We start from the raw sequence: 53,793 nt of genomic DNA, 5'->3' as shown, positions 1-53,793 counted from the left end.
GCGGCGGGCTCGCGGCGCTGGCGCGGCGGCCGGGCGCGGCGCTGCTGCCGGCCCTGCCGCTGGCGCTGGTCAGCGCGGTGCTGGGGCTGGAGGAGGAGTACGCCGGCTGGAGCCGCTGGGCGTACCTGCTGTTCTTCGTCTACGGGCTGATGCTCGCCTCCGACGAGCGGCTTCGGGACGCGCTGCGCCGCGACAGGCGCGCGGCCGTGGTGGGCGGCCTGCTGCTGCCGATGGCCGGGCTGCCGCTGTTCCTGGTCGCGGAGGGTGACGCGTTCACGGACCTGAACCCGACGGCGATGGTCGCGCGCGCCCTGTACGGCGCCGCGGGCTGGTGCTGGCTGGTGGGCATCATGGCGCTCCTCGACCGCCGCCGCCCGTCCCAGGGGGCCGGTGGCGGCGGCGGGAGGCGGCTGTACGCCTACCTGTCGGAGGGGGTGCTTCCCCTGTACGTGCTGCACCAGCCGATCGTGGTCGTGGTGGCCTTCTGGGTGGTGCGCTGGCCGGTGCCGGGGCCGGTCAAGTTCGTGGCCATCGTGGCGATGTCGCTGGTGCTGATCCTGGCCGCGTACGACCTGCTGGTGCGGCGCACGGCGGTGACGCGCTTCCTGTTCGGCATGCGCCCCGCCCACCGCGGGGGGACCCCGTCATAGGACCGTGCGGGGACCCGTCACAGGGCAATGCGTGCGGGAACCCGTCACAGGGCCGTGCGGCCCCGCGCGGCGGGTCACTCGGGGCGGCGCAGGGTGGACATGCCCCAGAGCTCGGCGATGCGCCCGTCCCGTACGCGGAAGATCTCCAGCATCGCGGGCGGCGGCTGCCCGTCGTCGTCCGTGACGCCGTGCAGCGTCGTGCGCACGGCCGCCCGGTCGCCCTCCACGAGCATGTCCTCGACCACGACCCGCATGCCGGGGAACGTGGCGTGCATCCCGGACCAGGCGCGCTTGACGCTCTCGACGCCGACGGTGCCCATCGGGTGGCTGACGAAGTCCGCCGCGAAGAGGGCGTCGGCGGCGCTCACGTCGCGGGTGTTGAACGCCTCGTACATCCGCCGCCCAAGGGCACGCACGTCGTCCGTCATCTGATCCACTCCTGTCGTGATGGGCCGGGAACCGGGGCGTCACCGGCTCGCCCGAACGTTGGCGCGCAGCCGCGCCAGGACGCCGAGCACCGTCTGCTGGTCCTGGGGAGAAACGCCGTCGAGCAGCCGCGTCTGGAAGAGCCGGTGAGCGCTCGCCAGCTCGGCGGCCGCCTCCTCACCCGCGGGGGTCAGGCGGGCGAGGGTGTAGCGGTTGTCGGAGGGGTCGAGGCGGCGGCTGACCATCCCCTCCGCCTCGAACTCCTTGACCAGCCGCGTCACGCTCGCCCCGTCGAGGGAGAGGATCTGCCGCAGGTCGCTGTGGCTCGTCTCACCGTGGCTCCACAGCCGCGTCAGCAGCCGGACCCGCGGCCGGCTCATGCCGACGTGGTCGGCGAACGCCTCCCGGACCTCCGCGTAGGTGCCGGTCAGCTCCTGGAAGAACCCGTCCTCCGGAGTGTCCTCGCTGTCCGCCATCGGCCGCCCGCCTTCTCTTGATGTTGCCAACCATTGTCGACATCAAGGGTTGGCATGTCAAAAGACTGGCGCCGGGTGGTGCCCGGCGGCCATGGCGGCCGGCGTGCCGAGCGAGGAGGTGGGGCGGGGGGCGCCTTGTGAGCGAAAGGACAAGCTAACGCTCTGTCGATCGCCTCGACATGAAATCGTGCCGCCACTGCTCGGCGGCCTGAACCAGGCTCTGGCTGACGTGCTCGAAGAACTGGCTCATGTCCTGCAACCGGGCGCCGGCAGGAGTGGTGGCGTCCAGAATCTCGGCTCCGTCACGGGCGAGACCGGCGATTGTGGCGTTCTGCCGGGCGCTGACCAGCCAGGCTCGGTACCAGACGTCGGGGTCGATGACGTACCGGTCGCGCCGCCGCCGGGGATCGCGTTCACGCCGGATCAGCTCATGCTGTTCGAGCTCGCCGATGGCCTTGGAGATGGACGCCGGGCTGACCTGGAGACGCTGGGCGAGTTCGGCGGCGGTGAGGCTGCCGCTGTCGGTGGTGTACAGGCAGGTGAGTACCCGGGCGGTCATGCGCGGCAGCCCTGTCGTGATCATCACTGCGGTCAATCGTTCCTCCAGGGCGTGAACCGCTTGGGGGTCTCGCCCGGGTGCGCCGGTGGCAGCCGGTGGCGCCGGAGCCGGGGCGGGGGCCTGCTTACGGCGGCGAGCCCGGCCTTCAGTTGCCTGATGCGCCCGGTCGGCCTGGTAACCGTCGGCTCCACCGTTGCGGGTCACCTCCCGGGTGATGGTGGAGATCGGTCGTTGCAGGCGCTTGGCGATCTCGGTGTAGGTGAGTCCTTCGGCCAGCCCCGTGGCGATGTGCCGGCGGTCCTGATAAGTCAGCCTGCCTCCCGGCATTGGGCGTGCCTCCTGTCGCTGTGCCATGCCCAGCCCGCTCGGATGTGTCCGCGGACAGTGGACAGTATTGCGTTCGTCGACATCTCATTGCAAGTCGATTCATCCACCTTGCATTCGTTGGCATACTCATTGCAAGTTAACAGTGGGATGACCTGGCAAAACGCGCTACTTCCTGGATTTGAGTTGCCGAATTTATGAATGCAAGCTAGCTTTTGATCTGCGCCGAATGAGTACTATCGCGATCGAAGCGATCAGTTTCGCGCTGACGTCCCCCGCCTGGAAGGAATCGACATGACCAGATCTCTCCCCTCAACCGCAGGGCTGCTCATCACCGCCGTGACGTTGGCGGGGGCCGCGACGGCGGCTCCCGCGGCATCTGCCGCCGCGGCGGACACCCCCGATCACGCCCGTGTCCAGAAGGCGCTCGACCAGGCCGTGGCCGACGGCGGTGTGCCCGGCATGGTCGCCGAGGTTCGCGACAGTCGTGGGCGGTGGGTCGGCGTGGCAGGGGTGGCCGACACCCGAACCGGCCGCGAGCGCCGGCCGCACGAGCGGTTCCGTATCGGCAGCGCCGCCAAGCCGTTCACGGCCACCGTGGTCCTGCAACTGGCGGCCGAAGGAAAGCTGAGCCTCGACGACACCGTGGACAAGTGGCTGCCCGGCCTCGTCAAGGGCAACAACAACGACGGCGGCACGATCACCATCAGGCACCTGCTCAACCACACCAGCGGGATCTTCAACTACGGCAACGACAAGGAGGAGTTCGCCAAGTTCTCCGGCCCCGCGTGGCTCGAGCACCGCTACGACACCTACACGCCCGAGCAACTCGTGAACATCGGCCTGCGCAATCCGCGCTCCTTCGAAGCGCCGGGTGACGGTTTCGTGTACTCCAACACCGGCTACATCATCGCCGGGATGATCGTCGAGAAGGTGACCGGCAAGACGCTCGCCGGCGAGATCGAGCGGCGGATCGTCCGCCCGCTGGGCCTGACGGGGACGTACCTGCCGGGCAAGGAGACGAAGATCCGCGGACCGCACCCACGGCACTACTCGACGTTGTTCGCCACCGAGACCGACGCCAAGGTCTACGACGTGACCGACCAGAGTGCCACCACCGGCTGGGCGGCCGGCGGCGTGGTCTCCACGGTCGGCGATCTCCAGCGATTCAGCAGCGCGCTGCTGCGCGGCAAGCTTCTTCCGCCCGCCCAGCAGCGGGAGATGTTCACCATGGTCAAGACCGGGATCAAGATGCCGGACGGCACCTGGAAGGACACGTGGATCCCCGGCACCACGTACGGTACCGGCGTCTTCTCGTGGGAACTGTCATGCGGTGTGAAGCTATGGGGCATCGGCGGCGCCATCACCGGTGGGTTCACCTTCGCGATGGGCACCCGGGACGCCGAGCGCGTGATCGCCATCAACATGAACATCGACCAGTACGGCCAGAACAACTCGCTCGACATCTCCAAGACCGTGTTGCAGGCCGAGTTCTGCCCATCCGGTTCCCGGACGCCGAGCAAGTGACGGCGGGGACGGGCGCCGCTTCCGCACCGGGGAAGCCGCGCCCATCCCGCTACCGTTCCGCTCCTTCCTGGCTGTACACCCGAACCGAACGCCCGAAGACTTGATCCCGCAGGGGCCGGCGCCTCGCCCGAGAGGTTGCCCGGCCCCCGTGAGGGGATCGCCTTCGCGTGGAGATACGGCCCTGCTCGCGTTTCGGCTCAATCCCGTAGCCAGTGATCAGAGAGGGCGCGGTCCGAGACGCTCCAGGCGGTTGCGGACGCCCTCGAAGTGCGCCTCGACCGCCGCCGTGGCCGCCGCCCGGTCGCCCGCCGTCACCGCGGCCAGGATGTCGCGGTGCCGCCTGGCCACGTCCTCCGGCGCCTCGTCCGGCGTGCCGATCTCGTCGCGGAGCTGGTGGTAGACGTCCCAGAACGCCCCGAGGAGCTGGCTCACCAGCGGGTTGCCCAGCGGGCGGTAGAGCAGGTCGTGGAAGAGCCGGTCCGTCTCGGGAGGGACCGCGCCGACCTGGGCCTCGGCCTCCATCCGGGCCATCACCTCGGTCACCGGAGCGAGGTCGGCCTCGTCGCCGAGGTCGATGAGGCGCACCACCAGGCCGCTCTCCAGGACCTCCCGGATCTCGGTCAGGTGGCCGAGATGGTTGCGGCCGTCCTGGAGCGTGATGCGGCTGTGGAAGGCCAGCTCGTCGACCAGGCCGGCGAGCGACATGCGCCCGACGAACATCCCGAACCCGTGGCGGATCTCCACGATCCCGACCGCCTGGAGGGCCTTCAGCGCCTCGCGGACGGAGTTGCGGCTGATGTCCAGCTCCTCCATCAGCTCCGACTCGGTCGGCAGCGGGTCGCCCGCGACCAGCCCGCGCCTGAGAATCAGGTCCTTGACGCCCTCTTGGGCCTCCACGGCCCGGCTGAGCCGGGAGCGCGGGACAGTCGTCATGAAGAATCCCTCTCTGGTAGGCGCTTAGGTAACATTCCGGAAATCTCCTGTTGACCTCAAGCGCTCCCCGCCTCTAGCGTCCACGTTACGCACAACATAGGACATGGGATGTCCCACGTTCTACCCCTTTCAGGAGGCATCCGTGAGCTCTGACCTCAGCCGCCGCGACTTCCTGCGTTACAGCGGGGCAACGGGGGCGGCGGCGTTCATCGCGGCCACCCTCACCGCCTGCTCGGGAGGCCCCGCCTCCACGGGCTCGGTCGGGGCCGGATCGAACAAGGACCTCATCACCGCCGTCATCGGGTACGGCAACGACCAGAGCTGGGACCCCACCCAGACGGCCTCGGCCTTCGCCATGGCCGGCATCACCCACATCTACGAGGGCTTGCTCGACACCGACCCGATCACCCGCGAGCCGTACCCGGCGCTGGCGACCGCGCTGCCGTCGGACCTGAACGCGACGACCTGGACGTTCACCCTGCGCGAGGGCGCCAAGTGGCACGACGGGCAGCCCGTCACCGCCGACGACGTCGTCTTCACCTACCAGCGGGTCCTCGACCCGGAGGCCAACGTCCTCGTCGGCAACTTCTTCCGTTCCTGGCTCCAGGAGGTCAAGAAGGTCGACGACCGGACCGTGGAGCTGGTCTTCAAGTTCCCCTTCCCCGACGCCGCGCCCCGGCTCACGATCGCCAAGATCATGCCCAAGCACGTCTTCGGCCAGCCGGGCGCCTGGGACGCCGCCAAGGGTGGCAAGGCCGTCGGCTCGGGACCGTACAAACTGACCGCGCACAACCCCAAATCCAACACCACCTTCGAGGCGTTCGACGGCTACAACGGGCCCCGCCCGGCCGCGGCCAAGAAGATGAACTGGCTGAGCATCGTGGACGCCTCCGCCCGGGTCGCCAAGATCTCCGGCTCGTCCGCCGAGGCGCAGATCGCCGACAACATCCCGTACGCCAACGTGGACCAGCTCAAGCAGCAGGGACTCACGGTCGAGGGCGGCGCGGGCATGAACCACCTGTTCCTCATGTTCAACACCGGCGCGAAGCCGTTCGACGACGTCCGCGTCCGCCAGGCCCTGCACTACGCGATCGACAAGAAGAAGCTCATCGACGTGGCGCTCAAGGGCCACGGCACCGCCTCCAGCTCCTTCCTCAACGAGGGCCACCCCGACCACAAGCGCGCCGCGGTCGTCTACGACTACGACCCCGACAAGGCCAAGGCGCTGCTCAAGGAGGCCGGGGTGAGCAACCTGACGGTCAACCTCATGTCGGTGAACGTGAGCTGGCTCGTGGACTGCCTGCCCACCATCGCCGCCTCCTGGGAGGCCATCGGCGTCAAGACCACGCTGGAGCCGCAGGACACGGCCGCGCTGTTCGCCAAGATGGACCAGTTCCAGGACTACCAGGTGGTCGCCGCCGCCTCGAACCCCAACCAGTTCGGCATGGACGCCGACCTGATCATGCGCTACAACTACGTCTCCGGCGGCCTGTGGATGAAGTACAGCCACTTCGAGGGCAGCAAGGACGCCAAGGCGCTGTTCGCCATGATGGACGAGGCCACCAAGCAGCCCGACAGGACGAAGAAGGCCGAGCTGCTGCACAAGTACCTCGACCTGATCGCCGAGCAGGCCGTCGTCTACCCGGTCGTGCACACCGAGCTGATGACCGCCTGGGACCCGAAGAAGCTGTCCGGTGTCCGCGCGCAGCCGTACCCGGGCATCAACGTGCTCCAGACCAAGCGCGTCTGAGCCGCCATGGTCCTCATCGCCCGCCTGCTCGTCCGGCGCGTCCTCATCCTGGTGCCGCTGGTGCTCGGGGTCGTCGCGTTCGTGTTCATCGTGATGCGCTTCTCCAACAGCAAGCCGGAGTACGCGTACTTCCAGGGCGCGAACCCGACCCCCGAGCAGATCCACCAGTTCCAGCTGGAGAACGGTCTGCTCGACCCGCTGCCGCTGCGCTACCTGCGCTTCGTCGCCGACCTGGTGCGCGGGGACATGGGCACCAGCGTGCTCACCCGCAAGCCGGTCATCGAGTCGGTGACGACGGCGCTGCCGCTGACGCTCCAGCTCACGTTCCTCGGCCTGGCCGTGGCCGTCGGGCTGGCGCTCGTCCTCGGCGTCACCGCCGCGCTGTTCCGCGACCGCTGGCCCGACCAGGTCATCCGCATCGTCTCGCTGGTCGGGGTCGCGGCGCCCGCGTTCTGGCTGGCGCTGCTGTTGATCCAGTGGCTGGCCGTCGGCGAGGGCCTGTTCCCGACGGGCGGCTACATCAACCCGGCCGACTCCTTCTCCGGCTGGCTGCGCTCCATGACGCTGCCCGCCCTGTCGCTGTCGCTGCCGGCCGCGGCCCAGCTCACCCGCGTCATCCGCACGTCCATGGTCGAGGAGCTGGACCGCGACTACGTCCGCACCGCCATCGGCAGCGGTCTGCCGCCCGTCGTCGTGGTCGGCCGCAACGTGCTGCGCAACGCCCTCATCAACCCGCTGACCGTGCTCGGCCTGCGCATCGGCTACCTCATCGGCGGCACCGTCGTCATCGAGCAGATCTACGGCCTGCCCGGCATGGGCCAGCTCATGATCAACGCGGTGCGCGACGGCGACCCGGCCGTGGTGCAGGGCGTGGTGCTGACCATCGCGGTCGGCTTCATGGTCGTCAACCTCGCCGTCGACATCCTCTACCTGCTCGTCAACCCCCGCCTGAGGAGCGCCGCATGAGACGTGCCCTGGGGGAGCGCCTGTCCCGGCCCGGCATCGGCTTCCGCCGGCTGCGCCCGCTGTCGTGGGCCGCCCTCGCCGTCATCGCGCTCGTCGTGCTCGCCGCCCTGCTCGCGCCGTGGATCGCGCCCCACTCGCCGTACGTGCAGGAGGCCGCCGGCGGCGGCCCGTCCGCCGGGCACTGGATGGGGCTCGACAGCGCCAACCGCGACATCCTGTCCAGGCTCCTGTACGGCGCCCGCTGGTCCCTGCTCATCGGCCTCGGCGCGACCGGCCTCGCCCTGGTGGCCGGGGCGGTCGTCGGCGCGGTCGCGGCCACCTCCCGCAGGGGCGTGGACGAGACGCTCATGCGGGTGCTCGACGTCATCATGGCCTTCCCCGGCATCGCGCTGGCCGCGGTGCTGGTGGCCGTCTTCGGCGGCAGCATCCCGGTGCTGGTCATGGCCATCGCCTTCCTCTACATGCCGTCCGTGGCCCGGGTCGTGCGGGCCAACGTCCTCGCCCAGTACGGGGAGGACTACGTGGCGGCCGAGCGCGTCATCGGCGCCCGCACCCCGCACATCCTGCTCCGGCACGTGGCCGTCAACTGCGCGGCGCCGGTGCTCGTGTTCTGCACGGTGATGGTGGCCGACGCGATCGTGCTGGAGGCGTCGCTGTCGTTCATCGGCGCCGGCGTCCGCCCCCCGAACCCGTCCTGGGGCAGCGTCATCGCCGACGGCAAGAACCTCGTGCTGCTCGGCGGCTGGTGGGCGACGGTCTTCCCCGGCCTGTTCATCCTGCTCACCGTGCTCGCCCTGAACATCCTGTCCGAGGGCGTCTCCGACGCCTGGGCCGCGCCCGCGGCCAAGAAGGCCGTGCCCGTCAAGGACGACCCGGTGGAGCGCGCCGAGCCCGGCTCCGGGGAGCTCGTCGAGCTGCCCGGCCTGGCCGAGGCCGCCCGCAGACTCGCCGAGCGGGCCCGGCCCCTGCCCTCGGGGCCGCCGATCCTGTCGGTGGAGGGACTGCGCATCGGCTTCACCGGGGGCGTTGACATCGTGGACGGGGTCGCCTTCGACGTACGGCCCGGCGAGGTGCTGGGCCTGGTCGGCGAGTCGGGATGCGGCAAGTCGCTGACCGCGCTGACCATCATGGGCCTGCAACCCCGTGAGGCCCGCGTCAGCGGCCACGTCCGCTTCGACCAGCGGGAGCTGCTCGGTCTGCCGCGCAGGGCCCGCCGCCGGCTGCTCGGCCACGACATGGCGATGATCTACCAGGACGCGCTGTCGTCCCTGAACCCCGCCATGACCATCAAGGCCCAGCTCAAGCAGGTCACCCGTCGCGGCGGCCGCCGCTCGCCCGCCGAGCTGCTGGAGCTGGTCGGCCTCGACGCCGGCCGGACCCTGTCGGCGTACCCGCACGAGCTGTCCGGCGGGCAGCGGCAGCGGGTGCTCATCGCGATGGCGCTGTCACGCGAGCCCCGGCTGATCGTCGCCGACGAGCCCACCACCGCGCTCGACGTGACCGTGCAGGCGCAGGTGATCGAGCTGCTGCTGCGGCTGCGCGAGGAGCTGGGGTTCGCGCTGATCCTCGTCTCCCACGACCTCGCGCTCGTCGCCGACGTCACCGACCGGGTCGTCGTCATGTACGGCGGGCAGATCGTCGAGACCGGCGCCACGGCGGCGCTCGTCGGCGCGCCCGCCCACCACTACGCCCGCGGGCTGCTCGGCTCCGTGCTGTCCCTTGAGTCGGGGGCCGAGCGGCTCACCCAGATCCGCGGCGTCGTGCCGCCGCCCTCGGGGTTCCCCGCCGGATGCCGGTTCGCCGACCGGTGCCCGATGGCGACCGCCGTGTGCTGGACCGACGCGCCACCGCTGGAGGGCGACGCGCACCGGCACGCGTACGCCTGCCACCATCCGGCGACCACGCAGCCGGCCGGCCTGGAGACCGCGGGGAGTGAGCACCTTGCTTGAGCTCAAGGACGTCCACGTCGTCCACAAGGCGCGCACCGGCGGGCTGTTCTCCCGCGACCGCGTCCACGCCCTGACCGACGCGAGCCTGACCGTCGCCCCCGGTGAGACCGTCGGCGTGGTCGGGGAGTCCGGCTGCGGCAAGTCCACCCTGGCCAGGGTCCTCGTCGGGCTGCAACGGCCCACGTCCGGCACCGTGTCCCTGAACGGCCGCGACCTGTGGGCCATGAACGACGCCGAGCGCCGCGCCCTCGTCGGCACCGGCGTGGGCATGGTGTTCCAGGACCCGTCCACGGCGCTCAACCGGCGGCTCCCCGTCCGGCAGGTCCTGCGCGACCCGCTCGACGTGCACCGGCGCGGCACGCCCGCCGAGCGCGACGCCCGGGTCCGCGAGCTGCTCGGCCTCGTCGGGCTGCCCGCCTCCGTCGCCGACGCCCTGCCCGGCCAGCTCTCCGGCGGCCAGCGCCAGCGCGTCGCCGTCGCCCGCGCCCTCGCGCTGGAGCCCGCCCTGCTCGTCGCCGACGAGCCGACCAGCGCCCTCGACGTGTCCGTACGGGCGCAGATCCTCAACCTGCTGCTCGACCTCAAGGAACGGCTCGGCCTGGCCATGGTGTTCGTCTCGCACGACATCCAGACGGTCAGGCGGATGAGCGACCGGGTGGTCAGCATGTACCTGGGGCGGATCGTGGAGCAGGCGCCGGCGCGGGCCGTACCCCTGCGGGCCCGGCACCCGTACACCCGGGCCCTGTTCTCCGCGACGCCCGGCCTGATCTCGCCCATCACCCCCATCCCGCTGACCGGCGCCGTGCCCTCGGCCACCCGGCCGCCGAGCGGCTGCCCGTTCCGTACCCGCTGCTGGCGCGCGGACGACACGTGCGCGGCGGCCTGGCCCGCCGCGACCGCCGACGGCGACGACCACCACTTCCACTGCCACCACCCGGTGGCGGCGGGAGCGACCGACCTCGACCTGATCCAGGAGCGCTCGTGACCATGCCTGACCCCGCCGGACCCGCGCCCGCGACGGGGGTGATCCCCCCGGTGTGCACCCCGATGACCCCCGAGCACGAGGTGGACGTCCGGTCGCTCACCCGGCTCGTCGACCACCTGATCGAGGGCGGCGTGGACGCGCTGTTCGTGCTCGGCTCGTCCTCCGAGGTGGCCTACCTCCCGGACGCCCACCGGCGCGTGGTGCTGGACACGGTGGTGGGGCACGTGGCCGGGCAGGTCCCGGTGCTCGCCGGAGTGATCGACATGACGACGCCCCGCGTCCTCGACCACGCGCGGGTGGCCGTCGAGGCGGGCGTGTCGGGCCTGGTCGCCACGGCGCCCTTCTACACGCGTACGCATCCGGAGGAGATCCGCACCCACTTCCGGCTCATCGCCGACCGGACCGGGCTGCCGCTGTACGCCTACGACCTGCCGGTGTCGGTCCACACCAAGCTCCCGGCCGCCCTGCTGCTGGAGCTGGCCGCCGAAGGGGTGCTGGCCGGGGTCAAGGACTCCAGCGGCGACGACGGCGGCCTGCGGGAGGTCATCCTGGGCCGCACACCGGGGTTCAGCGTGCTCACGGGGTCGGAGGTGACGGTCGACTCGGCCCTGTGGATGGGCGCCGACGGCGTCGTGCCCGGGCTCGGCAACGTCGACCCGCACGGCTACGTCCGGCTGACCGCCTGCGCGGGCCGGGGCGAGTGGGAGGCGGCCCGCCAGGAGCAGGAGCGCCTGGTGCGGCTCTTCGACATCGTCCGGGTGGGCGGCGGCCGCATGGGAGGCAGCTCGTCGGGGCTCGGGGCCTTCAAGGCGGCGCTGTACCTGCGCGGCATCATCGCCTGCCCGGTCACGGCCCCGCCCCAGATCCCCCTGAACGACGACGAGATCGGCCGCATCGGCAAACACCTGGCCACGGCGGGCCTGCTGTAACGCCTGGCCGTCCACGACGGGACAACGACGGGGTCCGGCTGTGACGGTGGGGGAGCCGAGCTCCCCCACTGTCAGCCGGGCTGCCCCAGCCCGACCCTCGCGTCCGGGTCGCGGACCATCCTGCCAGGATCGCCATCGCTCCCGTGGTCAGCCGATGTACGAGATCCAGCCGTACTCGTACTGGGTCCAGCCGTTCTCGTCCCCGCTGTGCCTGCGGCCGGTCATCACCTGGTTGGCGCCGCCCATCGAGGCGTGGTTGTTCTCCCTGACCCAGCCCTCCAGCTGCCTGGGGGTGATCTGCACCGCCTTGCCGCCCAGGAACAGCGCGCCGCTGTAGTAGATGGTGTCGCCGTTCTCGTCCCCGTCGTGCCGGATCCCGGTGATGGCCTGGTTCGCCGGAGTGTGGTAGTCGTGGCTGTTCTCGTCCGTCTTGGTGCCCCAGATGTCCACCTTGAGCACCGTGACCTGGACGTTGTCGATGTAGATGCGGCCGCAGCGGAACGTGGTGTCGCCGTTCTCGTCGCCACGGTGCTCGCGGCCGATCAGCACTTCGTTCGTCGGGCAGCTGAACTTGCTGTTCGACTGTCTCAGGGTCGAGACCTGTCCGGGACGGATCTCGATCGTGGCAGCCGCGGCGGGGCCGGCGGGGACCAGGGTGAGGGCGGCGACAGCCGTCGCCGCCAGCGCGGCCGGCAGAGACTTCATGAGCATGTCCATGTCCTTCGGCGAGAGTCTGCAGTGAGCGAAATCCATGGTCGCCGTCATGACGGCGACCGTCGTCCGCCTGCGGGGTGAGCGCGGGTCCGCCTGTACGGTGATCCACCGCCCGGCATCGTCGCGTCAGGAGTCCGGCGATCCTGAGGACTCCGCTGCCGGGACGCCGAGCCCGGACAGGAACGCCGCCGCCGCGGGGGAGGGAGGGAAACGGCTCCAGATGAGGTGCTCCATGCGGGCGGGGGCGTCGCGAAGCCGGAGGACGGGCAGGTCGGGGAGTTGGGACACGAAGGCGGCGGGCAGCATCCCGATGCCCAGGCCCTGCCGGATCAGGCGCGCGATGAAGTCCACGGACGTCACCTCGAACGCGACCTCGCGCCGGACCCCGGCTGCGACGAACGCCTCGTCCGACTGGGCCCGCGCGGCGGTGCCCGGGGGGAAGTCGACGAACGGCTCGTCCGACAACTGGCGCAGGTCCACGCGTTCCCTGTCGGCCAGCGGGTGGCCGGGCGGCACCACGGCGACGAGGTCGCCGCGCCCCAGCTCGCGACCGCGGACGCCCTCGGGTCGTACGCCCACCGGCAGTCCCAGGAACGCGGCGTCCAGGGTGCCCTGCCGCACCCGTTCGGTCAGCTCCTCGCTGGCGCCCGAGCGGAGGCTGATCCGCACCTGCCGATGCCGCAGGTGGAAGTGCTGCAGCGCGGTCGGGAGGTCGACCGCCGCGACGGTGGGAATGGCGCCGACGGCGAGCCGGCCGCGGATCTCGCCGGCGGCGGCCGCCACCTCGGCGCGGGCTCGTTCGGCGGCGTCGAGGGCCTGGCGGGCGGCGGGGAGGAACGCCTCGCCCGCGGGGGTCAACTGGACGCGACGGCTGGTGCGCTCGAACAGCTTGGCGCCGAGCTCGCGTTCCAGGCGGGCGATCTGGTGACTCAGCGCGGACTGGACGACCAGGCACTGCTCGGCGGCGCGGGTGAAGTTGCTCGTCTCCGCGACAGCGACGACATAGCGCATTTGCTGGAGCTCCATGGATCAATCGTGATGCGCGATCGCTTCGATGACAAGCATGTGTTGGACTCATTGATCTCCTGTCGTCCAGGCTTGGGGCATGACAGCGATGAGACCTCACGAGGACGGCGGCGGCCTGTCACGCGGACTGCTCCTGCTCATGTCCGTGGCGACGGGGCTGGCGGTCGCGGGGAACTACTTCGCGCAGCCGCTGCTTGACCTGATCGGCCGGGAGCTGGCGATCGGGCCGTCGCGGGCGGCGCTGTTGGTGACGGCCGCGCAGGGCGGCTACGCGCTGGGGCTGATCCTGCTGGTGCCGCTCGGCGACCTGATGGAGCGGCGACGGCTGGCGGTGTCGCTCTACGCGGTGACCGCGGTGTTCCTGCTGGTCTCGGCCACCGCCCCCAACGGCACGGTGCTCCTCGTCAGCACGGCCCTGACCGCGCTGACCTCGGTCGGAGCGCAGGTGGTGGTGCCGTTCGCGGCGACGCTCGCGGACCCGGCCGAGCGTGGCCGGGTGGTGGGCACGGTGATGACCGGGCTGATGCTCGGCCTGTTGCTGGCGCGCACCGCGTCCGGAGCATTGTCGGAGCTGGGCGGGTGGCGGACGGTCTACTGGATGAACGCGGCGCTGATGGCGCTGATGGCCGTGCTGCTGCGCACCTTCCTGCCCCGGCTCGGGGGAGACGGCGGACGCCGGTCCTACCTGGGCCTGCTGCGTTCGACGGTCGCGATGTTCCGGTACGAGCCGTTGCTGCGCTGGCGGGCGGGTATCGCCGCGTTGAGCCTCGCCTCGTTCAGCGTGCTGTGGACGGCGCTGACCTTCCTGCTGGTGGGCTCGCCGTACGGCTGGTCGGAGTCGGCTGTCGGCCTCTTCGGGCTGGTCGGCGCCGTGGGCGCGCTGACCGCCATGGTGGCGGGGCGGCTGGCCGACCGCGGGCTCGTACAGATCGTGACCGGCGCCGGCACGGTCCTGCTGGTGGCGTCCTGGGCGGCGATCTCGGCGGGCGGCCGCTCGCTGATCTGGCTGCTCGCCGGCGTGATCGTGCTGGACCTGGCGCATCAGGCGGTGCTCAACAGCAGCCAGAACGTCCTCTACGCGCTCCGGCCCGAGGCCCGCAACCGGATCAACTCCGCCTTCATGACGTCCCTGTTCGTCGGCGGCGCGGGGGGCTCCGCGCTGGCTTCGGTCGTCTGGTTGACCGGCGGCTGGACCGGCGTGTGCGTCCTGGGCGCCCTCTTGTCTGCCGGAACCGTCGTGCTCTGGTGCCTGGAGCGCGTCACCGCCGACCGGGCGGCAGGCAAGCCCTCGAAGACCTCAGTCCGTATCCCCACCACCACAGGAGAATGAGCGTGTCGCGCACCGTACTGATCACCGGAGCCACCGGGACCGTGTCCACCGCCTTGCAGACCGCGCTGGAAGGGGCCGATGTGGACCTTCGCGCTCTCGTCCGCGAAGAGTCCAGAGCGGACGGCCCGCGCCGGCAGGGCGCCGAGGTGTTCGTCGGCGACCTCGACGACGCCCGGTCGCTGCCGCCCGCCTTCGAGGGCGTGCACGACGTGTGGCTGCTCACCCCGAACGGCCCGCGCGCTCCGGAGAACAACATGAACGTCATGTGGGCCGCACGCCAGGCCGGTGTGGAGCGCGTCGTGCGCCTGTCCGTCGTCGGCGCGGCGCACGACGCGCCGAACCGCAGCGGCAGACTGCACGCCCTGTCCGACCAGGAGACCGAACGATGCGGCATGCGCTGGACGGTCCTGCGCCCGCACTGGTTCATGCAGAACCTGCTGAACGAGGCGGGCGACATCGCCGCCACCGGCACGTTCGCGCTGAACATGGCCTCGGCGCGGATCGGCATGATCGACGTACGCGACATCGCCGAGTGCGCCGCCCGCGTGCTCCTCGACCACCCGGACCGTCATCACGGGGAGACGTACACCCTCACCGGCCCGCGCTCGCTGACGTTCGACGAGGTCGCCGGCCGGCTGAGTCACGCCCTCGGCAGGTCCGTCACGTACCTGCCGGTCAGCGACGACGCCAAGCGCAAGACGCTGCTCGGCCACGGCGTCCCCGCCTGGATCGTCGACATGCTGGAGGAGTACGCGCAGGCGTACGTCTCCGGCTGGGGCGACTTCACCACCGGCACGGTCGCCGGCCTGCTCGGCCGCCCCCCGCGCGACATCGCCGACTTCGTCCGCGACCACGCCGCGGCGTTCGCCGACGTCGCTCGATGACGCGTCGATCAGGTTCCCCGGGGAAGCGGTCGTCAAGAAGGTATGACGTTCTCCCCTTCCTTTGAGGAACGTGACGTTCCTCAATGCCTCGTAGCGTTCCCTGTGCGCGGCAGGACGCCGGCGTCACCCGAGCCGAGGAAGGGAACATCCAGATGCCCCGAGGACCCGTCGCCACCACCGGCACGGACACGAGTGTCATGGCGTTCGGCAGCGCCGACGAGTGGGAGGTCTGGCTGGCCGAGCATCACGGATCGGCGGCCGACATCTGGCTGAGGATCGCCAAGAAGGGGTCGGGCACGGTGTCCGTGACCCGTGGCGAGGCCCTCGACGTCGCCCTCTGCTACGGCTGGATCGACAGCCACACCCGATCGTGCGACGAGGCGTCCTACCTGCAGCGGTTCTCGCCGCGCCGGCCCAGGAGCGTGTGGTCGAAGGTGAACGTCGCCAAGGTGGGGGAGCTCCTCGCCGAGGGCCGCATGCGTCCGGCGGGCCTGGCGGCGGTGCTGGCGGCCCAGGCGGACGGGCGGTGGGACGCGGCGTACGAGTCACCGAGGAACGTCACCGTCCCCGAAGATCTGACCATGGCACTGGAGGGCGACGAGCGGGCCAGGACCTTCTTCGACACCCTCGGCAAGACGGACCGGTACACGGTCATCCTGCGGCTCATGACCGCGAGGACGCCGCAGACGCGGGCGGCCCGCCTGCGCAGAATGGTCGCCACGCTCGCGGCGGGCGAGAAGGTGCGCTGACCACACGACCGGCTTCGAGGCGAAGATCCCCTTCTCGATCCCGGGGAGTCGCCCGGCCAGCTCCGCTCCGTACACGTCGTCGCCCAGGGTGGCCCGATCCCTGTCGAACGCCTGCCGGAGCGTCCGCGCAACCTCCGCCACCTCATCACAGTGGTCCCTGACGACCGAGCCCTGGCGCCGTAACGCCTCCCAGGCGACGGAGCAACCGTCCCGGCTCATGCCCGGCCCGGCCGGGGCGGGTGGTACGCGAGGACGGCACCCTCGCCGAGCAGCTCCTCGACCGGGACGTCGTCAGGCACCAGCGGGCCCATGAGCTCCTGCGAGCTCGCGGTCACGGACGCGGTGGCCCGCTCGATCTGCGTCATGATCTCGTGGGAGAGCTCCGAGGGGGACAGCTTGCGGTAGACCCGTGGGTTCAGCTCGATGGCCCGCACCTTTCCGCGCGGTCCCACCTTGACCGTGACCATCCCGTCGCCCGACCGCGCGGTGGCCTCCAGCTCGGCCAGCCTGCCGTAGGCGTCCCGGACGCGACGCAGCTGCCGCTCGTACTCCGCGGTCAGCTCGTCGAGCATCAGCTGGAAGGGCTCTCCCACGGGTGATCCGCCTCTCACGTCGGCACATCGGCACAAAGGTGAGGGCAAGGTAATGAGCTCAGGTGGCCTGCGTGTGACCACCGGGCCACGAATGATCAAGGACTGGGTGGCCATGGAGATCATCCGCGCTTGAGGAGCCGGAGCCGGCGGCGATCGTCACGGGCCGCACGGTGGCCTACTGCTGGGTCGCGTACCGGGTGAGCAGGTGTGTGACGACGGCGGCGAACCCTTGCCTGTCGGCGTCCGGCAGCACCTCGCCCAGAGTGGTGAGCTTCCGGGTGATCTGCTCGTGCGACTCGACGGCGAGCCGTGTGCCCTCCGGCGTCAGCTCGATCCGGCAGGCGCGGCGGTCCTCCAGGTCGCGGACCCGGGTAACCAGCCCGCGCCGCTCCACGCGGTCGACGAGTCCGGTGAGGCTGGACTTCTCCAGATGGAGAAGCCTGCTGAGCTCGGTCATGCCGACCGGGCCGCCGATCAGCAGGCACAACAGTTGCGCCTGCTGCGGGGTGATGTCGTGCTCGCGGCTCACGTCGGCGAAGACGTACTGCACCACATGCGACATGCGCACCAACGCCGCGGCGAAGTCCAGGTGTACGTCGGCCTCTGTGCCCGTCGTGCTGGTCATGGCACCTCCTCCGCTCAGTCTAATTGACGATAGTTCGCGCTACCAACTACTGTAGTTCGCATAGCCAACTATACGTACTACGAACTAGAAGGGGTCTTCATGACCGCGTCCCCCACGACGGACCCCGCCGCGAACGTCACCGGAGTCATGGTCACGCTCGTCACGGCGGTCTTCGGCTATTCGCTGATGCAGACAGTGGTGGTCCCCACCCTGGGGCTCCTGACCCGGGAGCTGGAAACCACCCGGGCCTGGTCCGCCTGGATCCTGAGCGCGTTCCTGCTCTCCAGCGCCGTGCTGACGCCGCTGCTCGGCCGCCTGGGCGACCTGTACGGCAAGCGGCAGGTGATGATCGGCGTGCTGGTCGCGTACGCGGCCGGTATGGCCGGGGCCGCCATGGCGCAGAACATCGGCCAGCTCATCGCCGCCCGCGTCGTCCAGGGCGCGGCGCTGGCGGTGGTGCCGCTGTCCATGGCGATCCTGCGGGAGGCTCTGCCCCGGGAGCGGCTGCCGTTCGCGATGGGACTGGTGTCCGGCGTCGTCGGCGCCGGCGCGGGCTTCGGCCTGGTGGTCGGCGGGCTGATGGCCGACCACCTGTCCTGGCGGTATCTGTTCGTCCTCGGCGCGCTGCTGGCGGTGGTGAGCCTGCTGATGGTGACGCGGTGGGTGCCCGTCAGCAGGCACACCGCCTCGGGTGGCCTCGATCTGCCTGGGGCCGCGCTCCTCGCCGCGGGCCTCGTCGCGGTGCTGCTCGCCCTCACCCAGGGGCCCTCATGGGGCTGGACGTCGGGGTGGGTGCTCGGCCTGTTCGCCCTCGGCGTGCTGCTGCTCGGCGGGCTCATGGTGGTGGAGCGGGCCAGGAAGGACGCGCTCATCGACGTCGGCGAGCTGACCGACCCGCCCATGCTGGTCACGCACGCCGCCGCCCTGCTGTTCGGAGCGGGATCCTACTTCTTCTACCTGACCATGCCGCTGTTCGCCCAGCAGCGGCCGGGGGCGGACGGCGCCGGGTTCGGGACGTCCGTCACCGTCGCCGGGCTGCTGCTGCTCCCGGGCATGCTGGCTATCATCCCTGCCGGCATGGCCGTCGGCCGGATCACCTCGGTCCTCGGTCCGCGCTGGCCGCTGGCGGGCGGATTCCTGCTGTTCACCACGGGGGCCGTACTGATCGCCATGGCGCACACCGCTCGATGGGAGCATCTGGTGTTCTACGGGATCGTCGGGGCCGGATCGGGGCTTGTCATGGGCGCGCTGCCCAAGCTGATCGCCGACATCGTGCCGTTGACCCGGACCGGCACCGCCAACGGCATCAACAACATCTCCCGCACCGTCGGCAGCGTCATCGGCAGCCAGCTCGCCGCCGCGGTGATCGTCTCCAGCACCTCCGGACGCGCCGTGGGCGTGCCCGACTCCGCCTTCACCACCCTGTTCTGGCTCAGCGCGGCCGCCGCCGTCATCGGCGCCGCGATCTCCCCCTTCGCCGTACGGCGGAAGGCTCCCGCGGCCGCGGTCTCCGCCACGCCGCAGGACGCATGACGGGAACGGCTCAGGCGTCGCGGCGGTTGTTCCTCGACGAAGCATCGAGCACGTGAAGAGCAGGAGCCTCCCATGACCACAGCCGAGGACAAGCCGTCCCCCGTCCGCCAGCTCCGCCTCGTCGTCGAGGCCGAGGACTACGAGGCGGCGCTCGCGTTCTACCGGGACGTGCTGGGGCTGCCCGAGCAGGCGGCGTTCTCCAACGACGGGGATGCCCGGGTCGCGATCCTCGACGCCGGCCGCGCCACCCTGGAGATCGCGAACACGGCCCAGAAGGAGTTCATCGACGAGGTCGAGGTCGGCCGCCAGGTGGCGCCCAGGATCCGGATCGCGTTCGAGGTCGACGACGCCCAGGGCACCACGGACCGGCTGGTGGAGGCCGGCGCCGAGCAGGTCGCGCCGCCCACCCTCACCCCGTGGCAGTCCCTGAACGCGCGGCTCGACGCCCCCGCCGGGCTGCACATCACGGTGTTCCAGGAGACGCTGAGTCTTGAGGAGCGCCGCTCGCTCGACGGCTTCGGCACCGAGGCGCCCTCGCCGACGGACTGACCTCAGGCGGCTGATCCGGGGGAGTGCCCTTCCCCCGGATCAGCGCTCACTCACACTCCGGCCAGGCTGAACCGCTGCCTCTCGGAATCGATCGCGAGGATCCTGACCGAGACGCGGCTGCCGACGGGCCAGGACTGCTGGGGCGCGAGACCGGTGAAGCCGTCGTACTCGACGAACGAACCGAACGGCACCTGACTGGTCACCACGCCCTCGACGACGTCACCGACCTGGTGACGGGCGAGAAAATCCTGCCAGCTCATACATGTCACCTCCATTCCGTCACGAGTGGCTGTCCGCACTGCTCGCGACGGGGGCGGGCCTCTGGCCCGCGCGGTGATCAAACGCCGGCCGGGTGCCCGTTCTGTGCGCGGCGCATGGCCGACCCGGCAGTCATGGACCCGATGGTAGCCCGGGAAAGGCCGGTCCGGAAGGGCCCCGCCTCCCGGCGGGAGCAGCGGGCGGCGTCAGACTGCTTGTCGTGCGCTCCTCATCGCTGATCACCGTCACCCCGCTCCTGCCGGTCGCGCTGCTCGTCCTCGTCGTGCTGGCGACGCTGGTGGCGTGGCTCGGCCGGCTCGGTCACGGACGCGCCGTCGTCACCGCCTGCCTGCGCGCGGCCGCACAGCTCGGCGCGGTGTCCGCGGTGATCGCCTGGGTGGTCACCCTCTCCGCCGCGGTGGCGGGCTTCATCCTGCTCATGTACGGGGTCGCCGCCTTCACCGCGGGCCGGCGCATCACCCCCGGCCGGGCCGGGTGGTGGGCGGCGGTGCCCATCGCGGCGGGCACCGTACCGGTGCTGGGCGTCCTGGCCGCGGGCCGGGTGATCACCACGGCCGGGATCGTGATCATCCCGGTCGCCGGGATCCTGCTCGGTGGCTGCCTGACCGCCACCACGCTGGCCGGGCGGCGTGCCATGGACGAGCTGGTCCAGCGCAGAGGAGAGGTGGAGGCGGCCCTGTCGCTCGGGTTCGGCCCGAGGGAGGCGGCGCTGGAGATCTGCCGCCCGGCGGCAGCCCAGGCGCTGGTGCCCGCCCTGGACCAGACGCGGACCGTGGGGCTGGTCACGCTTCCGGGCGCGTTCGTGGGCATGCTGCTGGGCGGGGCGAGTCCCGTACAGGCCGGGATCGTGCAGCTCGTGGTGCTGGTGGCGCTGCTGGCCGCCGAGGCGGTGGCGACCGTGGTGACCATCGAGGTGGTCGCGCGCGGCGGGTTCGGCCGCTGAGAGCGCCGTCCGGGAACCCGCGGACAGGCGTCAGCCCGGGGCGCCGGCCGCGTAGAGGACGTCGCGGAGCCCGGGGAGGTGCTCGCGGTCGGCGTGCCAGACGAGCCGGAGCTCCAGATCCGGCGCCGGGAACGGCAGCCGGGCGAGCGTCCCGGCCGCGAGCGCGGCGGACACCGCGAAGTCCGGCAGCAGCGCGACGCCCAGGCCCTGCTCGGCCCAGGCGCGCATCACCTGCACCCCGCCCACCGGGAGCCGTTCCGGCCCGGGCCCGATGAGCCGGTCGGCGGCCATGAGGAACGAGCACCCCGGCGCGTTGACCAGCAGCCGTTCGCCGGACAGGTCGTCCGGGGACAGCGGGGACCGTTCGAGCAGCGGATGGCCGGGAGCGGCGACCAGGACGAGGGGGACGGAGTCGACGTCGAGGAAGGTCAGCGGCGCGGGCGGCGGGGCGAACCCGAGATCACCCAGCGCGTCGCCCGTGTCGAGGACCAGCGCCGCCTCCAGCCGCCCGGACGTCACGTCGGCGAGCAGGTCGTCGCGGCTCACACTGGGCCGCACCTCGACCCGCAGCCCCGGACGGCGCTCGGCCAGTCTGCCCAGCACCCGCGGCACGCACGCGGCGACGATCGTCTCCAGCGCGCCGAGCCGGACGTCCTCCGGCTGCCGCGCCACCTCCCGGCGCGCCTGCTCGGCCTGGTCGAGCAGGCGCCGCGCCCAGCCCTGCAGCCGGCGCCCGGCCCCGGTCAGGAGCATCCCCTTCGGCGTCCGGTCGAACAGCGTCACGCCGAGGGACCTCTCCAGGACGCGGATCTGCTCGGAGACGCTGGACGGGGCCATGCCGAGGGCGTTGGCGGCGTCGGTGACCGTCCGGTGCCGTACGACGGCCTCGAAGGTCCGCAACTGACGCAACTCCACGCCCGTCCCAACCGCCCGGACCGGCTCCGGCATTCCGGAGAAGACGGCATGTACGTGGCGCTCGCCGAGGTGCTGGGGGTGCCGCTGCTCACCGATGACGCCAAGTTCGCCGGTTCGGCGGGTCACCGCGCCGAGATCCACCGCTTCCCGCTGCCTCCGGTGCAGCGAGGGCGTTCGGAGATTCCGAACGCGGGCTTCGGCACTGCCGGTGGAGGGGGTGCGGGCCGGGCCGGACAGTGGGGCGCATGACTTCTCCCTCCATCGTCGCGGCCCCGCCGGGTCGCGGGCGCGCGGCGGCGCTGCTCGGTGTGTCGCTCGGCTACTTCATGGTGCTCCTCGACATGACCGTGCTCTCGGTCGCCGAGCCGGACCTGGCCGTCTCGCTGCGCACCTCCGTCGCCGGTCTGCAGTGGGCGACCACCGGCTACACCGTGGTCTTCGGCGCGCTGCTGCTGTCGGCCGGGGCGGTCGCCGACCGTTACGGGGCCGAACGGGTGCTGCGCGCCGGAGTGGCCGTGTTCGCGCTGGGCTCCCTGCTGTCGGCGTTCGCCCCGGGGCTGGGCGTGCTGGTCGGGCTGCGGGCGGTGCTGGGGGCGGCGGGAGCCGCCTGCGTGCCCGCCTCGATGGCCGTCATCGCGCGGCTCTACCCCGCACCGGCCGAGCGGACCCGCGCCGTGGCGGCGTGGGCGGCGATCAGCGGCGCGGCCGTGGCCGCCGGCCCCGTCGCGGGCGGTGCGCTGGTGGACCTGGCCGGGTGGCGGGCGATCTTCCTGGTGAACGTGCCGATCGGCCTGCTGGTGCTCGCGCTGACCGCGGGGCGGGGCCTGGCGTGCCCGCGCGGCGAGCGGCGGATCGACTGGCCGGCCCAGCTGGCCGCCTGCGCGGTGCTCGCGCTGCTGACCGACGCGCTCATCGCCGCGGGCTCGCGGTCCTGGGCGCACGCGGCCGTCTCCGCCATCGCCACGGCGCTGGCCGCCCGCGCGTTCGTGGTCCTGGAACGGCGCAGCGACGCCCCCGTCCTCAACCGGCCGCTCCTGAGCAGCGGCGGCGTACGGGCCGGGCTGGCCGCCGGGGCGGCGGTGAGCTTCACCCTGAACGGCAGCCTCTTCGTCCTGCCGCTGCTGCTGCAGCAGGGCCGTCACCTCAGCGCGGTGGCCAGCGGCCTGGCGTTCCTGCCGCTCACCCTGCCGTTCGCGGTCAACCCGCCGCTGACCGGCCGGATCGTCGCCCGTGTCGGCCCGCGCCCGCCGATCCTGGTGGGGCTGGCGCTGCTCGCCGCGGGCGGCGGCGGGCTGGCCTGGGCGGTCGCGGCCGAGGCGGGGTACGGGTGGCTGGCCGTGGGGCTGCTGCTCACCGGCACGGGGGTGTCGCTCGTGCTGCCCGCCCTGGCGGCCGCCGTCATCGCCGCGGCGCCCGAGGGCACGGCCGGGGCGGCCGGAGGGCTGCTCAACGCCGTGCGCCAGACGGGCGCCACGCTCGGGGTCGCCCTCATGGGCGCCTTCGCCGGCCTGGGAAGGGTGACCGGCTTCGCATTCTCGCTCCTGCTGGCGGCCGTGCTGTGCGGGGTGGCCGCGGTCTGGTTCACCCGTGGCTCGGGGGCTGCCCGACGAGCTTGAGCAGCCGCCGGTGCGCGGGCGCGGGACGATGCCCGTTAGCTGCACTTACGTGGCTGATTGGCGGAGTTGGGTGGGCTCTGGATGGGCATAAGTGGTGTTGATGAGAAAGCTGGGGATTGCCGGGATTATCGGCGGGCTGCTGCTGACGGCGGGCACCGCCTGCACCCAGACACGCCCCGCGTCCTCCGCCCCGGTGTCGTCCGCCCCCGTGTCGTCCACCACCGGGCGCCCGGCCGGCGCGGACGTCTGCTCCGCCGGCGGCCTCCGGGTACGGCTCGGCCGGGTGGACCCCGGGGCGGGCAGCCGGTACGTCCCCCTGACCTTCACCAACGTGTCCGGCGCCGCCTGCGTCCTGTCCGGCCATCCGGGCATCGCCCTGCTCGACGCGGACGGCGGCCTCATGCCGGTGAGCGTGCGGAACCTGGAGGGGCCCGGCGAGGTGGCGACCCTGGAGCCGGGCGCGAGCGTGAGCTCCGTCCTGCACTGGACGGTCGTCGAGCCGGGATGCGTCAGCCCGGCCCGGCTGCGCGCGACGCCCCCGGGCGGAGGGCCCGGCGTGACCGTCCGCCTCCCCGGCGGCCCGGTGTGCGGCGGCGTCGACGTGACGCCGGTGGGCTGACTTCCGGCGACGTCGGCCGCACCCTCCCATGACGGTTCTTCCGGGCCTAGGCTCGACATGGAAGGGATGCCGTCATGGACATCAACATCATTCTCATCATGATCGCCTTCTTCGTCATCGTGGTGGCACTCAGCAGCGTGCGGGTCGTCAACCAGATCGAACGGGGCATCGTCTTCCGCTTCGGCCGGGCCCAGAAGGAGGTCCGGGAGCCCGGGCTGAGAATGCTCATCCCGTTCGCGGAACGGATGAAGAAGGTCAACGTCCAGATCGTCACGATGCCCGTCCCCACGCAGGAGGGCATCACCCGCGACAACGTCTCCGTCCGCGTCGACGCGGTCGCCTACTTCCGGGTCCAGGATCCGCTGCGGGCCACCATCGAGGTCCAGAACTACCTGTACGCGGTGGAGCAGGTGGCGCAGACGTCGCTGCGCTCGATCATCGGCAAGAGCGAACTGGACGACCTGCTCACCAACCGCGAGGAGCTGAACAGGGGCCTCGCCCTGATGATCGACAGCCCGGCGCTGGGGTGGGGCATCCACATCGATCGGGTCGAGATCAAGGATGTCCAGCTTCCGGAGACCATGAAGCGCTCCATGTCGCGTCAGGCGGAGGCCGAGCGCGAGCGGCGCTCCCGGGTGATCGTGGCGGACGGGGAGCTGCGGGCCTCCCAGAAGCTCGCCGACGCCTCCGAGATCATGTCGAAGACGCCCGGCGCGCTGCAACTGCGCCTGCTGCAGACCGTGGTGGAGGTCGCCGCCGAGAAGAACTCCACCCTGATCATGCCGCTGCCGGTGGAGCTGCTGCGCTTCTTCGACCGCGCCACGCAGGCCACCGGACAGGTGGCCGAGCAGCCTCGGGAAGAGCGGGCCGGGCCGGGCGAGATCGAAGGAGACAGTCAGCCGAGGCTGGAGCAGGCGCCGCTGGAGCAGGCGCCGCTGGAAAACATGCCGGCGCTGACGGAGGCCGCCGTGCCGGAGCCCGCGAAGGAGCGCGGGGCGGCTACCTGCTGACGCCGTCGTCCGTGCCGCGCTGGAGGAGGTGCAGGTCGGAGGGGCGGGGCAGGCTCTCCCAGTCGCCCTGCGAGGTGACCGCGAACGCGCCCGCCGCGCAGGCCGTGCGCAGCCGCTCCTCGGGGTCGTGGCCCGACAGCCAGCCGGCCAGCCAGCCCGCCGCGAACGCGTCACCCGCGCCGACCGGGTCCACCTCCGTCACCCGGTACGGCTCGGCGTGCCGTACCACGCCGTCGGACAGCTCCAGGGCGCCCTCCGCGCCCGCCTTGACCAGCACGTGCCGGGGGCCGAGGGCGGCGAGGGCGCGGGCCAGCTCGACCGGCTCCTCCACGTCGGCGATCAGCCGGCCCTCGGGCCCGGTGGCGAACAGCACGTCCACGTCCGCGACCGTCTCCCGCAGCCACGCCCCGGCCTCCGCGGGCGACCAGAGCGCCGCCCGGTAGTTGACGTCGAGCGACACGAGCGCGCCCGCCGAGCGCGCCAGCGCCATCGCGTGCCGGACGGCCTCCCGGGCGGAGCCGGACAGCGCGGGCGTGATCGCGGACACGTGCAGCACACGGGCGCCGGCGACGAGGTCCGGGTCGAGGTCGCCGGGCGACAGGCGGGAGCCGGCGCTCGCGGAGCGGTAGTAGCGCACGTCCACGAGCTCGGCGGTGCGCCTGCCCTTGATCATCAGTCCGGTGGGCGCGCCCGGGTCGGTGATGGCGCGGGCGTCCACGCCCTCGCCCAGCAGCGTGGACCGGATCAGGTCGCCGAACTCGTCGGCGCCGACCCGGCCCACCCAGGCCGCGCGATGGCCCAGCCGGGAGACGCCGATCGCGACGTTGGACTCCGCGCCGCCCACCCCGAGATCGAAGTCACGGGCGAAGCGGAGCGGGCCGGTACGGCGGGCGGCGAACAGCGCCATGGTCTCGCCGAAGGTCACCAGATCGGTCGCGGGGGAGGTCATCGGAGGTGGTTCCGCTCGTGCACGCTCGCCAACATACGGCCCGTGGGGGGCATAGATCCACTGTTCGCGGCCCTCCCTTGTACATCGCACGGCATGTCAGGACTTGGAGGGGCCGTCGGTCACCGCTGTCCGGTGCTCGTCGCCGGGGGCCAGGAACTCCAGCAGCCGCCGCGCCTCAGCCTCGGCCTCGTCGAAGGAGGCGCTCGGCTCCCACCGGTGGAGGGTGAGCGTGGAGACGCCCCTGGCGCGGGTGACGGTCCAGTCCCCGGCCGTGAAGCCGTCCACCAGGATGAGGCGCGGCATCACGTTCGTCCCCATGAACCCGCCGAGCGCGCGGAGCCCTGTCCCCGTGATCACGCGGGAGCGGTCGGCGTGGGACAGGAACAGGTTGTCGAAGTCGTACATCAGCCGGGCGGGCGCCGGGACGTCCTCGTCCGGCCGGGGCGCGTCCGGCAGGTCGTAGTACGTGCGGCCGTCCTCGCCGCGGAACCGCACGAGGTCCATCCCCTCCACCGCCTCCGCCAGCCGGGTCAGCCCCGACCAGGTCTGCGCGTCCTTCACCGTCGCCGGCCCGAAGGCCGCCAGGTAGCGCGTGACCAGCACGGCCGCCGTCATGGGTGGCACGTCGAGGCCGTCCAGCCACGTGTCGGCCGGGGCGTGCGCGACCGGGCCGCTCCTGCCCCACAGCCCGCGTGGCGGCACCTGCGCCAGCGGCACCAGCCACCGCACCCCCTGCCCGAGCGCGTGCGGGTCGCTGCCCGGCCACCGCCCGGCGAGGGCCCGCCCCAGCTCGGCGAACGTCATGGGCCGCTCCGCCAGCAGCGTTCGGCCGGTCTCGGCCAGCTCGTCCAGGTCCACGCCCGCCAGGCGCCGGCCGAACGTCGTGCGGGTCATCCGCTCCGTGACCACCTGCACCAGCGGCCGCATCGCCAGGCAGTCGCGCGCGCTCACCAGGTGGATCGTCGAGCGCTGCAACGCCATGCGGACCAGCGCGCGGGACTCCAGCAGGCCGGAGGCCGAGGCGGGGTCGAAGTCCTCGATCCGGTTCCACAGGCCGGTGTACCAGGTGTGGGGAGTCTGCGCCTGGAGGCCGCCGAGGTGCTCGACGACGTCCACCACCGGCAGGCCGGTACGGCGCAGCAGCAGTTGCCGTGCGAGGGTGGCCCGGTTGAGGGCCCGGCGGCTGAGCAGGGGATCCATGCCGGCAACGCTAGAGGGAATCGCGGAAGACATGCTTCCGCGATTCCCTTCGTTGTCGCGAGGTTGTCAGCGCACGGTCACCCGCGAGGCCGCGGTGCCGCCGCCCGGGGCCAGCCAGCCGGCCACGACGGCCGGATCGGCGCCGAGCGCCCGCGTCAGCGGCACGCTCACGGTCGTGACGCCCTTCCCGCCGACCTTGACGACCCGGCTGCCCGCCGTGCCCTGGGCGTCGCGGACGAACAGGTGCGCCTCACCGGCGCCACCTGCCCGCAGCGTCACCCTCACCGAGCCCTGGCCCCCGGTGGCGCCAGGGGTGGCGGCGCTCACCCGGCCGCTCTCGGACGCCTTCGCCGCCGGGCCGCCCGCGAGCGGCAGCCCGAGCCGGACCGCCTGCTCCAGCGACTGCGGCGAGTCCAGGCTCGACAGGCCGGTGGCCGGGATCACCGGGTCGGGCGGCGTGGTGGGCCGGCCCGCCGGCGGCTGGTAGCCGGGCAGTGTCGCGACGCCCCACCGGTACGGGTCGCCCTGGACGCCGCCCCAGGTCGACCAGCCGATGCGCGTCTGGCCGGTCTTGTCCTGGGTGTCGGAGTCGTACACGAGGATGTTCAGCCCGAGGTGGGCGGGGTCCACCGCGCCCGGCAGCTGCTCCATCGGGACGGCCAGCTCCACGGCGTACGCGCCGGACGACACCTTGGACGCGATCCGCACGCCCGTGGCCGGCCCCTGGTGGTTGTCGGCGTCGCGCAGCGCGCACGGCGGCCCCTCGGACGTCACCGGCAGCACCGCCGCCTTGAACGTCGTGGAGGTGTTCTCGGAGGTGCCGCGCGGGTCGATCGTCACCTCGACCGCGTCGGTGCGCCAGTGCCGCTTGCAGTCGGAGGCGGCCAGCCGGGTGCCGAGCACGTCGTCCTTGACCTGCACGAGCAGGTAGAGGGTGTCGTCGTGCCAGGTGACCTTGGCCGTGCCGGAGCAGTCGGCCGCCGACGAGCACGCGGTCCCCTCCCACAGGCGGGAGATGTCCAGGGCCTTGCCGGTGTACTCGCCGTCGCCCTCCGCGCCGTCCACGGCGGGCGCCGAGGCGGCCCGCGGGATGGCCGTCGCGGGGACGAGCTCCAGGGCCGGCTTGGTCACGCTGGAGCCGTCGGAGCCGGTCGTGGTGATCGTGTAGGCGTAGTCGCCGCCGTCGTTGGACGTCTTCAGCGAGGCGTCCGTGTTGGTGACGGTGAACGTGACCGTCGCCGAGGCCCCGGCGGCCAGCCCGCTGTAGGGCGCCTCCGCCCGGTCGGCGGTGAAGCCCGCCGGCAGGTCCAGGCGCACGGTGCCGGACTGCGCCGCGTCGCTGACGTTGGTGACGACGACGCCGACCTGGCGCGAGCCGCCGGACGGGAGCGTGAGAACCGGGGTGACCAGGCCGCGAAGCTGCGGCACGCCGACCTCGGCGGCCCACTTCTCGTACTGGCCGACCTGCGGCAGGAGCTGCTGGACGCCGCGCACGGCCGGGCTCACCTCGACCTGCCGGTCGGTGTGGCCGGTGCCCCGCTCCGTCGTGAGCGTCGCGGCGAGCCGCGCCCGATCACCGGGGGCCGCGCCCTTCGGCGGGGTCACGGTGAACGTCGCCGTGCCGGTGCGTCCCGGCGTGAGCCGGCCCAGGTCGCCGGAGCCGTCGGCCTTCCAGCCGTCGGGCACGCGCAGTGCCACGGTGGAGCGGCCCAGCGGCTCGCGCGGCGGCGCCGTCGCGGTGACCTTGACGGTGAACGCCGCGCCGGGGCGGACGTCGAACGTGCCGGGACGCAGGTCGAGCAGCGTGCCGAGCGGCACGGCGCCGCTCGCCCGCACCAGCGCGCCGTCGAGGATCGCGGTGGGCGCCGCGGCGGCGGCCGTGCCCGGCTCGGGGAACGGCACCCGCGCGTCCGCCTGGGTGAAGAAGTCGCAGCCGAGCTGGGCCGGGTCGGCGGGCACGTCGGGGAAGACGGCCCAGCCCTGCGAGGCGTACGCGCGCTGGGAGTCGCGCTCGATCGCGGCCCACGTCCGGCCGCTGTGGCTCGCTGAGGGGCGTCCGCTCCACACGCCGTAGACGTTCTGGGCCGGGTTGGCGGGGCGGAAGGTGGCGGCGCAGTCGGGGCCGGTGCGCGACGTGCCGCGCCCGCCGCCGAGGAGCACCTTGGCGGGCGCGAACGGCCGCAGTCCCTCGCGGGTGATCTGCTCCGGGTACGCCTTGGGGTCGGCCGCCGCGTAGAACGCCTGCAGGGCCAGGCGCGCGGCCTGCTGGTGGTTGCCGTGGTTGCCGGGGGAGGGGGCCGGGTCCATGGTCAGCAGGACCTCGGGACGGGTCTGCCGGACGATCCGGACGACCTTCTCCAGCGTGTCGTCGCCCCAGATCTGGGCGGTGAGCGGGGCGCTGACCGTGTAGTAGAAGTCGACGTCGTCGAGGTTGAACACGTCGCGGACCCCGGCCCCGCCGACGGCCGTGCGTTCCTCGGCCTCGCGGATCAGGCCGAGCGCCGGGCCCTCCTCGGGGCCGACGGCGTTGCCGCCGCCCTCGCCCCGGGTGACGGTGACGACGCCGGTGCGCACGTGGTGGTCCTCGTTCCACTGGCCGAGCGTCGAGAGGCTGAACGCCTCGTCGTCGGGGTGGGCGCCGACGAACAGCACGTCGAGGTCCGCCGCCGGCCCGGAGCCGGTCGCGGCCGGGTCGGCTGACGCGGCCGGGTCCGCTGACGCGGGCGGGGCGGGGGCGAGCGCGAGGACGAGCGACGCCGCGGCGGTGAGGACCGCCCATCGGCGAGGTGAGGGGGGTGGCGAGGGTCTGCGCAAAGGGACCTCCGGGTGGGTTACTCGCGGACCGCCCCCTGGAGCAGCCCGCGAACGAAGTGACGCTGCAGGAACAGGTAGAACACCACGACCGGGGTGGCCACGATGACCGATCCGGCCGCGAGGAGGGTGAAGCCCGAGGTGTACTGGCCCTGGAAGAAGGCGAGGCCCAGTGGAGCCGTCCGCAGCGACTCGCTGGTCACCATGATCAACGGGATGAGGAACTCGTTCCACGTCCACATGAAGACCAGCACGATCAAGGTGACGATGGCGGGCCGGGCCGGCGGCACCAGCACCTGCCACAGCGTGCGCCACGTCGAGGCGCCGTCGATGCGGGCGGCCTCGGCGATCGCCCTGCTGCTCGCCCGGAAGTAGGCCCTCATCCAGAACGTGCCGAACGCCACCGACAGCGCCACCTGCGGCAGCGCCACCGACCAGAACGTGTCGATGAGGCCGAGCGAGCGCAGGTCGAAGTAGAGCGGCACCGCGATGGCCTCGCTCGGCATCATGATCCCGAGCATGAACAGGTAGAACAGCACGGTGTGGCCGCGGAAGCGCATGGTGCCGAACGCGTACCCGCTCATGATCGACAGCACCACGCTGACCACCACGACGAACGACGACACGGCGAGGCTGCTGCGCAGGTACGTGCCGAACCGGCCGGCCTCCCACGCCGCCGCGAAGTTGCCCAGGTGCGGCTCGAACCCCTGTCCGGCCGGGCCCGCGTCGTCCGGGCCGAGCGCGGCGCCGAGGATCGTCACGACGGGGAACAGCGCGAACGCGGCGAACGCCCACAGGATGACGTAGTTCGCCACCCGCTCGGTACGCGAGATCACGAGGTCCCCCTGTCGGCCAGCCGGTTGACCGCGAACGAGATCGCGAAGATGACCACGGTCAGCGTCACGCCGATCGCCGCGGCCGAGCCGACCTGGCCGAGCCCGAAGGCCCGGTGGTAGACCTCGAACGACGGCACCGACGTCGAGTCGCCGGGCCCGCCGCGCGTGGTGACGTACACCAGGTCGAAGGTCCGCAGCGCGGCGATCACCGTCAGCGTCAGCGCGACGGCGATCTCCCCGCGCACCGACGGCAGCGTGACCGCGAAGAACTCCCTGACCGCGCCGGCCCCGTCGAGCCGCGCCGCCTCGTACAGCTCCATCGGCACGCGGCTCATCCCAGCCAGCAGCAGCACGGTCACCAGCCCCGTCTCGAACCACGTGCCCACCACTCCGACGGCCGGCAGCGCGAACGTGTGGTCGCCCAGCCAGCCCCGCGTGAGCCCGTCCAGGCCGAGCGCGCCGAGCACCGCGTTCAGCGTGCCGTCCGGCGCGTACACCCGCCGCCAGGCGACGGCCACCACGACCATGGCCACCACCTGCGGCAGGAACACCACGGTCCGGAAGAACCCGAGCCCGCGCACCTTGGCGTGGTTGAGGATCGCGGCCAGCGTCAGCCCGATGGCCAGCGGGATCACCGCGTAGAACACGATCAGCACCAGCGCGTGACCGAACCCGGCCCGCAGCCGCTCGTCCGAGAGGATCGCGGTGTAGTTGTCCAGGCCCGCCCACCGGCCGAGGGTGAGACCGTCCCAGTCGTACAGGGATATCTGCACCGCGCGGCCGATGGGGTAGAGCAGGAACGCCGCGTAGACGGCGAACGCCGGCAGCAGGTACAGGTAGGCGATGCGCCTGGGCTCTCCCGGAGGCCGGCCCATGCTCACCCGCCTGCTCACCCGTTGCTCTCCGCGAAGGTCTTGTAGTCCTTCTCCAGCGTGTCGAGGAACTCCTTCGGCGTGACCTTCTTGGCGAGCAGGTCCTGCAGCGCCGCGCCGAGGGTGTCGGCGAAGGTGGGGGTGGCGTAGTCGAGGTACGGCACGAGCCCGTTCTCCTTGGTGGCGGTGCCGAACGCGGTGAAGACGTCCTGCTGGGGCCCGGCCTCGACGGTCTGCTGCCCCGTGTCGGCGACCGGCAGGTTGCCGGTGGAGGTGAGCACCTTCATGGCGTCGGCGCTGGTGATGAAGTCGACGTAGGCCGCGGCGGCGTCCGGATGGGGGCTCTTGGCGGTGATCGCGAACGGCAGGCCGGTGCCGCCGGTCGCGACGGGCGGCGCGTCCGGCGTGGCGCCGGGCGGCAGCATGAACCCGAGGTCCTTGCCGAGGGCCTTGTCCAGGTCGGCCAGCAGCCAGGTGCCGGCGACGAGGAAGACGCCCTGGCCCTTGCCGAACGCCTGCCAGGCCGGGTCGTAGCCCTGGCCGTTGAAGCCCTTCTCGAAGTAGCCCTGGTCCACCCAGCCGACCAGCTCCTCGGCGGCCTTGACGTTCTCCGGCGTGGTCCACGAGGCGCCCTTGCGGCCGAAGGCCAGCGTGGCGATCTGGTCTGCCGGGACGTGGCGGCCCTGCACGGTGCCGAACACGTGGATGGCGGGCCACTTGTCGAGGTTGCCGAGCTGCATCGGCACCTCGCCGGCGGCCTTGGCCTTGGCCAGCGCCGTCTGGAGGTCGGCCCACGTCTTCGGCGGCTCCAGGCCGAGCTTGGTCAGCTTGGCGCGGTTGTAGAAGACGCCGACGACCTCGCCGACCTGGGGCAGGCCGTACAGGTTGCCCTCGCCGAACACCTTGCCGTCGGCGCTGTAGCGGGAGTAGCGCAGCACCGACTCCGGGTAGCGGCTCTTCCAGCCGTACGCGTCGGCGTAGGAGTCCAGCGGCAGGAGCTGGTCGGCCTTGACGAACTGGCCCATCGACGAGCGGCCGTTGTTGGCCTCCACCACGTCGGGCGGCTCGTTGCCGCTCAGCGCCAGGCGCAGGGTGGTGTTGAGGTCGTCGAACGAGCGGGACACCCGCTTGAGCTTGATGTTGGGGTACTTGGCCTCGAACGCGGCGTTGAGCTGCTTCATCTGGGCGGCCTGCCCGCCGCGCACCTCCTGGTCCCAGACGGTGAGCGTCACATCGCCCAGGGACCCGGCGTCGGTGCGCACGGCCGAGGGAGCCGGCTGGTCGGGGGTCGGCGCGGGCGGGGCCGAGGAGCCGGGCGCGCACGCGGTGGCGGCGAGGGCCAGGACACCGGCCGCGAGCGCGGCGAGCGCGCCCCGCCTCCGCGGAGCGCGGTGGCCTCGCGTCCGGCCCTCACGCGTCGGGGTGATCATGGTGCTACTCCTTCTGAACGGGCACGCGCGGCGCGGCCGGTACGTCGGGCTCGGTGGGCGCCTCCGGAGCGGGCTTCTCCAGGTCGGCGTGCCGGGCGATCGTGGCGGCGGCCCGGCGCACCGCGCCCACCGGGACGGCCGGCACGAGCCGGTCGAGGAAGGCGTACCGGCGGGCCAGCGAGTCACCGTAGGCGCCGCCGCTCCCGGCCGCGCCCCGCACCCCGTGCCACCAGTCCGCGATGTCGCCCCAGCCCGGCGCGGCCAGCGACCCGCCGAACTGCTGGACGGCCAGCGCGGAGCACACCCCGGCGAACGCCAGCCGATCGGCCAGCGGCCACCCGCGCAGGGTGCCGAGCACGATGCCGGCGCCGAAGACGTCGCCGGCGCCCGTCGGGTCGAGGGCCCGCACCCGGGGGGCGGGCACGTACGCCTCCTCGCCGGTCGTCGAGTCGATGGCCATGGCCCCGTTCGCGCCGTCCGTGACGACGGCCAGCGGCACCTTGTCGGCGATGGCGTACAGGGCGTCGCGCGGGTTGTCGGTGCCGGTGTAGGCCATCGCCTCGACCGCGTTCGGCATGAACGCGTGGCAGACCGAGAGCTGGTCCAGCAGCGACGGGGACCAGGCGCCCGACGGGTCCCAGCCCACGTCGGCGAAGATGAGGGCGCCCTCGCGCTGGGCCAGCTCGGCCCAGTTGCACGCGGCGCCGGGCGGCGCGCCGAGCGGCTCCTCGGCGGAGAGCGTCACGATCACGGCCCTGGACCGGGGCGGATTGCCGATCATGTCGGAGGCCGACATGGGCGCGGGATGGCCGTGGGTCACCATGCTCCGGTCGCGGTCGACGGCCATGGAGACGGTCACCGGCGTGTGCCAGTGCTCGAACCGCCGCGACTTGGACAGGTCCACCGCCTCCTGCTCGGCGAGCGTGCGCCAGCAGAAGTCACCGTAGTCGTCGTCGCCGAACGCGGCGGCCAGCGACGTGCGCAGGCCCAGCCGGCTGGTGGCGATGGCGAGGTTGGCGATGCCTCCCGGACACGAGCCCATGCCCTCGGCCCACGTCTCGGTGCCCGCGGCGGGCATCGCGGGCAGGCCGGTGAACACGATGTCGAGAAAGACGGTGCCCGCTAGGAAGACGTCGAACTGCGGGGCCCCGGGGCTCCGCTGATCGGCGAGAGGGTCGTACGCCTGGACAGACACGGGTATGGGACCTCCTCGACAGACCGAGATGTGCGCAATCTTGCACGTTTACTCGCGTACATCAAGTGTTTCGTGTGAGCAAATGGTAGAAGATGCTCGTTCATGCGCGTGTTTGACTGTTAGAATCCGATCGTGCTCCAGCACCTCAGGCATGCGGAGATCATGCGCCGTGTCCGGCTCTCGGGGGCGACCAGCGTCCGTGACCTGGCGGCACAGCTGGGCGTGAGCCCGTCCACCATCCGCCGCGACCTGGAGGTGCTCGACCGCGACGGCACGCTCCGGCGCGTGCGCGGCGGTGCCCTGGCCGGCGCCGACGCCGACGCCGACCGGCCCTTCGCCGAGGTGGCCGTGGTCGACGAGCAGGACAAGGAGGCCGTGGCCGCGCGCGCCGCGACTCTCATCGGCGACGGCGACGTCGTCCTGCTCGACATCGGCACGACCACGATGCGGCTGGCCTGCCGGCTGCGCGGGCGACGCGTCACCGTGGTCACCTCCAGCCTCGCCGTCCTCGACGTGCTCCGCGACGACCCGGTGGTCGAGCTGCTGCTGCTCGGCGGGATGCTGCGCCGGCCGTACCACTCGCTGGTCGGCGTGCTCACCGAGGAGGCGCTCGGACAGGTGTGCGCGGACCGGGTGTTCCTGGGAGGGAGCGGGGTCCGCGCGGACGGCCAGCTCGTGGACACCACCCTCGCCGAGGTGCCGCTGAAGCGCGCGATGATCGCCGCGGCCGGGCAGGTCGTGCTGGTGGTGGACCGGCACAAGTTCCCCGGCACGGGGGCGCTGCGGGTGTGCGGGCCGGAGGACGTGGACGTGCTCGTCACCAACGAGGGCGCCGACCCGTCCACGCTGCGCGCCTGCGCGGACGCCGGCGCCGAGATCCTGCTGGCATGACGACCGTACGACCACCCGTGCGACGACCCGTGCGACGACCCGTGTGACGACGCGAGCCTGTGAGGAGATCGGATGAGACTGGCCGTTCTGGGAGGCGGGGGCTTCCGGGTCCCGCTCGTGTACGGCGCGCTGCTGCGCGACACCGCCAAGCCCCGGGTGGAGGAGGTGGTGCTGTACGACGTGTCGCCCGAGCGCCTGGAGGCCGTCGGCCACGTGCTGGCGCAGCTCGCCGCGGGGCACGACGACCCGCCCCTGGTGTGCGTCACCACCGACCTCGACACCGCGCTGCGCGACGCCGACTTCGTCTTCTCCGCCATCCGGGTCGGCGGCCTGGCCGGCCGCACCGCCGACGAGCGGGTCGCGCTGGACCTCGGCCTGCTCGGCCAGGAGACCACCGGCCCCGGCGGGGTCGCCTACGGCCTGCGCACGATCCCGGTCGCGGTGCGCGTGGCCGAGCGGGTGGCAGCCCTCGCCCCCGGCGCGTGGGTCATCAACTTCACCAACCCGGCCGGCATGGTCACCGAGGCCATGCGCCGCGTCCTCGGCGACCGCGTGGTCGGCATCTGCGACTCGCCGATCGGCCTGGTCCGGCGGGCCGCCTCCGCCCTCGGGCTCGACCCCGCCCGCGTGTCGCCCGACTACGTGGGCCTCAACCACCTAGGCTGGCTGCGCGGCCTGTCCCACCAGGGCCGTGACGTGCTGCCCGGCCTGCTGGCCGACGACACGGCGCTGCGGCAGGTGGAGGAGGCGCGGATCTTCGGCCCCGACTGGGTGCGCACCCTGGGGGCGCTGCCCAACGAGTACCTGTACTACTACTACTTCACCCGCGAGGCCGTCGCCGCGACCTCGGGCCGCACCCGCGGCGAGTCCCTGCTGGAGCAGCAGGAGCGGTTCTACGCGGCGGTGCGCGAGCGGCCCGGACAGGCCCTGGCCGAGTGGACCCGGGCGCGCAGGGAGCGGGACGAGTCGTACATGGCCGAGGCCCGCGACGTCACCGACGCCGGCGAGCGTGACGCCGCCGACCTGGAGGCGGGCGGGTACGAGGGCATCGCGCTGGCGCTCATGGCGGCGATCGCCCGCGGCGAGCCCGCCACGATGATCCTCAACGTGCGCAACGGCGTGGCCGTGCCGGGCCTGCCGGAGGACGCGGTGGTCGAGATCCCGTGCGCGGTGGACGGCTCGGGGGTCAGGCCGCTGGCCACCCGGCCGCTGCCCGGCCGGTTCCTGGGGCTCGTCCAGCAGGTCAAGGCGGTGGAGCAGACGGCCATCGAGGCCGCCCTGACCGGCTCGTCGCGGCTGGCGGTCGAGGCGTTCGCGCTGCACCCGCTGGTGGACTCGGTGGGGACGGCCCGCCGGCTCCTCGACGGCTACCGCGCCCGCGTGCCGCAGCTCGCCGAGGTGCTGCCCGGCCGTTAGCCCACGGTCCCGGTCGTCAGCCGCTCGTACAGCGTGGGGTCGCTCGACGCGCGGACGATCAGCTCGGGGCGGAGCAGCTCGCTCTGGGCCTGCTCGCCCCCGAGGACGCGGACGAGCTGCCGCAGCCCCCGGCGGCCCATCTCCCGCATGGGGGAGCGGACCGTGGTCAGCGGCACCGGCAGCTCGGCCGCCAGTGGCGTGTCGTTGAACCCCACGACCGCGATGTCGGCGCCGACCCGCAGCCCGTGGTCGCGCAGCGCGCCGATCGTGCCGATGGCCCCGAAGTCGTTGACCACGAAGACGGCCGACGGGCGGGGGCCGGTGGCGAGCAGCCGCTCGGTGCCCGCGCGCCCGCCCTGGGCGTCGAAGCGGGAGTGCACGATCCGGTGCGCGGGGATCGGCAGCCCCGCCTCGCGGAAGCGGTCGGCGAAGCCGCCGGTGCGGTCGATGCCCGTGCTGGCGTACGGCTCGCCGGCCACCACCGCCACGTCCTCGTGGCCCTGCTCCAACAGGTGGTCGGCGACCATCCGGCCGCCCAGGTAGTCGTCGCACACCACCGCCGGATGTCCGCCGGCCCGCCGGTTGACCAGCACGAACGGGACCCCGCGCGCGGCCACCTCGTCGAGGAACGACGAGTCGGAGTGGGCGTCACCGAAGATCAGGCCGTCGACGCGGCGGCCGAGGACCATCTCGGTCCGGGCCCGCTGCACCTCGGGGACGTCGCGGGTGTTGGTGACGAACGTGGACAGGCCGTGCTCGGCGGCGGCCTCCTCGACGCCCTCGTAGATGGTCGCGAGAACCATGTCGGACAGGCGGGGGACGAGGACGCCGATGAGGTTGCTGCGCTGCGTGCGCAGGCTCATGGCATGGGGGTTGCGCTGGTATCCGAGCTCGTCGGCGAGCCGGCGCACCCGCTCGACGGTCGGGCTGGAAGCCGCCCGGAGCCCCTCGCCCGGCTTGGCGTGCAGCACGCGTGACACGGTGGAGACATGCAGACCGAGCTGGTCGGCGATCATCTGCAGGGTTACCGGTCGTGCCTTCTCCGCACCCAATGCCCCTCGGCCTCCGGTGAACTCTGGCTCGCCCGGTTCGTGTGCCGGGGCGGGCGGCCGGCGGTTTTCTTGATTTTAACGCTGAGTTATTGACATCCCATAGGCGCAGGTCAGATGCTACCAAACGTTTGGCCCAAACGTTTGGGCAATCGCGTTCCCGAGGAGGCCGTCGCGTGTCCAAGGTCATCGTCCTGTCCACGGGAGGGACCATCGCCACCCGCCGGGACACGCAAGGGGTGGGCCTGGCCGAGGACGCGGCCGGCGACCTCCTCGGGCGGCTCCCGGCCGATCCCGGCGTCGAGGTGGAGGGCGTGGACGTCCTGCGCGCCGGCAGCTACCTGTTCACACCGGCCGACATGCGCGAGGTCGCCCTGCGCACCCGCGAGGCCCTCGCCGACGACCGCGTGCTCGGCGTCGTCGTCACCCACGGCACCGACACCATGGAGGAGACCGCCTACCTGGCGGACCTCTTCCACGACGACCCCCGGCCGGTCGTCTTCACCGGAGCCCAGCGTCCGGCCGACGCCGTGGACGGCGACGGCCCGCGCAACCTCGCCGACGCGATCACCGTCGCGGCGTCCGGCGCGGCGCGCGGCCTCGGCGTGCTGATCTGCTTCGACGGCGTCGTCCACGCCGCCCGGGGGACCCGAAAGACCCACACGGTCGCGCCGGCGGCGTTCTCCGCGCCCGACGGCGGCCCGCTCGGCCGGGTGCGCGCCGGCGAGGTGGACATCACGCTGACGCCGGTGCGGTCCGAGCCGCTCGACCTCGACGCGTACGACCTCGACGGCGTCCGGACCGACGTCGTGGCCCTCTACCCCGGCTGCGACGACACGGCGCTGGTCGCGACGGCCCGCGCGGGCGCCACCGGGATCGTGCTCCAGGCGCTCGGCGCGGGGAACGCCAACCCCGCCGTCGCGCGGGAGGTGGCCCGGCTCACCGAGGCCGGCGTCGTCGTCGCCCTGTCGACCCGGGTCGACGCCGGGCCCGTCGCCGCGCTGTACGGCAATGGCGGCGGCGCGGATCTCGTCGCGGCCGGCGCGATCCCCACCGGGATCCTGCGCGCGCCGCAGGCTCGCGTGCTGCTCGGCGCCCTGCTCGGCTGCCACCGCGACCGCGCCCGGGTGCGCGAGGAGCTGGCGGCGCGCACGGGCGCCGCACACACCAAGGGCCGGCCCTGGCCCGCCGGCACGACCGAGAGGACGAGGTGACTTCGAGGAGAACCCTCCACCCCGGGGCCGTCAGCTGACCACGCGCAGCCAGATGTTCGTGGCCAGCGGCGCCTCCGTGAGGCCGAGACGTTCGAGCTTGACGGTCCGCCCGCCCGGATGGTCGAACAGCCGCACCCCGTCGCCCAGCATGATCGGCGCGACGCACACGAAGACCTCGTCGAGCAGCCGAGCCTCCAGGCACTGCCGGGCGACGTCGGCGCCGATGACGTTGACGTACGCGTCACCGGCGGCTGCCCTGGCCGCGGCGACCCCCTCGGCGAGGTCGGCGACGAAGGTGGTCCCCGGCACCTGACGCTCCGGGGGCCGGTGGATGAGCACGAACTGCGGCCCGCTCCAGCCTCCGCCGAACGCCTTGCCCTCCTTGTCCGTGCCCTTGTGCGGATCGTCGCCGCCGAAGCTGCGGTTGCCCACGAGCAGCGCGCCGATCCGCCCGATCAGCTCCTCCACCGCCGGGTTGGGGCCCAGGTAGTCCGTCAGCCACGACATGTCGCCCCCGGGACCGGCGATGAAGCCGTCCAGCGACATCGTGGCCGAGTACAGCAGCTTGCCCATCGCCCCGCCTCTCCCAGGCCCGGACCTCGTGCCGCTCCATCATGACCCGAGCCGGTGAGAGCCGTCACGGGAGAGACCCGAGTGACCTCCGAGCGACCGCGGCGGCTGCCGGGCCCGCCCGCGGACCCGCTAACCGAACGCGAGCCGCTCCCGGCGCCGGTAGCCGGGCCGGGTCAGCGCCAGGAACACCCTGGACGTCCGGCCCGTCCCGGCCAGGAGCCGCTCGGTCTCGTCCCCGGTGGCGTGCCGGTCGAGCCACGGCATCCTGAACGTCATCTCCCGCACGCCGGCCCGCCCGGCGACCTGCCTTTCGACCCGGGCCAAGGCCGCGGGCGGCACCGACACCCTGATGATCGGGAACAGCTCGGCCTCCTCCCCGGCGATGTGCTCGGCGAGGAGGTCCAGCATCGGCTTCAGCTCGCGCCCGAGCCGGGCCAGATCGCCGTCCACGGCCGCGTGGCAGCGCTCCAGCAGAGGGCTCAGCGCCTCGTGGCCGCCGGTGTAGGGGGAGAGGTCCACGTCCCGGCCGGCGGCGCGCGCGACGACCGGCCACAGGGCCGCGTCGCCGTCGACGTGGTGATGGATGGCGGTCAGCAGGGACCTGGTGTACCAGCGGACCGCGCCCGCCCGTGCGGAGGTGAACGTGGCGGGCTCCGCCAGCAGGCCGGTCAGGCGGCGCAGGTCGGCGAGCATGGCCCGGTGAGCCACGTACATCGGGGTCAGGTCGGGCTCGCCCTCCCCGTCACGCCGTCCGGACGCGTCCCCCACCGTGGCGACGACTGCGGGACCGGCCCCTTGATCGGTCCCGTGGTCGTCCGCGCGGGCGTCCGCGTGGTCGTCCCCGGTGCGGGTCGCGGTGCCGGCCTGGGGGCCGGTCCGGGCGGGGGGACGTTCGGACGCCCAGGCGCTTAAGCGGGGCCAGGCCCGGAGCAGCGCGGCGCTGGCCGGCTCGACGCAGTCGCCGCTGACCGCCACCAGCGTGCCGGCCTCCGCCCGGGTGGGCGGCACGGCCACGCTCCGCCGTACGAGGAGACCGGCCTCCGTGAGCCGGTCCAGGACCCCGTGCGCGTCGCAGCCGACGGCGTCCCCGTCGAGCAGGCGCAGCAGCAGCGCGGGCGCCTCCTGCTGCTGACGCGGCGTCAGCGACGCGAACACCCGCTCGGCCACCTCGCCGAGCGACGGCGGCCCCACCAGCCCCGCCGGCGCCACCAGCCGCCCCCACCCGCTCCAGGCCCCATCGACGCCGGCGCCCGCACTGCCGGCCGCCGGGACAGGAGGGCGGGGCAGGGCGTCCGCGACCGCCAGGAGCTCCGCGGACGGCGGGCGGTCGGCCGGGTTCTTCGACAGGGCCTGCCCCACCAGGGCGCGCAACGGCTCCGGCAGCGCGTCCAGGTCGGGGTCCACGGCGAGCAGCCGGTGCATCACCTCGCCCAGACTCTCCCCGCGGAACGGGTCGTGGCCCGTGGCGGCGAACAGCAGCACCCCGCCCCAGGCGAACACGTCGGCCTCCGGCCCCGGCCGCCCCCCGGTGAAGACCTCGGGGGCCAGGTACGTACGGGTGCCGACCGTGTCCGGGACCGTCACGCCGAGGTCGATCACGGTGGGCCCGTACGGGGAGAGCAGCACGTTCTCGGGGCGCAGGTCGCGGTGGGCGATGCCCACCGCGTGCAGCGAGCGCAGCGCCGTCGCCACCGCGAGGGCCAGCGCGGCCAGCTCCCCGCCCGTGTACGGCCCGTGCCGCTCCACCGCCTGCCGCAGGTCGGGACCCTCGACGAACTCGCTCACGATGTACGGCACGGCCCCGTCGACCCCGACGTCCACCACTCGGGCCAGGTGCCGCGGCGAGACCCGCCAGACGGCGTCGGAGAGCTGGCCGGTGACCTCACCTCGGGGCACCTTGAGCGCGAACCGGCGGCCTTCGTCGTCGTAGGCGTCGTAGACCACGCCCCGCCCGCCGGCACCCAGCCGTCCGGCCAGCCAGTAGCCGCCGAGGCTCACGGGGTCGCCCGGCACCAAGCGCATCGTCACTGATGCTTAGATGCCGCCGGAGGGAGATTGGTTGCGTCTCGCGCCGGCCGCCGCCGGGCCCGCCCCGGGAGAGCGGTGGTGACGGCGGTACGGGAGAGGACGTCACAGGTCCTCCGCGCGCCTCGGAGGACCCGTGCGTCATGATCATTATGCCAGCGTCCCGGACGGGGACGACCCGCGCCGGCCGCTAGGAGCCGTCGCCGCCCGCGGACGAGCCCATCTTCCGCAGCACCTCCTCGGCCACCTCCTCGGGCGTCATCCTGCTCACGTCGCACGTCAGGTCGGCCACCTCGCGGAAGTACGGCTCCCGCCGCGCCCGCATCACCGACGGCGCGAACTCCGGCCGGTGGTCGCCGGAGCGCATCCGCTCGGCCAGCACCGCGTCGGGCGCGTCCAGCCACACCACGAACGCCTTGCTCCGCAGCTCCGCGCGCACCCGGGGGTTCTCGACGGTGCTGGCCGCCGCGGTGATCACCTTGGGCTCGCCGCCCAGCTCGGACAGGACGTGCTCGGCCTCCCGCCGGTGGAGGACGTCGGCTCCGTCGCGCGCCACGATCTGCGCCGCCGTGGCTCCGTACCGGTCGAGCAGGAACGGGTCGCTGTCGCTCAAGGGCAGGTCAAGGGCCTGACCGACGAGGCGTCCCGCGGACGTCTTGCCCGAGCCCATAAGCCCGACCATCACTACTGGTTTGTTTTTTGCCATGTGGATAGAGGTTCCTCTTGTCAAGGAGGTACTAATGACCATCGCCGGAAGCATCATCCTCATCATGCTGGGCGCGATCCTCACGTGGGCCGTCGAGTTCGACCTCGCGGGCCTCGACATCAACGTCGTCGGCGTCATCCTCATGCTCGGTGGTCTGATCGGGCTCCTGTTCGGCATCTACCGGATCCAGGTCACCCGCAGGGCGGTAGGACCCATCGACGAGCCGGTGCACCGCCACGAGATCTACGAGGAGCCCGAGGCGCGCCGGACGACGGTGTACGAGGAGCGCCGCCGCTACGACGAGCCCCCGCTGTAACCGCCATCATCAGCCACGAGCGGGGAAGAGCCCCTGCAGGAGGTGAACCGACATGCCAGCCGAAGATGAACTGCCGTCGACGATCCGCCGTTCGCCGAAGAAGGCGCAGGCCACGTGGATGAAGGCGCACGACTCCGCGGTGCAGACGTACGGCGAGGGGCGCCGCGCCCACATGACGGCCTTCGCCGCGCTGAAGCACTCGTTCGAGAAGGTCGGCGACCACTGGGAGCCCAAGTCCGGCAAGGGACCGTCGGACCAGGGCGCCAAGGATCGTTCCGGCCGCACGGCCGAGGGCGTCGACGCCAACGCCAGCAAGGACCACCTGCAGAAGGTGGCGTCCGAGCTGGGCGTCACCGGCCGGTCGAAGATGACCAAGGAAGAGCTGGTCGAGGCCATCAAGAAGGCCAACCGCCGGGCCACCGCCAAGGCCCGCCGTTAGGACGCGCGCCCGGCGGGCCGGCCCGGCCCACCGGTCCGCACATCCCCACCGGTCCGCATCGCCCACCCGTCCCCACCCGTCAGGCCCGCCAGGTTCGCCCCGGCGGGCCGTTCGACTGCCTCCCCCGCGAAGCGGAGAAGCCGCGCTCAGAGCAGGCGCTTGACCGCGTCGATGATGGCGCGGCGGTCGATGCGCGCGTCCGCGAGCTGCTCCTCCGGCGTGGCCGACCCCGGCAGCCCCCGTACGGCCAGCTTGACCACGCGCGGCCCCAGCTCGCTGACCGCGTCCAGGACCGCGTCGCCGAGGCCGCCCTCGGGCCGGTGGTCCTCGACGGTGATGAGGTTCCCGGTCGTGGTGGCGGCGGCGGTGAGCGCGGCCGTGTCGACGGGCTTGACCGAGTAGAGGTCGATGACGCCCACCGGAATGCCCGCGGCGGACAGCTCGTCGGCCGCCGCGAGGGCCTCGTGGACGGTCACCCCGGCGGTCACGATCGTGGCCCGGTCGGCCGGTGTGTGGCGCAGCACCCGCGAGCCGCCCACGGGGAAGCGCTCGCCGGGCCGGTAGATGACAGGCGTGTCGCCGCGGGTGGTCCGCAGGTACGACACGCCGGAGACGCCGGCCATCTCGGCCGTCAGGGCCGCGGCCTGGTTGGCGTCGCACGGGTAGAGCACCGTGCTGCCGTACACGGACCGGAACATGGCCAGGTCCTCCAGCCCCATCTGCGACGGGCCGTCCTCGCCGATCGCCACGCCGGCGTGCGAGCCGACGATCCTGATCGACGCCTGGCTGACCGCGGCCATCCGGATGAAGTCGTGCGCCCGGGTGAGGAACGCCGCGAACGTCGCCGCGTACGGCACGAAGCCGCGCGCCTGCATGCCGACGGCGGCGGCGACGAGCTGCTGCTCGGCGATGTACATCTCGAAGAAGCGCTCCGGGAACGCCTTGGCGAACTCCTCCGTCCTGGTGGAGTCGGCCACCTCGCCGTCCAGCGCCACCACGTCGCCGCGGGCCGCGCCGAGGGCGGCCAGCGCCTCGCCGTACCCGGTCCTGGTGGCGACGCGTGTGCCCGGCTCGTACTCCGGCAGCGTCAGCGGCCCGTCGTCGAAGCGGTACGGCTGCGGCATGGGCTCCGGCCGGTGCACGTCCACGGTGAGGTTGCGCACGCCGCCCAGCTCGGCGACGGCTGTGTCGGGGTCCTTGAGGGCCTTGCCGTGGGCGCCCTCGCGGTTCTCCACCTCCACGACGCCCTCGCCCTTGCGGGTCTTGGCCAGGATGACGGTGGGCCGCCTGCGGGTGTTGCAGGCGTCGCCCAGCGCGAAGTCGATCTGCCCGGGGTCGTGGCCGTCGATCTCGATGGTGTGCCAGCCGAACGCGCCGAACCGGCGCGCGTACGCGCCGGTGTCCCAGCCGTGCCGGGTGGGGCCGCGCTGGCCCAGCCGGTTCACGTCCACGATGAGCGTCAGGTTGGCCAGCCCCTCGTCGCCCGCCAGCTCGGCGGCCTCCCACACGGAGCCCTCGGCCAGCTCGCTGTCGCCGCACAGGACCCACACCCGGTACGGCAGGCGCTCCAGCCGCCCGGCCATCGCCATGCCCACGCCGACCGGCAGGCCCTGGCCCAGCGACCCGGTGGCCACGTCGACCCAGGGCAGGCGCGGGGTCGGGTGCCCCTCCAGCCGGCTGCCACGCTTCCTGAAGGACAGCAACTCCTCGTCGTCGATGGCGCCCGCCGCCTTGAACAGCGCGTACAGCAGCGGCGAGGCGTGCCCCTTGGAGAAGATCAGATGGTCGTTGGCGGGGTTGTCGGGATGGTCGAAGTCGTAGCGCAGATGGCAGCTGAACAGCACCGCCATCAGGTCGGCGGCCGACATCGACGAGGTGGGGTGGCCCGATCCGGCGGCGGCCGAGCTGCGCACGGAGTCCACGCGCAGCTGGGCGGCCAGCTCGGTCAGGTAGTGCAGATCGCGTTCAGGCATGGTCAGGGCCTCCTCTGGTCGTCCGCCGACTACCCCAACTCGCCCGCTTAACGCCGTGTCCCCGCCGGTCGGGCGGACCTTTCAGCGCTTGCGCCGGAGGAGCGCCGTGGCCGCCGCCGCGCCCGCCGCGAGGCCGAGGAGGACGGGCCGGCGGTGCTGGGACAGCCAGAGCTGGGGGCTGCGCGCGTGCGAGCGCCGGTCGAAGCTGCCGTGGGCGCCGTAGTCCTTGTCCTCGTCGGCCGGCTCCCACAGGTTCGCCACGCCGCTCGGCTGCTCCTCGTCCGTCACCTGCGACTTCATCCCGGTACGCGCCAGGTAGCGGTCCACCAGGGCCGGGGCGACGCGCTCCGCCATGATGGTGGCGGCGGTGGTGACGCCGACCCAGTACTCCTTGCGCTCGGGGTGCTCGGCCGCGTACACGATGCCGCGCGCGGCGACCTCGGGCTGGTAGATGGGCGGCACCGGCTGGGGATGGCGGCGCAGCTTGGACAGCACCCAGTCGAACTGCGGCGTGTTGACCGCCGGGAGCTGCACCAGGGTGATCTTGATGTCGCTGTTCTCGGCCATCAGCTCGGTGCGCACCGACTCGGTGAAGCCCTTGATGGCGTGCTTGGCGCCGCAGTACGCCGACTGCAGGGGGATGCCGCGGTGCGACAGGGCCGAGCCGGTCTGCACGATGGCGCCCCGGCCGCGGGGCCGCATAAGGTCGAGCGCCACGCGGGTGCCCCACACGTAGCCGAGGTAGGTGACGGCGGTGGTCCGCTCGTACTCCTCGGGGGTGACGTCGGTGAACTTGGCGAAGACCGACGAGAACGCGACGTTGATCCACACGTCGATGGGGCCCATCTCGGCCTCGATCTGCTCGGCCGCATCCCGGAGCTGCTCGTAGTCGGCCACGTCGGCCTCGAACACCTTCCCGCTGCCGCCGGCGGCGCCCACGTCCACGGCGGCGGCGCCGAGCCCGGTCGTGCCGCGGGCGATCAGCGCCACCTTGGCCCCCTTGGCGCCCAGCTCGCGCACCACGGCCCGGCCCACGCCGCCGCTGGCGCCGGTGACCACGACGACCTTGCCGCGCAGGTCGTGCGTGCGCAGCCCTTCGGCCGTCTCGGCGACGGCGCCGGCCAGGGAGCCGGCCGGCTCCCCGGCCGAGGTGTCCAGTTCGGTTCGCTGCGGTGTCATGCTCAGCCTGCCTCTCCCACGTTCCTGCTCTTCTGCCGCCGTACGGCCAGCACGATGTCCACGATGGTCACCACGGCCGCGACGGCCGCGATGCCGGTCAGCACCGGGATCCCGGCGATCAGCCCCAGCGCCGCCAACGCGAGGGCGAACACGAGGATGAACGAGCCGGCCCGGATGTGGACCACGTCCCTCGGCGTGGCCGGCACCATGGGTTTGCCCGACTCCGAGCGCTGTTCCCACTGGTTGTTCTCAGACATGGCGGATCACCTGCCCCTGCCGTTTGGGGCCTAACGTTGGGGGTAGCCGGGCGTCCGTGGCCGAGCTGCATCCCAGTGACCAGAACGAGCCGGGGATCCATCGCCGGCGCCGCGGGCGGGGTTTCGGCTACCACCACGCGGACGGCCGCCCCGTGGACCCGGAGACGCTGGCGCGGATCAAGGCGCTGGTCATCCCGCCCGCGTGGACCGACGTGTGGATCTGCGCCTCGCCGGACGGTCACCTGCAGGCGGCCGGCACCGACGCCGCGGGGCGCCGCCAGTACCGCTACCACGACCTGTGGCGCGAACAGCAGGACAAGATCAAGTTCGACCGGGTGCTGGAGCTGGCCGAGCGGCTGCCCGACTTCCGCAAGGCGGTGGACGAGGCGCTGCGGGGCCGCGGCCTGACCCGGGAGCGGGTGCTGGCCGCCGCGGCGCGGATGCTGGACGTGGGCTTCTTCCGCGTGGGCGGCGAGACCTACGACACCTTCGGGCTGGCGACCCTCCGGATGGAGCACGTGACCTGCTCGCGGGACACGATCACCTGCGCGTACCCGGCCAAGGGCGACATCCCGCGCGAGGTGGTGATCGCCGACTCCTCGGTGTGCTCGGTGATCAGGTCGCTCAAGCGCCGCCACCCTGACGGGGAGCTGCTGTTCTACCGGCAGGGGAACGGCTGGGCGGACGTGCGCAGCGACGACATCAACGACTACCTCCGCGAGAAGATCGGCGACGACTTCACCGCCAAGGACTTCCGCACCTGGCACGCGACCGTGCTGGCCGCCGTCGGCCTCTCGGTGTCCACGCACGCGGCGGAGGGGCGCGGCGAGGCCGCCCGGAAGCGGGCGATCACCCGGGTGATGCGGGAGGTGTCCGATTACCTGGGCAACACGCCCACCGTGGCGCGTGAGTCGTACGTGGACCCCCGTGTGGTCGAGGCGTACCAGCGGGGACGCACGGTCGCGCCCGTCCTGACCGAGCTGGGAGCCGAGGCGGACTTCGGCCAGCTCGCCACCCATGGCGCCGTAGAACGCGCCGTTATCGACCTGATACGCGCCGTTTGAGGGATTCATACCCGGGCATGCGGCGTCAGGGAAGGAGGCATCCATGGAAGCTCCGCAGTACGTCGCGGCCCGCATCCAGCAGGCGCTGGCCGAGGACGCGCGGACCCACGAGCTCGGCATCCACGTCGACGTCAGAGGGGACCAGCTGTTCCTGCGCGGCCAGGTGAGCGGGAGCGATCAACGCGTACGACTCGGGGAGGTGGCGCACGAGACCGCCCCGGACCTGAAGGTGCACAACGAGATCAAGGTCGTCGTCGTCAACGAGCCGGGGGAGGATGAGCACCTTGACTGAAGTCCGCATAGCGGCCGTGGGCGACATCCATCTGGGCGAGGACGTCCGTGGCGAGTACCGCAAGCGGCTCGAAGGCATCGAGGAGCGCGCCGACGTGCTGATGCTGGCGGGAGACCTCACCCGGCACGGCACGCTGGAGGAGGGCCGGGTGGTCGCCGACGAGCTGCGCGACCTGCCCGTGCCGGTCGTCGCCGTCCTCGGCAACCACGACTACCACTCCGACCTCCAGCACGAGATCGCCAGTGAGCTGCGTGACGCCGGGGTGACCGTGCTGGACGACGACGGCGCGGTCCTCACGTGCGGCGGCACGAGGCTGGGCGTCGTGGGCGGCAAGGGGTTCGGCGGCGGGTTCGCCGGCAAGTGCGCGAGCGAGTTCGGCGAGCGCGAGATCAAGGACTTCGTGGGACACACGCGGCTCATCGCCGAGAGCTGGAAGCTCGCGCTGAAGGAGATGCAGGCCGACCGGCGGGTCCTCCTGTCGCACTACTCGCCCATCAAGGAGACCCTTGAGGGCGAGCCCCTGGAGATCTACCCCTTCCTCGGCAGCTACCTGCTCGCCGAGGCCGTGGACACGGCCGGCGCGGACCTCGTCCTGCACGGCCACGCCCACAAGGGCACGGAGAAGGGCCTGACCCCGGGCGGCATCCGGGTCCGCAACGTGGCGCTGCCGGTGCTGGGCAAGGCGTACGGCGTGTACTGCCTCGAATGCTGAGGCAGGCCACGCTGCGGGCCCGGGAAGCATCCTGAACCGAAACGTCAGGAACCGAAACTCCGGGAACCGCGGAACAGAAGGGCGGCCGCTCCGATCCGGAGCGGCCGCCCTTCCTTTTCGATAGCTGATCTTTTGGCTGATTTTCTGGATTTGATTACATTTTCATCTCGTCGCCGGATAAAGGCGTGAGACGGGTAACACGGGATGGCACAGCCTGTCGGGTAGGTCCGCCGGGCCGGCGTTCGCCGGCCGGGCGGAGAACGGGTGGCGCGTCGGTGGCGCCCCTAGACATTGAAGATGCTGACACCGCCGGGGCCCACCAGGAAGCCGAGGACGATGAGGACGATCCCCCAGAGGAGATCGCGACGGGCCAGAATCACATAGATGCCGGCGATGACGAGAACGACCGCGATGATCCACAGCAAAGTAGCCATGGCCCGCTACTGCCCGGGCCGAAAGGCATTTAACATCCATTCCTGGCGCACGCCATGTTTTCCCTGAGTGCGCCGGGAAGTGGACCTTCATGACCACATTCGGATACTTCCTTTCCTGCGAGGAGCACGGCCCCCGGGAACTGGTCCGGCAGGCCAAGGCGGCCGAGCGCGCGGGGTTCGAGGCGCTGTGGATCTCCGACCACTTCCACCCCTGGCTGGACGCGCAGGGGCAGAGCCCGTTCGTCTGGTCCGTGATCGGCGCGCTGGCCGAGGCCACGTCGCTGCCCATCACCACGGCCGTCACCTGCCCCCTGATGCGGATCCACCCGGTGATCACCGCCCAGGCCGCGGCCACCACGGCCGCGCTGTCCGGCGGGCGCTTCCGGCTCGGCGTCGGCACCGGCGAGGCGCTCAACGAGCACGTCATCGAGTCGCGCTGGCCGCCGGCCGAGGAGCGGCTGGAGATGCTGGAGGAGGCCGTCGGCCTGATGCGGGAGCTGTTCACCGGCGAGCTGGTGACGCACCGCGGCGCCCACTACCGGGTCGACACCGCCCGCCTCTACACGCTGCCGGACGAGCCGCCGCCCATCTACATGTCCGGGTTCGGGCCCAAGGCCATCGAGCTGGCCGGCCGCATCGCCGACGGTTACATCTCCACCGGCCCCAGCGCCGAGATGGTGGAGCAGTTCCACAAGGCGGGCGGCGCGGGCAAGCCGGCGATGGGCGGCCTCAAGGTCTGCTACGCGCCGGACGAGGCCGAGGCGCGCAGGACCGTCCACCGGCTGTGGCCCAACCAGGGCATCCAGGGCGAGGCGTCGCAGCTGCTGCCCCTGCCCCGGCACTTCGAGCAGCTCGCCCAGTCGGTCACCGAGGAGCAGGCCGTCGGCGGCAGCCCGTGCGGCCCCGACCCCGAGGCACACGTCCAGGCGATCCGCGCGTACGTGGACGCCGGCTTCGACGAGGTGTACGTCAACCAGATCGGGGCCGAGCAGGACGCGTTCTTCGACTTCTACGCGCGCGAGGTCCTGCCCCGGCTGCGCTGACGGCACAGGGACTGACCTGCGGTCAGGACGCGGAGCGCATCATCTTCGCGTAGGCGAGCTGGAGCCAGTCGGAGGCGGCCACCGCGGTCATCGTCACCCCCACCAGCCGCGTGAACCGGGGCGCGAAGACCAGGCCGGCGGCGTAGGCGGTGGCCGTCCACTGCGCCAGGCAGAACGGGCACGACACCAGCTCGCCGACCGAGTTGCGCGGCTCCTCCTTCAGCTCGGCCGGGCCGCTCGTCCCCTCGTACCGGGTGAACGGCGCCCGCAGCGGGCTGGTCACCGGGTCCTTGGCGATCAGCCGCGACACCTTGTGGGTGCAGGCCGCCATCAGCGCCACGTCCATCAGCCCCACCCGCTCCGGTGCCTTGCGCCCCATCAGCGCGGCCGCGCCCACCGCCGCGGCGATCGCCCCGCCGTACACGGTCATGATGCGCAGGTAGCCGCGCAGCGGCCGGTCGTGCTCGCCCTGGTACTCGCGTTCGGTCTTCTCCAGGAAGTCGGTCATAGGGCCTCGGGCTACCCCCGCTCCGGCGCTCTACTCGCGCGCCGGAGCGGGGACGCGGGTCAGGCGCTCACCCGCCCGATCAGGGCCGACAGCCGGTCCTGCTCCTCGCCGGTGAGGTCCACCAGCGGGGGCCGCACCGGTCCGGCCGGGCGGCCGGCGGCGCGCAGGCCCGCCTTGACGATGCTCACCGCGTATCCCCGCCGCCGGTCGCGCAGCTCCACGTAGGGCAGGACGAAGTCGTTCAGCATCCCGGTCACCGCGGCGGTGTCGCCGCCGCGCACCGCCCGGTGGAAGGCGAGCGCGAACTCCGGCAGGAAGTTGAAGATCGCCGAGGAGTAGGTCTCGACACCCAGCGCGTGGTACGGCAGCGCGTACAGCTCGGCCGTGGGCAGACCGCCGATGCAGAGCAGCCGGCCGCCCAGGCGGGCGCGGACGCGCGTCATCTGCTCCAGGTCGCCCACGCCGTCCTTGAAGCCGACGAAGTTCGGATGCTCGGCGGCCAGCCGCTCCAGCGTCGCGGTGGAGTAGCGGGCGTTGGCCCGGTTGTAGACGATCACGCCCAGGGCGGTCGCCCGGCACACGGCCGCGACGTGCGCGGCCAGCCCCTCCTCGTCGGCCTCGGTCAGGTACGGCGGGAACAGCAGGATCCCGGCCGCCCCGGCGAGCTCGGCGGAGCGGACGAGCTGGACGGCGGTCGCGGTGCCGTGCCCGGACGGGGCCAGCACCGGGACCCCGGCGGGCGCCGCGTCCACGGCGACGGCCACCACCCGCTCCACCTCGGCCTGGGTCAGCGAGAAGAACTCGCCCGTGCCGCCGGCCGCGAACAGCCCGCCCACCTGGTGCCGGCCGAGCCAGGCGAGGTGCTCGCGGTAGGCGGCCTCGTCGAAGGACAGGTCGTCCTTGAAGTGGGTCACGGGGAACGACAGCAGCCCTGAGGCCAGCCGGGCGCTCAGCTCGTCGGGGGTCATCGGGTCTCCTTCGTCGGGGGATCCGTCCCCTTTGGGGTCGGTGTCCCGTCATGACCATAGGCAGCGTGACTCATGCCGGTCCAACACTCTTTTCGCATCCTCCGATGCGTGCCGCGTATCATCGCGGAGCATGGTGTCGATGGAGCAGCTCGTCGGGTTCGTCGCGGTCGCCGAGGAGTTGCACTACGGCCGGGCCGCCGCGCGCCTGCGCATGACGCAGCCGCCGCTGAGCCGGCGCATCCAGGCGCTGGAGCGCGAGCTGGGCGTCGAGCTGTTCGACCGGACCCGCCGGGCGGTCCGGCTCACCCCCGCCGGTCGGGCCTTCCTCGCCGAGGCCCGCAAGGTGCTGCAGGTCTCGCAGGAGGCGGTGCTGGCCGCCCGCCGCACGCCGCGCGGCGACGCGGGCGTGGTCACCCTCGCCTTCACCGCCACGACCGCCTACTCGTTCCTGGAGCGCGTCGTCACCGAGGCGGGCGCCCGGCTGCCCGGCGTGGAGCTGGTGCTGCGCGAGATGGTCACCGCCGCGCAGGTGGAGGCGCTGCTGTCCGGCGCCGTGGACGTCGGCATGGTCCGCCCCCCGGTGCGCACGGCCGACATCCGCACCGCGCCCCTGACCAGCGAGCCGCTGCTCGCGGCGCTGCCCGAGGGCCACCCGCTGGCGGTGCGGGCGCCGTACCCGAGCGTGGCGGACTTCGACGGCGAGCCGTTCATCATGTACTCGCCGTCCGAGGCCCGCTACTTCCACGAGGTGCTGGTCGCCGTGTTCCGCACGGCCGGCGTGCAGCCGGTCCACCGGCAGTACCTGAGCCAGGTCCACACGGTCCTGGCCATGGTCAAGGCCGGGCTCGGCCTGGCGCTGGTGCCCGCGGCGGCCTCCGCGCTGCGCATGGACGGCGTCGTGCTGCGCCCGGTGACCGGGCTCGGACCCGACACGGTGCGGCTCGATCTCGCCTGGCGGGCCGGCAACGACAATCCCGTGCTGGCACCGCTCCTGCGCGCGATCCGACGTCTAGCGGGGGACCGGGAGGGTAGCCGGATCACATGAGCAGCCACAGTCATGAAGTCACCGACGCGATCCTCGACACGCTCAAACGCGCCAGCTCGGGGCTGAAGGACGCGGGAGTGCAGTTCGCCCTGGCCGGGGGGTGCGCCGCCTACGCCAGGGGCGCGGCGCCCTCGCTGCACGACGTGGACTTCGTCATCACCGAGCATGACGTTCCGGCCGCCCTGGAAGCGCTGCGCGCCCTCGGCCTCGAGACGGCCAAACCGCCGGAGGACTGGCTGGTCAAGGCGTACGACGACGGACGGCTGGTGGACCTGATCTTCCGTATCTCCGACCGGCCGGTGACCGACGAGCTGATCGAGCGGGCCGAGCCGATGAAGGCGTCGGCGGTGATCGTGCCCGTGCTGGAGGCCACGGACCTGGTGATCTCCTGGTTGATGCCGCTGTCGGAGCACGCCTGCGACTACGGCGCGCTGCTGCCGCAGGTGCGGGCGCTGCGGGAGCAGGTGGACTGGCAGCGGGTGGCCACGGTGACGGCCGCCTCGCCGTACGCGGCGACCTTCCTCACGTTGCTGGAACGCCTGGGTGTGCTGGAGGCGCCGGCCGAGCCCAAGGGCGACCCGTCCTGGCCCTGAGGACGGACCCCGGGGACGGCCCCTGAGGACGGACCCCGGGGACGGCCCCTGAGGACGGAACCTCAGGACGGACGAAGGGCCGCACCCCGGGGGGTGCGGCCCTTCACCTTGACCGAAGGTCAGTGCGGGAACCGGCCGTAGTAGTCGCCCACCCGCGTCCGGTACTCGGGCTCCTTGAAGCGGCCCTCGTCGAACTCCGGAGCGTCCTTGATCTCCGCCTTGGTACGCGAGACGTACACCTCGCGTGCCTGGGGGTCGATCCGGGTGATGACACTCGCCGGCAGCATGACCTTCTTACCGAAGATCCACGGACCGGTGTCGACGACCAGGTAACTCTCGCCGACCTCGTACGTGGCCTCGTCGACGGAACCGATCTTTCCGTCGGTGGCGTGGACGTGGTAACCGTTGATGTCCAGCGCCTGGCCGCGGTCGTAGACGTCAGATCGATAGTCCCAGAGCTCCATGAAGCTCACGTCCTCTCTGCTTCCGTCTCGTACTCGGGCCCGCTCCAGCTACCCGGGATACGGCGCGTAAACCGCGTCCCGGAAATTCGTCAACGGGCGGCCAAGCGGCCTGTGCGAAGCCACAGGTCGGCGCAGACATGGAGCCCCCGATTTCGGTACGATCCGCGTCACCGACCAAAGGGGAGTCCGGATGAGCCTCGGTTCCTCCAGCGCGTGGGCGAGCGGTGAGTGGTCCCATGAGGAGTGGGCCCCGCCCGGGGTCGACCCGTCCACGCCCAGCGTCGCCCGCGTCCACGACGCCCTGCTCGGCGGCATGGAGAACTTCGCCGCCGACCGGTCCGTCGCGCGGCGGCTGAGGGAGGCCGTGCCCGAGATCGTGGACCTGGTCTGGTGCGACCGGGCGTTCGTCGGCCGCGTCGTCGACCACCTCGTCCGAGAGGCCGGCGTCCGGCAGTTCGTGGACCTCGGCGCCGGCCTGCC

Annotated in this window: 57 protein-coding genes (1 of these 57 only partly in view); 29 read left to right on the top strand and 28 right to left on the bottom strand. The window is 72.4% G+C overall.

Going from position 1 to position 53,793, the window contains the following annotated elements; genetic code table 11:
- Window positions 1-650: acyltransferase family protein (locus tag ABZS51_RS10375; RefSeq protein ID WP_355438402.1), on the top strand; the 650-nt coding region annotated here is incomplete at its 5' end.
- 74 nt (window positions 651-724) lie between these two features.
- Here the strand turns inward: ABZS51_RS10375 and ABZS51_RS10370 are convergent.
- The 3 genes from ABZS51_RS10370 to ABZS51_RS10360 all read right to left on the bottom strand — a co-directional run bounded on the left by ABZS51_RS10370 (window position 725) and on the right by ABZS51_RS10360 (window position 2,438).
- Window positions 725-1,078, bottom strand: a complete 354-nt coding sequence (locus ABZS51_RS10370) for a nuclear transport factor 2 family protein (RefSeq protein ID WP_355438400.1) — start codon at window positions 1,076-1,078, stop codon at window positions 725-727.
- Window positions 1,079-1,117: 39 nt separating this feature from the next.
- Window positions 1,118-1,552 (bottom strand): MarR family winged helix-turn-helix transcriptional regulator, encoded by a 435-nt coding sequence (locus tag ABZS51_RS10365; RefSeq protein ID WP_355438398.1) that lies wholly within the window; start codon window positions 1,550-1,552, stop codon window positions 1,118-1,120.
- Window positions 1,553-1,706: 154 nt separating this feature from the next.
- Window positions 1,707-2,438, bottom strand: a complete 732-nt coding sequence (locus ABZS51_RS10360; protein ID WP_355438396.1) for a helix-turn-helix domain-containing protein — start codon at window positions 2,436-2,438, stop codon at window positions 1,707-1,709.
- A gap of 291 nt (window positions 2,439-2,729) precedes the next feature.
- Here ABZS51_RS10360 and ABZS51_RS10355 point away from each other — a divergent pair, with 291 nt between their 5' ends.
- Entirely contained in the window at window positions 2,730-3,962 is a 1,233-nt protein-coding gene (locus ABZS51_RS10355; RefSeq protein WP_355438394.1) for a serine hydrolase domain-containing protein, read from the top strand.
- A gap of 216 nt (window positions 3,963-4,178) precedes the next feature.
- On the opposite strand, the gene ABZS51_RS10350 is transcribed toward ABZS51_RS10355, so the two are convergent.
- On the bottom strand, window positions 4,179-4,895 hold the full coding sequence (locus ABZS51_RS10350; RefSeq protein WP_355438392.1) for an FCD domain-containing protein: 717 nt from the start codon (window positions 4,893-4,895) through the stop codon (window positions 4,179-4,181).
- 142 nt (window positions 4,896-5,037) lie between these two features.
- Here ABZS51_RS10350 and ABZS51_RS10345 point away from each other — a divergent pair, with 142 nt between their 5' ends.
- From ABZS51_RS10345 to ABZS51_RS10325, 5 genes are read left to right on the top strand one after another with little or no spacing between them, the layout of a single operon-like run.
- Window positions 5,038-6,645 (top strand): ABC transporter substrate-binding protein, encoded by a 1,608-nt coding sequence (locus ABZS51_RS10345; protein ID WP_355438390.1) that lies wholly within the window; start codon window positions 5,038-5,040, stop codon window positions 6,643-6,645.
- Between the two features lie 6 nt (window positions 6,646-6,651).
- Complete coding sequence (locus ABZS51_RS10340) at window positions 6,652-7,611, top strand: ABC transporter permease (RefSeq protein ID WP_355438388.1); 960 nt, start codon at window positions 6,652-6,654, stop codon at window positions 7,609-7,611.
- Entirely contained in the window at window positions 7,608-9,560 is a 1,953-nt protein-coding gene (locus ABZS51_RS10335) for a dipeptide/oligopeptide/nickel ABC transporter permease/ATP-binding protein (RefSeq protein ID WP_355438386.1), read from the top strand. Before ABZS51_RS10340 ends, ABZS51_RS10335 begins: the two co-directional genes overlap by 4 nt.
- Window positions 9,544-10,545: an ABC transporter ATP-binding protein gene (locus tag ABZS51_RS10330; protein ID WP_310713312.1), complete on the top strand. Its 1,002-nt coding sequence runs from the start codon at window positions 9,544-9,546 to the stop codon at window positions 10,543-10,545. The genes ABZS51_RS10335 and ABZS51_RS10330 overlap by 17 nt, the downstream gene beginning before the upstream one ends.
- A gap of 2 nt (window positions 10,546-10,547) precedes the next feature.
- The gene (locus ABZS51_RS10325) at window positions 10,548-11,474 is read left to right on the top strand and encodes a dihydrodipicolinate synthase family protein (RefSeq protein WP_355438409.1); all 927 of its coding nucleotides are present in this window, start codon (window positions 10,548-10,550) and stop codon (window positions 11,472-11,474) included.
- 147 nt (window positions 11,475-11,621) lie between these two features.
- Here the strand turns inward: ABZS51_RS10325 and ABZS51_RS10320 are convergent, their stop codons facing one another.
- Complete coding sequence (locus tag ABZS51_RS10320) at window positions 11,622-12,185, bottom strand: hypothetical protein (RefSeq protein ID WP_355438384.1); 564 nt, start codon at window positions 12,183-12,185, stop codon at window positions 11,622-11,624.
- 129 nt (window positions 12,186-12,314) lie between these two features.
- Window positions 12,315-13,214, bottom strand: coding sequence for a LysR family transcriptional regulator (locus tag ABZS51_RS10315; RefSeq protein ID WP_355438382.1), 900 nt, complete (start codon window positions 13,212-13,214; stop codon window positions 12,315-12,317).
- Window positions 13,215-13,293: 79 nt separating this feature from the next.
- On the opposite strand from ABZS51_RS10315, the gene ABZS51_RS10310 reads away from it, so the two are divergent.
- The 3 genes from ABZS51_RS10310 to ABZS51_RS10300 all read left to right on the top strand — a co-directional run bounded on the left by ABZS51_RS10310 (window position 13,294) and on the right by ABZS51_RS10300 (window position 16,177).
- Window positions 13,294-14,544: an MFS transporter gene (locus ABZS51_RS10310; RefSeq protein ID WP_355438380.1), complete on the top strand. Its 1,251-nt coding sequence runs from the start codon at window positions 13,294-13,296 to the stop codon at window positions 14,542-14,544.
- 2 nt (window positions 14,545-14,546) lie between these two features.
- Entirely contained in the window at window positions 14,547-15,428 is an 882-nt protein-coding gene (locus ABZS51_RS10305; RefSeq protein WP_355438378.1) for an NAD(P)H-binding protein, read from the top strand.
- A 152-nt stretch (window positions 15,429-15,580) separates the two neighbouring features.
- On the top strand, window positions 15,581-16,177 hold the full coding sequence (locus tag ABZS51_RS10300; RefSeq protein ID WP_355438376.1) for a YdeI/OmpD-associated family protein: 597 nt from the start codon (window positions 15,581-15,583) through the stop codon (window positions 16,175-16,177).
- Between the two features lie 215 nt (window positions 16,178-16,392).
- On the opposite strand, the gene ABZS51_RS10295 is transcribed toward ABZS51_RS10300, so the two are convergent.
- Window positions 16,393-16,770 (bottom strand): YbaB/EbfC family nucleoid-associated protein, encoded by a 378-nt coding sequence (locus ABZS51_RS10295; RefSeq protein ID WP_355438374.1) that lies wholly within the window; start codon window positions 16,768-16,770, stop codon window positions 16,393-16,395.
- Between the two features lie 175 nt (window positions 16,771-16,945).
- Window positions 16,946-17,395, bottom strand: a complete 450-nt coding sequence (locus tag ABZS51_RS10290; protein ID WP_355438372.1) for a MarR family transcriptional regulator — start codon at window positions 17,393-17,395, stop codon at window positions 16,946-16,948.
- A 99-nt stretch (window positions 17,396-17,494) separates the two neighbouring features.
- Here ABZS51_RS10290 and ABZS51_RS10285 point away from each other — a divergent pair, with 99 nt between their 5' ends.
- Both ABZS51_RS10285 and ABZS51_RS10280 read left to right on the top strand, forming a co-directional pair.
- Window positions 17,495-18,928 (top strand): MFS transporter, encoded by a 1,434-nt coding sequence (locus tag ABZS51_RS10285; protein ID WP_355438370.1) that lies wholly within the window; start codon window positions 17,495-17,497, stop codon window positions 18,926-18,928.
- A gap of 72 nt (window positions 18,929-19,000) precedes the next feature.
- Window positions 19,001-19,477: a VOC family protein gene (locus ABZS51_RS10280; protein ID WP_355438368.1), complete on the top strand. Its 477-nt coding sequence runs from the start codon at window positions 19,001-19,003 to the stop codon at window positions 19,475-19,477.
- A gap of 50 nt (window positions 19,478-19,527) precedes the next feature.
- Here the strand turns inward: ABZS51_RS10280 and ABZS51_RS10275 are convergent, their stop codons facing one another.
- Window positions 19,528-19,737 carry a S1 RNA-binding domain-containing protein gene (locus tag ABZS51_RS10275; RefSeq protein WP_310713325.1) on the bottom strand — a complete coding sequence of 70 codons (210 nt, stop codon included), beginning with the start codon at window positions 19,735-19,737 and terminating at the stop codon, window positions 19,528-19,530.
- A gap of 218 nt (window positions 19,738-19,955) precedes the next feature.
- Between ABZS51_RS10275 and ABZS51_RS10270 the strand changes: the two genes are divergently transcribed.
- Entirely contained in the window at window positions 19,956-20,699 is a 744-nt protein-coding gene (locus ABZS51_RS10270) for an ABC transporter permease (RefSeq protein WP_355438366.1), read from the top strand.
- Window positions 20,700-20,729: 30 nt separating this feature from the next.
- On the opposite strand, the gene ABZS51_RS10265 is transcribed toward ABZS51_RS10270, so the two are convergent.
- Complete coding sequence (locus tag ABZS51_RS10265) at window positions 20,730-21,599, bottom strand: LysR family transcriptional regulator (RefSeq protein ID WP_355438364.1); 870 nt, start codon at window positions 21,597-21,599, stop codon at window positions 20,730-20,732.
- A 63-nt stretch (window positions 21,600-21,662) separates the two neighbouring features.
- Here ABZS51_RS10265 and ABZS51_RS10260 point away from each other — a divergent pair, with 63 nt between their 5' ends.
- From ABZS51_RS10260 to ABZS51_RS10245, 4 genes are all read left to right on the top strand, one after another.
- Window positions 21,663-21,863, top strand: coding sequence for a hypothetical protein (locus ABZS51_RS10260; RefSeq protein WP_355438362.1), 201 nt, complete (start codon window positions 21,663-21,665; stop codon window positions 21,861-21,863).
- Window positions 21,860-23,230: an MFS transporter gene (locus ABZS51_RS10255; RefSeq protein WP_355438360.1), complete on the top strand. Its 1,371-nt coding sequence runs from the start codon at window positions 21,860-21,862 to the stop codon at window positions 23,228-23,230. The genes ABZS51_RS10260 and ABZS51_RS10255 overlap by 4 nt, the downstream gene beginning before the upstream one ends.
- Window positions 23,231-23,330: 100 nt before the next feature.
- The gene (locus tag ABZS51_RS10250; protein WP_355438358.1) at window positions 23,331-23,849 is read left to right on the top strand and encodes a DUF4232 domain-containing protein; all 519 of its coding nucleotides are present in this window, start codon (window positions 23,331-23,333) and stop codon (window positions 23,847-23,849) included.
- 74 nt (window positions 23,850-23,923) lie between these two features.
- The gene (locus tag ABZS51_RS10245) at window positions 23,924-24,859 is read left to right on the top strand and encodes a slipin family protein (RefSeq protein ID WP_355438356.1); all 936 of its coding nucleotides are present in this window, start codon (window positions 23,924-23,926) and stop codon (window positions 24,857-24,859) included.
- Here the strand turns inward: ABZS51_RS10245 and ABZS51_RS10240 are convergent.
- From ABZS51_RS10240 to ABZS51_RS10210, 7 genes are all read right to left on the bottom strand, one after another.
- Window positions 24,849-25,808 carry a sugar kinase gene (locus ABZS51_RS10240; RefSeq protein ID WP_355438354.1) on the bottom strand — a complete coding sequence of 320 codons (960 nt, stop codon included), beginning with the start codon at window positions 25,806-25,808 and terminating at the stop codon, window positions 24,849-24,851. The genes ABZS51_RS10245 and ABZS51_RS10240 overlap by 11 nt on opposite strands.
- 96 nt (window positions 25,809-25,904) lie before the next feature.
- The gene (locus ABZS51_RS10235; protein ID WP_355438352.1) at window positions 25,905-27,008 is read right to left on the bottom strand and encodes a winged helix DNA-binding domain-containing protein; all 1,104 of its coding nucleotides are present in this window, start codon (window positions 27,006-27,008) and stop codon (window positions 25,905-25,907) included.
- Window positions 27,009-27,074: 66 nt separating this feature from the next.
- The gene (locus tag ABZS51_RS10230) at window positions 27,075-29,822 is read right to left on the bottom strand and encodes a sugar-binding protein (RefSeq protein ID WP_355438350.1); all 2,748 of its coding nucleotides are present in this window, start codon (window positions 29,820-29,822) and stop codon (window positions 27,075-27,077) included.
- Window positions 29,823-29,839: 17 nt separating this feature from the next.
- Window positions 29,840-30,655, bottom strand: coding sequence for a carbohydrate ABC transporter permease (locus tag ABZS51_RS10225; protein WP_355438348.1), 816 nt, complete (start codon window positions 30,653-30,655; stop codon window positions 29,840-29,842).
- The gene (locus ABZS51_RS10220) at window positions 30,652-31,548 is read right to left on the bottom strand and encodes a sugar ABC transporter permease (RefSeq protein WP_310713343.1); all 897 of its coding nucleotides are present in this window, start codon (window positions 31,546-31,548) and stop codon (window positions 30,652-30,654) included. The genes ABZS51_RS10225 and ABZS51_RS10220 overlap by 4 nt, the downstream gene beginning before the upstream one ends.
- Window positions 31,545-32,957, bottom strand: a complete 1,413-nt coding sequence (locus tag ABZS51_RS10215) for an extracellular solute-binding protein (RefSeq protein WP_355438347.1) — start codon at window positions 32,955-32,957, stop codon at window positions 31,545-31,547. Before ABZS51_RS10215 ends, ABZS51_RS10220 begins: the two co-directional genes overlap by 4 nt.
- Before the next feature lie 4 nt (window positions 32,958-32,961).
- Entirely contained in the window at window positions 32,962-34,152 is a 1,191-nt protein-coding gene (locus tag ABZS51_RS10210) for a carbohydrate kinase family protein (protein ID WP_355438345.1), read from the bottom strand.
- Between the two features lie 132 nt (window positions 34,153-34,284).
- Here ABZS51_RS10210 and ABZS51_RS10205 point away from each other — a divergent pair, with 132 nt between their 5' ends.
- Both ABZS51_RS10205 and ABZS51_RS10200 read left to right on the top strand, forming a co-directional pair.
- The gene (locus ABZS51_RS10205; protein ID WP_355438343.1) at window positions 34,285-35,043 is read left to right on the top strand and encodes a DeoR/GlpR family DNA-binding transcription regulator; all 759 of its coding nucleotides are present in this window, start codon (window positions 34,285-34,287) and stop codon (window positions 35,041-35,043) included.
- Between the two features lie 72 nt (window positions 35,044-35,115).
- Window positions 35,116-36,459 (top strand): 6-phospho-beta-glucosidase, encoded by a 1,344-nt coding sequence (locus ABZS51_RS10200; RefSeq protein ID WP_355438341.1) that lies wholly within the window; start codon window positions 35,116-35,118, stop codon window positions 36,457-36,459.
- On the opposite strand, the gene ABZS51_RS10195 is transcribed toward ABZS51_RS10200, so the two are convergent.
- Window positions 36,456-37,475, bottom strand: a complete 1,020-nt coding sequence (locus tag ABZS51_RS10195; protein ID WP_355438339.1) for a substrate-binding domain-containing protein — start codon at window positions 37,473-37,475, stop codon at window positions 36,456-36,458. The genes ABZS51_RS10200 and ABZS51_RS10195 overlap by 4 nt on opposite strands.
- 209 nt (window positions 37,476-37,684) lie before the next feature.
- Between ABZS51_RS10195 and ABZS51_RS10190 the strand changes: the two genes are divergently transcribed.
- The gene (locus ABZS51_RS10190; RefSeq protein ID WP_355438337.1) at window positions 37,685-38,722 is read left to right on the top strand and encodes an asparaginase; all 1,038 of its coding nucleotides are present in this window, start codon (window positions 37,685-37,687) and stop codon (window positions 38,720-38,722) included.
- A gap of 30 nt (window positions 38,723-38,752) precedes the next feature.
- On the opposite strand, the gene ABZS51_RS10185 is transcribed toward ABZS51_RS10190, so the two are convergent.
- From ABZS51_RS10185 to ABZS51_RS10175, 3 genes are all read right to left on the bottom strand, one after another.
- Window positions 38,753-39,295, bottom strand: coding sequence for a dihydrofolate reductase family protein (locus tag ABZS51_RS10185; RefSeq protein WP_355438335.1), 543 nt, complete (start codon window positions 39,293-39,295; stop codon window positions 38,753-38,755).
- A 129-nt stretch (window positions 39,296-39,424) separates the two neighbouring features.
- On the bottom strand, window positions 39,425-41,317 hold the full coding sequence (locus ABZS51_RS10180) for a protein kinase (RefSeq protein ID WP_355438333.1): 1,893 nt from the start codon (window positions 41,315-41,317) through the stop codon (window positions 39,425-39,427).
- Window positions 41,318-41,510: 193 nt separating this feature from the next.
- Window positions 41,511-42,002 (bottom strand): shikimate kinase, encoded by a 492-nt coding sequence (locus ABZS51_RS10175; RefSeq protein WP_355438332.1) that lies wholly within the window; start codon window positions 42,000-42,002, stop codon window positions 41,511-41,513.
- Window positions 42,003-42,060: 58 nt separating this feature from the next.
- Here ABZS51_RS10175 and ABZS51_RS10170 point away from each other — a divergent pair, with 58 nt between their 5' ends.
- Entirely contained in the window at window positions 42,061-42,342 is a 282-nt protein-coding gene (locus ABZS51_RS10170) for a hypothetical protein (protein ID WP_310713359.1), read from the top strand.
- Window positions 42,343-42,394: 52 nt separating this feature from the next.
- Window positions 42,395-42,781 carry a ChaB family protein gene (locus tag ABZS51_RS10165; protein ID WP_310713362.1) on the top strand — a complete coding sequence of 129 codons (387 nt, stop codon included), beginning with the start codon at window positions 42,395-42,397 and terminating at the stop codon, window positions 42,779-42,781.
- Between the two features lie 146 nt (window positions 42,782-42,927).
- Here the strand turns inward: ABZS51_RS10165 and ABZS51_RS10160 are convergent, their stop codons facing one another.
- The 3 genes from ABZS51_RS10160 to ABZS51_RS10150 all read right to left on the bottom strand — a co-directional run bounded on the left by ABZS51_RS10160 (window position 42,928) and on the right by ABZS51_RS10150 (window position 46,190).
- Window positions 42,928-44,754 (bottom strand): transketolase, encoded by a 1,827-nt coding sequence (locus ABZS51_RS10160; RefSeq protein WP_355438329.1) that lies wholly within the window; start codon window positions 44,752-44,754, stop codon window positions 42,928-42,930.
- Window positions 44,755-44,835: 81 nt separating this feature from the next.
- A complete protein-coding gene (locus tag ABZS51_RS10155) occupies window positions 44,836-45,933 on the bottom strand; it encodes an SDR family oxidoreductase (RefSeq protein WP_355438327.1) in 1,098 nt (365 codons plus the stop codon).
- 2 nt (window positions 45,934-45,935) lie between these two features.
- On the bottom strand, window positions 45,936-46,190 hold the full coding sequence (locus tag ABZS51_RS10150) for a hypothetical protein (RefSeq protein WP_310713368.1): 255 nt from the start codon (window positions 46,188-46,190) through the stop codon (window positions 45,936-45,938).
- 56 nt (window positions 46,191-46,246) lie between these two features.
- Between ABZS51_RS10150 and ABZS51_RS10145 the strand changes: the two genes are divergently transcribed.
- The 3 genes from ABZS51_RS10145 to ABZS51_RS10135 are packed head-to-tail and all read left to right on the top strand — an operon-like array spanning window position 46,247 to window position 48,258.
- A complete protein-coding gene (locus tag ABZS51_RS10145) occupies window positions 46,247-47,254 on the top strand; it encodes a DNA topoisomerase IB (RefSeq protein WP_355438324.1) in 1,008 nt (335 codons plus the stop codon).
- 43 nt (window positions 47,255-47,297) lie between these two features.
- Window positions 47,298-47,546 carry a BON domain-containing protein gene (locus ABZS51_RS10140; RefSeq protein WP_310713372.1) on the top strand — a complete coding sequence of 83 codons (249 nt, stop codon included), beginning with the start codon at window positions 47,298-47,300 and terminating at the stop codon, window positions 47,544-47,546.
- Window positions 47,539-48,258: a metallophosphoesterase gene (locus tag ABZS51_RS10135; protein ID WP_310713374.1), complete on the top strand. Its 720-nt coding sequence runs from the start codon at window positions 47,539-47,541 to the stop codon at window positions 48,256-48,258. The genes ABZS51_RS10140 and ABZS51_RS10135 overlap by 8 nt, the downstream gene beginning before the upstream one ends.
- A gap of 284 nt (window positions 48,259-48,542) precedes the next feature.
- Here the strand turns inward: ABZS51_RS10135 and ABZS51_RS10130 are convergent, their stop codons facing one another.
- Window positions 48,543-48,692: a GPGG-motif small membrane protein gene (locus ABZS51_RS10130; RefSeq protein WP_175593845.1), complete on the bottom strand. Its 150-nt coding sequence runs from the start codon at window positions 48,690-48,692 to the stop codon at window positions 48,543-48,545.
- Window positions 48,693-48,781: 89 nt separating this feature from the next.
- Between ABZS51_RS10130 and ABZS51_RS10125 the strand changes: the two genes are divergently transcribed.
- Complete coding sequence (locus ABZS51_RS10125; protein ID WP_355438321.1) at window positions 48,782-49,735, top strand: LLM class F420-dependent oxidoreductase; 954 nt, start codon at window positions 48,782-48,784, stop codon at window positions 49,733-49,735.
- A 22-nt stretch (window positions 49,736-49,757) separates the two neighbouring features.
- Here ABZS51_RS10125 and ABZS51_RS10120 read toward each other — a convergent pair whose 3' ends face one another.
- Both ABZS51_RS10120 and kdgD read right to left on the bottom strand, forming a co-directional pair.
- The gene (locus ABZS51_RS10120; protein ID WP_355438319.1) at window positions 49,758-50,243 is read right to left on the bottom strand and encodes a DUF1360 domain-containing protein; all 486 of its coding nucleotides are present in this window, start codon (window positions 50,241-50,243) and stop codon (window positions 49,758-49,760) included.
- Between the two features lie 59 nt (window positions 50,244-50,302).
- Complete coding sequence (gene kdgD / locus ABZS51_RS10115; protein WP_355438317.1) at window positions 50,303-51,211, bottom strand: 5-dehydro-4-deoxyglucarate dehydratase; 909 nt, start codon at window positions 51,209-51,211, stop codon at window positions 50,303-50,305.
- Between the two features lie 130 nt (window positions 51,212-51,341).
- Between kdgD and ABZS51_RS10110 the strand changes: the two genes are divergently transcribed.
- Together ABZS51_RS10110 and ABZS51_RS10105 are read left to right on the top strand one after the other, a co-directional pair.
- On the top strand, window positions 51,342-52,256 hold the full coding sequence (locus ABZS51_RS10110) for a LysR family transcriptional regulator (protein ID WP_355438315.1): 915 nt from the start codon (window positions 51,342-51,344) through the stop codon (window positions 52,254-52,256).
- Window positions 52,253-52,849 carry a nucleotidyltransferase gene (locus ABZS51_RS10105; protein WP_310713386.1) on the top strand — a complete coding sequence of 199 codons (597 nt, stop codon included), beginning with the start codon at window positions 52,253-52,255 and terminating at the stop codon, window positions 52,847-52,849. Before ABZS51_RS10110 ends, ABZS51_RS10105 begins: the two co-directional genes overlap by 4 nt.
- 119 nt (window positions 52,850-52,968) lie before the next feature.
- On the opposite strand, the gene ABZS51_RS10100 is transcribed toward ABZS51_RS10105, so the two are convergent.
- Entirely contained in the window at window positions 52,969-53,313 is a 345-nt protein-coding gene (locus ABZS51_RS10100) for a PRC-barrel domain containing protein (protein WP_310713437.1), read from the bottom strand.
- Between the two features lie 190 nt (window positions 53,314-53,503).
- Here ABZS51_RS10100 and ABZS51_RS10095 point away from each other — a divergent pair, with 190 nt between their 5' ends.
- On the top strand, window positions 53,504-53,793 hold the beginning of the coding sequence (locus tag ABZS51_RS10095) for an SAM-dependent methyltransferase (RefSeq protein WP_355438312.1). It continues 556 nt past the right edge of the window; only the first 290 of its 846 coding nucleotides appear in the window; its start codon is at window positions 53,504-53,506; the stop codon falls past the right edge of the window.

This window comes from Nonomuraea sp. NPDC005501, assembly GCF_040605905.1.
GTDB lineage: Bacteria > Actinomycetota > Actinomycetes > Streptosporangiales > Streptosporangiaceae > Nonomuraea.
The sequence above is the reverse complement of the archived record's forward strand: the minus strand, read 5'-3'. Positions and strand labels throughout refer to the sequence as shown.

What these genes read in the sequence shown, in the direction of transcription:
- ABZS51_RS10370 (WP_355438400.1), bottom strand. Translation starts at nt 1,078, where the DNA reads ATGACGGACGACGTGCGTGCCCTTGGGCGGCGGATGTACGAGGCGTTC.
- ABZS51_RS10365 (WP_355438398.1), bottom strand. Translation starts at nt 1,552, where the DNA reads ATGGCGGACAGCGAGGACACTCCGGAGGACGGGTTCTTCCAGGAGCTG.
- ABZS51_RS10360 (WP_355438396.1), bottom strand. Translation starts at nt 2,438, where the DNA reads ATGCCGGGAGGCAGGCTGACTTATCAGGACCGCCGGCACATCGCCACG.
- ABZS51_RS10355 (WP_355438394.1), top strand. Translation starts at nt 2,730, where the DNA reads ATGACCAGATCTCTCCCCTCAACCGCAGGGCTGCTCATCACCGCCGTG.
- ABZS51_RS10350 (WP_355438392.1), bottom strand. Translation starts at nt 4,895, where the DNA reads ATGACGACTGTCCCGCGCTCCCGGCTCAGCCGGGCCGTGGAGGCCCAA.
- ABZS51_RS10340 (WP_355438388.1), top strand. Translation starts at nt 6,652, where the DNA reads ATGGTCCTCATCGCCCGCCTGCTCGTCCGGCGCGTCCTCATCCTGGTG.
- ABZS51_RS10335 (WP_355438386.1), top strand. Translation starts at nt 7,608, where the DNA reads ATGAGACGTGCCCTGGGGGAGCGCCTGTCCCGGCCCGGCATCGGCTTC.
- ABZS51_RS10325 (WP_355438409.1), top strand. Translation starts at nt 10,548, where the DNA reads ATGCCTGACCCCGCCGGACCCGCGCCCGCGACGGGGGTGATCCCCCCG.
- ABZS51_RS10320 (WP_355438384.1), bottom strand. Translation starts at nt 12,185, where the DNA reads ATGCTCATGAAGTCTCTGCCGGCCGCGCTGGCGGCGACGGCTGTCGCC.
- ABZS51_RS10315 (WP_355438382.1), bottom strand. Translation starts at nt 13,214, where the DNA reads ATGGAGCTCCAGCAAATGCGCTATGTCGTCGCTGTCGCGGAGACGAGC.
- ABZS51_RS10310 (WP_355438380.1), top strand. Translation starts at nt 13,294, where the DNA reads ATGACAGCGATGAGACCTCACGAGGACGGCGGCGGCCTGTCACGCGGA.
- ABZS51_RS10300 (WP_355438376.1), top strand. Translation starts at nt 15,581, where the DNA reads ATGCCCCGAGGACCCGTCGCCACCACCGGCACGGACACGAGTGTCATG.
- ABZS51_RS10290 (WP_355438372.1), bottom strand. Translation starts at nt 17,395, where the DNA reads ATGACCAGCACGACGGGCACAGAGGCCGACGTACACCTGGACTTCGCC.
- ABZS51_RS10285 (WP_355438370.1), top strand. Translation starts at nt 17,495, where the DNA reads ATGACCGCGTCCCCCACGACGGACCCCGCCGCGAACGTCACCGGAGTC.
- ABZS51_RS10280 (WP_355438368.1), top strand. Translation starts at nt 19,001, where the DNA reads ATGACCACAGCCGAGGACAAGCCGTCCCCCGTCCGCCAGCTCCGCCTC.
- ABZS51_RS10275 (WP_310713325.1), bottom strand. Translation starts at nt 19,737, where the DNA reads ATGAGCTGGCAGGATTTTCTCGCCCGTCACCAGGTCGGTGACGTCGTC.
- ABZS51_RS10260 (WP_355438362.1), top strand. Translation starts at nt 21,663, where the DNA reads ATGTACGTGGCGCTCGCCGAGGTGCTGGGGGTGCCGCTGCTCACCGAT.
- ABZS51_RS10255 (WP_355438360.1), top strand. Translation starts at nt 21,860, where the DNA reads ATGACTTCTCCCTCCATCGTCGCGGCCCCGCCGGGTCGCGGGCGCGCG.
- ABZS51_RS10250 (WP_355438358.1), top strand. Translation starts at nt 23,331, where the DNA reads ATGAGAAAGCTGGGGATTGCCGGGATTATCGGCGGGCTGCTGCTGACG.
- ABZS51_RS10245 (WP_355438356.1), top strand. Translation starts at nt 23,924, where the DNA reads ATGGACATCAACATCATTCTCATCATGATCGCCTTCTTCGTCATCGTG.
- ABZS51_RS10240 (WP_355438354.1), bottom strand. Translation starts at nt 25,808, where the DNA reads ATGACCTCCCCCGCGACCGATCTGGTGACCTTCGGCGAGACCATGGCG.
- ABZS51_RS10235 (WP_355438352.1), bottom strand. Translation starts at nt 27,008, where the DNA reads ATGGATCCCCTGCTCAGCCGCCGGGCCCTCAACCGGGCCACCCTCGCA.
- ABZS51_RS10215 (WP_355438347.1), bottom strand. Translation starts at nt 32,957, where the DNA reads ATGATCACCCCGACGCGTGAGGGCCGGACGCGAGGCCACCGCGCTCCG.
- ABZS51_RS10200 (WP_355438341.1), top strand. Translation starts at nt 35,116, where the DNA reads ATGAGACTGGCCGTTCTGGGAGGCGGGGGCTTCCGGGTCCCGCTCGTG.
- ABZS51_RS10195 (WP_355438339.1), bottom strand. Translation starts at nt 37,475, where the DNA reads ATGATCGCCGACCAGCTCGGTCTGCATGTCTCCACCGTGTCACGCGTG.
- ABZS51_RS10185 (WP_355438335.1), bottom strand. Translation starts at nt 39,295, where the DNA reads ATGGGCAAGCTGCTGTACTCGGCCACGATGTCGCTGGACGGCTTCATC.
- ABZS51_RS10180 (WP_355438333.1), bottom strand. Translation starts at nt 41,317, where the DNA reads ATGCGCTTGGTGCCGGGCGACCCCGTGAGCCTCGGCGGCTACTGGCTG.
- ABZS51_RS10175 (WP_355438332.1), bottom strand. Translation starts at nt 42,002, where the DNA reads ATGGTCGGGCTTATGGGCTCGGGCAAGACGTCCGCGGGACGCCTCGTC.
- ABZS51_RS10170 (WP_310713359.1), top strand. Translation starts at nt 42,061, where the DNA reads ATGACCATCGCCGGAAGCATCATCCTCATCATGCTGGGCGCGATCCTC.
- ABZS51_RS10165 (WP_310713362.1), top strand. Translation starts at nt 42,395, where the DNA reads ATGCCAGCCGAAGATGAACTGCCGTCGACGATCCGCCGTTCGCCGAAG.
- ABZS51_RS10160 (WP_355438329.1), bottom strand. Translation starts at nt 44,754, where the DNA reads ATGCCTGAACGCGATCTGCACTACCTGACCGAGCTGGCCGCCCAGCTG.
- ABZS51_RS10155 (WP_355438327.1), bottom strand. Translation starts at nt 45,933, where the DNA reads ATGACACCGCAGCGAACCGAACTGGACACCTCGGCCGGGGAGCCGGCC.
- ABZS51_RS10150 (WP_310713368.1), bottom strand. Translation starts at nt 46,190, where the DNA reads ATGTCTGAGAACAACCAGTGGGAACAGCGCTCGGAGTCGGGCAAACCC.
- ABZS51_RS10140 (WP_310713372.1), top strand. Translation starts at nt 47,298, where the DNA reads ATGGAAGCTCCGCAGTACGTCGCGGCCCGCATCCAGCAGGCGCTGGCC.
- ABZS51_RS10130 (WP_175593845.1), bottom strand. Translation starts at nt 48,692, where the DNA reads ATGGCTACTTTGCTGTGGATCATCGCGGTCGTTCTCGTCATCGCCGGC.
- ABZS51_RS10125 (WP_355438321.1), top strand. Translation starts at nt 48,782, where the DNA reads ATGACCACATTCGGATACTTCCTTTCCTGCGAGGAGCACGGCCCCCGG.
- ABZS51_RS10120 (WP_355438319.1), bottom strand. Translation starts at nt 50,243, where the DNA reads ATGACCGACTTCCTGGAGAAGACCGAACGCGAGTACCAGGGCGAGCAC.
- kdgD (WP_355438317.1), bottom strand. Translation starts at nt 51,211, where the DNA reads ATGACCCCCGACGAGCTGAGCGCCCGGCTGGCCTCAGGGCTGCTGTCG.
- ABZS51_RS10110 (WP_355438315.1), top strand. Translation starts at nt 51,342, where the DNA reads ATGGTGTCGATGGAGCAGCTCGTCGGGTTCGTCGCGGTCGCCGAGGAG.
- ABZS51_RS10105 (WP_310713386.1), top strand. Translation starts at nt 52,253, where the DNA reads ATGAGCAGCCACAGTCATGAAGTCACCGACGCGATCCTCGACACGCTC.
- ABZS51_RS10100 (WP_310713437.1), bottom strand. Translation starts at nt 53,313, where the DNA reads ATGGAGCTCTGGGACTATCGATCTGACGTCTACGACCGCGGCCAGGCG.